The 57671-nt window shown below is 72.0% G+C and carries 46 protein-coding genes and 1 tRNA gene (2 of these 47 running past the window's edge); 22 read left to right on the forward strand and 25 right to left on the reverse strand.

Features of this window, described 5'->3' with window-relative positions:
• From RI138_RS09575 to RI138_RS09585, 3 genes are all read left to right on the forward strand, one after another.
• Positions 1-221, forward strand: the 3' portion of a protein-coding gene (locus RI138_RS09575) for a PP2C family serine/threonine-protein phosphatase (RefSeq protein ID WP_311119555.1). Its footprint begins 1021 nt before the window's first position; the window shows 221 of its 1242 coding nt (coding positions 1022-1242); the start codon falls outside the window, past its left edge; the stop codon is at positions 219-221.
• 19 nt (positions 222-240) lie between these two features.
• Positions 241-1602 carry a vWA domain-containing protein gene (locus RI138_RS09580; protein WP_311119556.1) on the forward strand — a complete coding sequence of 454 codons (1362 nt, stop codon included), beginning with the start codon at positions 241-243 and terminating at the stop codon, positions 1600-1602.
• Between the two features lie 86 nt (positions 1603-1688).
• Positions 1689-3098: an FHA domain-containing protein gene (locus RI138_RS09585; RefSeq protein WP_311119557.1), complete on the forward strand. Its 1410-nt coding sequence runs from the start codon at positions 1689-1691 to the stop codon at positions 3096-3098.
• Positions 3099-3105: 7 nt separating this feature from the next.
• Here the strand turns inward: RI138_RS09585 and RI138_RS09590 are convergent, their stop codons facing one another.
• The gene (locus RI138_RS09590) at positions 3106-4098 is read right to left on the reverse strand and encodes a methyltransferase domain-containing protein (RefSeq protein WP_311119558.1); all 993 of its coding nucleotides are present in this window, start codon (positions 4096-4098) and stop codon (positions 3106-3108) included.
• Positions 4099-4206: 108 nt separating this feature from the next.
• Between RI138_RS09590 and RI138_RS09595 the strand changes: the two genes are divergently transcribed.
• The 4 genes from RI138_RS09595 to RI138_RS09610 all read left to right on the forward strand — a co-directional run bounded on the left by RI138_RS09595 (position 4207) and on the right by RI138_RS09610 (position 11994).
• On the forward strand, positions 4207-4611 hold the full coding sequence (locus RI138_RS09595) for a globin (protein WP_311119559.1): 405 nt from the start codon (positions 4207-4209) through the stop codon (positions 4609-4611).
• A 198-nt stretch (positions 4612-4809) separates the two neighbouring features.
• The gene (locus RI138_RS09600; RefSeq protein WP_311119560.1) at positions 4810-8121 is read left to right on the forward strand and encodes an ABC transporter permease; all 3312 of its coding nucleotides are present in this window, start codon (positions 4810-4812) and stop codon (positions 8119-8121) included.
• 1 nt (position 8122) lies between these two features.
• Positions 8123-10963, forward strand: coding sequence for an ABC transporter permease (locus RI138_RS09605; RefSeq protein WP_311119561.1), 2841 nt, complete (start codon positions 8123-8125; stop codon positions 10961-10963).
• Positions 10960-11994: an ABC transporter ATP-binding protein gene (locus RI138_RS09610; protein WP_311119562.1), complete on the forward strand. Its 1035-nt coding sequence runs from the start codon at positions 10960-10962 to the stop codon at positions 11992-11994. Before RI138_RS09605 ends, RI138_RS09610 begins: the two co-directional genes overlap by 4 nt.
• A gap of 189 nt (positions 11995-12183) precedes the next feature.
• On the opposite strand, the gene RI138_RS09615 is transcribed toward RI138_RS09610, so the two are convergent.
• From RI138_RS09615 to RI138_RS09645, 7 genes are all read right to left on the reverse strand, one after another.
• The gene (locus tag RI138_RS09615) at positions 12184-12894 is read right to left on the reverse strand and encodes a hypothetical protein (protein WP_311119563.1); all 711 of its coding nucleotides are present in this window, start codon (positions 12892-12894) and stop codon (positions 12184-12186) included.
• Complete coding sequence (locus RI138_RS09620) at positions 12891-13313, reverse strand: acyl-CoA thioesterase (RefSeq protein ID WP_006124496.1); 423 nt, start codon at positions 13311-13313, stop codon at positions 12891-12893. The genes RI138_RS09615 and RI138_RS09620 overlap by 4 nt, the downstream gene beginning before the upstream one ends.
• 5 nt (positions 13314-13318) lie before the next feature.
• The gene (ettA, locus tag RI138_RS09625; protein WP_311119564.1) at positions 13319-14983 is read right to left on the reverse strand and encodes an energy-dependent translational throttle protein EttA; all 1665 of its coding nucleotides are present in this window, start codon (positions 14981-14983) and stop codon (positions 13319-13321) included.
• A 127-nt stretch (positions 14984-15110) separates the two neighbouring features.
• Entirely contained in the window at positions 15111-16604 is a 1494-nt protein-coding gene (locus tag RI138_RS09630) for a Cys-Gln thioester bond-forming surface protein (RefSeq protein ID WP_311119565.1), read from the reverse strand.
• Between the two features lie 188 nt (positions 16605-16792).
• Positions 16793-17254 carry a single-stranded DNA-binding protein gene (locus tag RI138_RS09635; protein WP_311119566.1) on the reverse strand — a complete coding sequence of 154 codons (462 nt, stop codon included), beginning with the start codon at positions 17252-17254 and terminating at the stop codon, positions 16793-16795.
• 124 nt (positions 17255-17378) lie between these two features.
• Complete coding sequence (locus RI138_RS09640) at positions 17379-19355, reverse strand: YfjP family GTPase (protein WP_311119567.1); 1977 nt, start codon at positions 19353-19355, stop codon at positions 17379-17381.
• Entirely contained in the window at positions 19352-20995 is a 1644-nt protein-coding gene (locus RI138_RS09645; RefSeq protein ID WP_311119568.1) for an ATP-binding protein, read from the reverse strand. Before RI138_RS09645 ends, RI138_RS09640 begins: the two co-directional genes overlap by 4 nt.
• Before the next feature lie 306 nt (positions 20996-21301).
• Between RI138_RS09645 and RI138_RS09650 the strand changes: the two genes are divergently transcribed.
• The 3 genes from RI138_RS09650 to RI138_RS09660 all read left to right on the forward strand — a co-directional run bounded on the left by RI138_RS09650 (position 21302) and on the right by RI138_RS09660 (position 24277).
• A tRNA-Arg gene (locus tag RI138_RS09650) sits at positions 21302-21374 on the forward strand.
• Positions 21375-21837: 463 nt separating this feature from the next.
• The gene (locus RI138_RS09655) at positions 21838-23514 is read left to right on the forward strand and encodes an Eco57I restriction-modification methylase domain-containing protein (RefSeq protein WP_311119569.1); all 1677 of its coding nucleotides are present in this window, start codon (positions 21838-21840) and stop codon (positions 23512-23514) included.
• A gap of 13 nt (positions 23515-23527) precedes the next feature.
• Positions 23528-24277, forward strand: coding sequence for a PaeR7I family type II restriction endonuclease (locus tag RI138_RS09660; protein WP_311119570.1), 750 nt, complete (start codon positions 23528-23530; stop codon positions 24275-24277).
• An 88-nt stretch (positions 24278-24365) separates the two neighbouring features.
• On the opposite strand, the gene RI138_RS09665 is transcribed toward RI138_RS09660, so the two are convergent.
• On the reverse strand, positions 24366-25118 hold the full coding sequence (locus RI138_RS09665) for a hypothetical protein (protein ID WP_311119571.1): 753 nt from the start codon (positions 25116-25118) through the stop codon (positions 24366-24368).
• 185 nt (positions 25119-25303) lie between these two features.
• Here RI138_RS09665 and RI138_RS09670 point away from each other — a divergent pair, with 185 nt between their 5' ends.
• Positions 25304-25444, forward strand: a complete 141-nt coding sequence (locus RI138_RS09670; RefSeq protein WP_158740469.1) for a hypothetical protein — start codon at positions 25304-25306, stop codon at positions 25442-25444.
• A 152-nt stretch (positions 25445-25596) separates the two neighbouring features.
• On the opposite strand, the gene RI138_RS09675 is transcribed toward RI138_RS09670, so the two are convergent.
• The 5 genes from RI138_RS09675 to RI138_RS09695 form a co-directional block, all read right to left on the reverse strand.
• A complete protein-coding gene (locus RI138_RS09675; RefSeq protein WP_311119572.1) occupies positions 25597-27651 on the reverse strand; it encodes a nuclease-related domain-containing DEAD/DEAH box helicase in 2055 nt (684 codons plus the stop codon).
• Positions 27652-27963: 312 nt separating this feature from the next.
• Positions 27964-28758 (reverse strand): ABC transporter permease subunit, encoded by a 795-nt coding sequence (locus RI138_RS09680; protein WP_311119573.1) that lies wholly within the window; start codon positions 28756-28758, stop codon positions 27964-27966.
• The gene (locus RI138_RS09685) at positions 28755-29708 is read right to left on the reverse strand and encodes an ATP-binding cassette domain-containing protein (protein WP_311119574.1); all 954 of its coding nucleotides are present in this window, start codon (positions 29706-29708) and stop codon (positions 28755-28757) included. Before RI138_RS09685 ends, RI138_RS09680 begins: the two co-directional genes overlap by 4 nt.
• A 137-nt stretch (positions 29709-29845) precedes the next feature.
• On the reverse strand, positions 29846-30550 hold the full coding sequence (locus tag RI138_RS09690; protein WP_096630965.1) for a response regulator: 705 nt from the start codon (positions 30548-30550) through the stop codon (positions 29846-29848).
• Positions 30551-30623: 73 nt separating this feature from the next.
• Positions 30624-31847 carry a sensor histidine kinase gene (locus RI138_RS09695; RefSeq protein ID WP_311122832.1) on the reverse strand — a complete coding sequence of 408 codons (1224 nt, stop codon included), beginning with the start codon at positions 31845-31847 and terminating at the stop codon, positions 30624-30626.
• Between the two features lie 465 nt (positions 31848-32312).
• Here RI138_RS09695 and RI138_RS09700 point away from each other — a divergent pair, with 465 nt between their 5' ends.
• Positions 32313-33188, forward strand: coding sequence for a peptidoglycan-binding protein (locus tag RI138_RS09700; RefSeq protein WP_311119575.1), 876 nt, complete (start codon positions 32313-32315; stop codon positions 33186-33188).
• A 290-nt stretch (positions 33189-33478) separates the two neighbouring features.
• On the opposite strand, the gene RI138_RS09705 is transcribed toward RI138_RS09700, so the two are convergent.
• Complete coding sequence (locus RI138_RS09705) at positions 33479-33946, reverse strand: anthrone oxygenase family protein (protein ID WP_311119576.1); 468 nt, start codon at positions 33944-33946, stop codon at positions 33479-33481.
• A gap of 506 nt (positions 33947-34452) precedes the next feature.
• Between RI138_RS09705 and RI138_RS09710 the strand changes: the two genes are divergently transcribed.
• The 5 genes from RI138_RS09710 to RI138_RS09730 all read left to right on the forward strand — a co-directional run bounded on the left by RI138_RS09710 (position 34453) and on the right by RI138_RS09730 (position 39438).
• Positions 34453-35166: an urease subunit gamma gene (locus tag RI138_RS09710; RefSeq protein ID WP_311119577.1), complete on the forward strand. Its 714-nt coding sequence runs from the start codon at positions 34453-34455 to the stop codon at positions 35164-35166.
• Between the two features lie 74 nt (positions 35167-35240).
• Complete coding sequence (locus tag RI138_RS09715; protein WP_311122833.1) at positions 35241-37157, forward strand: urease subunit alpha; 1917 nt, start codon at positions 35241-35243, stop codon at positions 37155-37157.
• A gap of 47 nt (positions 37158-37204) precedes the next feature.
• Positions 37205-37879, forward strand: coding sequence for an urease accessory protein UreF (locus tag RI138_RS09720; RefSeq protein WP_311119578.1), 675 nt, complete (start codon positions 37205-37207; stop codon positions 37877-37879).
• A gap of 45 nt (positions 37880-37924) precedes the next feature.
• Positions 37925-38626: an urease accessory protein UreG gene (ureG, locus tag RI138_RS09725; RefSeq protein ID WP_311119579.1), complete on the forward strand. Its 702-nt coding sequence runs from the start codon at positions 37925-37927 to the stop codon at positions 38624-38626.
• Positions 38623-39438: an urease accessory protein UreD gene (locus RI138_RS09730; RefSeq protein ID WP_311119580.1), complete on the forward strand. Its 816-nt coding sequence runs from the start codon at positions 38623-38625 to the stop codon at positions 39436-39438. The genes ureG and RI138_RS09730 overlap by 4 nt, the downstream gene beginning before the upstream one ends.
• A 293-nt stretch (positions 39439-39731) precedes the next feature.
• On the opposite strand, the gene RI138_RS09735 is transcribed toward RI138_RS09730, so the two are convergent.
• From RI138_RS09735 to RI138_RS09745, 3 genes are all read right to left on the reverse strand, one after another.
• Positions 39732-41441: a vWA domain-containing protein gene (locus RI138_RS09735; RefSeq protein WP_311119581.1), complete on the reverse strand. Its 1710-nt coding sequence runs from the start codon at positions 41439-41441 to the stop codon at positions 39732-39734.
• A gap of 138 nt (positions 41442-41579) precedes the next feature.
• Positions 41580-42482 (reverse strand): ABC transporter permease, encoded by a 903-nt coding sequence (locus tag RI138_RS09740; protein ID WP_096630971.1) that lies wholly within the window; start codon positions 42480-42482, stop codon positions 41580-41582.
• Positions 42479-45133, reverse strand: coding sequence for an alpha/beta fold hydrolase (locus RI138_RS09745; RefSeq protein ID WP_311119582.1), 2655 nt, complete (start codon positions 45131-45133; stop codon positions 42479-42481). Before RI138_RS09745 ends, RI138_RS09740 begins: the two co-directional genes overlap by 4 nt.
• Positions 45134-45265: 132 nt before the next feature.
• Here RI138_RS09745 and RI138_RS09750 point away from each other — a divergent pair, with 132 nt between their 5' ends.
• Positions 45266-45694 (forward strand): GNAT family N-acetyltransferase, encoded by a 429-nt coding sequence (locus tag RI138_RS09750; protein ID WP_311119583.1) that lies wholly within the window; start codon positions 45266-45268, stop codon positions 45692-45694.
• Between the two features lie 34 nt (positions 45695-45728).
• On the opposite strand, the gene RI138_RS09755 is transcribed toward RI138_RS09750, so the two are convergent.
• From RI138_RS09755 to iolC, 6 genes are all read right to left on the reverse strand, one after another.
• Entirely contained in the window at positions 45729-46346 is a 618-nt protein-coding gene (locus tag RI138_RS09755) for a DUF4291 domain-containing protein (RefSeq protein ID WP_311119584.1), read from the reverse strand.
• 129 nt (positions 46347-46475) lie between these two features.
• Positions 46476-47978, reverse strand: coding sequence for a CoA-acylating methylmalonate-semialdehyde dehydrogenase (locus RI138_RS09760; protein ID WP_096630977.1), 1503 nt, complete (start codon positions 47976-47978; stop codon positions 46476-46478).
• A 47-nt stretch (positions 47979-48025) separates the two neighbouring features.
• Positions 48026-50065, reverse strand: a complete 2040-nt coding sequence (gene iolD, locus RI138_RS09765) for a 3D-(3,5/4)-trihydroxycyclohexane-1,2-dione acylhydrolase (decyclizing) (RefSeq protein WP_311119585.1) — start codon at positions 50063-50065, stop codon at positions 48026-48028.
• Positions 50062-50961, reverse strand: a complete 900-nt coding sequence (gene iolB, locus RI138_RS09770; protein ID WP_311119586.1) for a 5-deoxy-glucuronate isomerase — start codon at positions 50959-50961, stop codon at positions 50062-50064. Before iolB ends, iolD begins: the two co-directional genes overlap by 4 nt.
• A 46-nt stretch (positions 50962-51007) precedes the next feature.
• Complete coding sequence (locus RI138_RS09775) at positions 51008-51895, reverse strand: Cgl0159 family (beta/alpha)8-fold protein (protein WP_311119587.1); 888 nt, start codon at positions 51893-51895, stop codon at positions 51008-51010.
• A complete protein-coding gene (gene iolC / locus RI138_RS09780) occupies positions 51892-52968 on the reverse strand; it encodes a 5-dehydro-2-deoxygluconokinase (RefSeq protein WP_311119588.1) in 1077 nt (358 codons plus the stop codon). Before iolC ends, RI138_RS09775 begins: the two co-directional genes overlap by 4 nt.
• 133 nt (positions 52969-53101) lie before the next feature.
• On the opposite strand from iolC, the gene RI138_RS09785 reads away from it, so the two are divergent.
• Positions 53102-54028 carry a sugar phosphate isomerase/epimerase family protein gene (locus RI138_RS09785; RefSeq protein ID WP_311119589.1) on the forward strand — a complete coding sequence of 309 codons (927 nt, stop codon included), beginning with the start codon at positions 53102-53104 and terminating at the stop codon, positions 54026-54028.
• A gap of 208 nt (positions 54029-54236) precedes the next feature.
• Positions 54237-54428, forward strand: a complete 192-nt coding sequence (locus tag RI138_RS09790; RefSeq protein WP_010064909.1) for a helix-turn-helix transcriptional regulator — start codon at positions 54237-54239, stop codon at positions 54426-54428.
• A 29-nt stretch (positions 54429-54457) separates the two neighbouring features.
• Here RI138_RS09790 and RI138_RS09795 read toward each other — a convergent pair whose 3' ends face one another.
• Entirely contained in the window at positions 54458-55237 is a 780-nt protein-coding gene (locus tag RI138_RS09795) for a class I SAM-dependent methyltransferase (RefSeq protein ID WP_311119590.1), read from the reverse strand.
• Positions 55238-55598: 361 nt separating this feature from the next.
• On the opposite strand from RI138_RS09795, the gene RI138_RS09800 reads away from it, so the two are divergent.
• Together RI138_RS09800 and RI138_RS09805 are read left to right on the forward strand one after the other, a co-directional pair.
• Entirely contained in the window at positions 55599-55913 is a 315-nt protein-coding gene (locus RI138_RS09800; protein ID WP_311119591.1) for a heavy-metal-associated domain-containing protein, read from the forward strand.
• 102 nt (positions 55914-56015) lie between these two features.
• Positions 56016-57671 carry the 5' portion of a heavy metal translocating P-type ATPase gene (locus RI138_RS09805; RefSeq protein ID WP_311119592.1) on the forward strand. The gene runs 822 nt beyond the window's last position, so the window shows 1656 of its 2478 coding nt (coding positions 1-1656); the start codon lies at positions 56016-56018; the stop codon falls past the right edge of the window.

The raw sequence follows: 57671 nt of genomic DNA on the forward strand, positions 1-57671 counted from the left end.
GCCTGGTGGTCGTCTGCACGGACGGCCTGTGGAACTACGCGGAGTCGGCGCAGGAGATGGCCGCCGCCGTCCCGGCCGAGGCCCGGACGCGCCCGCTGCACGGGGCCCAGGTGCTCGTCGGGCACGCGCTCGACGGCGGGGGCCACGACAACGTAACAGTGGCACTTCTGCCGTTCGCCGTGGGGCCGCAGGGGGCAGGATCGGCCTGCACCGCCGTTTGAGCTTCAAGGAGCCGACCAGATGGCCAACTTCTCCAAGTCGAACGTGCCGCAGTTCTCCGTCGAGGTGTACCAGAACGCGTTCCTGCCCGAGGGCGGACGTGAGGTCAACGCGATCGTCACGGTCACCTCGACCGGCGGCGGCACCACCGGGGGCGTTCCGCTGGCGGGGGTCGCGCCCTCACCGGCGTACGGGCCGGGGCAGGCGCCCGACGCGGCCGTGGTGCTGATGGTCGACTGTTCCGGTTCGATGGACTATCCGCCGACGAAGATGCGCAACGCGCGCGACGCGACGGCCGCGGCCATCGACACCCTGCGCGAGGGCACCCGGTTCGCGGTGGTCGCCGGGACGCATGTGGCCAAGGACGTCTACCCGGGTGAGGGGCGGCTCGCGGTCGCCGACGCGCGGACGAAGGCGCGGGCCAAGGACGCCCTGCGGAAGCTGAGCACGGGCGGCGGCACCGCGATCGGCACCTGGCTGCGGCTGGCCGACCGGCTGCTGGGCTCCGCCGACGTGGGCATCCGGCACGGCATCCTGCTGACCGACGGCCGCAACGAGCACGAGGCGCCCGAGGACCTGCGGGCGGCCCTGGACTCCTGCGCCGGGCGGTTCACCTGTGACGCCCGCGGGGTGGGCACCGACTGGGAGGTGAAGGAGGTCACCGGCATAGCCGCCGCCCTCCTCGGCACGGCCGACATCGTCGCCGACCCCTCGGAGCTGGCCGCGGACTTCACGCGGATGATGGAGAACGCCATGGGCAAGGAGGTCGCGGACGTGGCGCTGCGGCTCTGGACGCCCGTGGGGGTGGAGATCCGCTTCGTGAAGCAGGTCGCGCCGACGGTCGCGGACCTGACCGGCCGGCGCACGGAGGCGAGCCCTCGGGCCGGGGACTATCCGACGGGTTCGTGGGGCGACGAGTCCCGCGACTACCACGTGTGCGTCCAGGTGCCGGCGGCCGGGATCGGCCAGGAGATGCTGGCCGCCCGGGTCTCGCTCGTCCTGCCCGGCCCCCCGGGCACGGGCGCCCCGCAGACCCTGTCCCAGGGGCTCGTACGGGCGGTGTGGACGGACGACATGGTGGCGTCGACCTCGATCAATCCGCAGGTCGCGCACTACACGGGTCAGGCGGAACTGGCACAAGTCATCCAGCAGGGTCTGGACGCACGCAAGTCGGGCGACTTCGACGGCGCGACGGCGAAACTGGGCCGTGCGGTGCAGCTGGCGTCGGCGTCCGGGAACCAGGACACTGCGAAACTGCTTTCGAAGGTGGTCGACGTCGTCGATGCGGCGACAGGTACTGTGCGACTGAAGGCGAAGGTCGCGGAAGCGGACGAGATGACCCTCGAAACGCGCTCCACCAAGACCGTTCGCGTCAAGAAGTAGCACAACACGATCACCTCGCGGTCATGGCGCCGCGATCGACAGCATGCGGCCTCCGGGGCCGGAAGAGGAGAGGGGGAAGCGCCGACATGCCGACCTGCCCGAACGGACACCAGTCGGGTTCCGAGGACTGGTGCGAGGTCTGCGGACACCGCATGGCCGCCGGCGGTGCGCCCGCGGGCGCCGTGCCCCCGCCGCCTCCGCCGCCGCCCGCGCCCGGTTACGGCTATCCGCAGGGCTCCGGCACCAGCGGCGGCCAGCCCACGATGCAGGCGGAGATCTGCCCGCAGTGCCGTACGCCGCGTGAGGCGATGGCGCCGTTCTGCGAGGAGTGCCGCTGGAACTTCCTCACCAACACGGCGACCTCCTACACCCCGCTGGCCCCGCAGCACGGCACGCCCGGCGGCCCCCCGCCCGGTCTCAACCTGCCGCCCGGCTTCCAGGCGCAGGGCCCCGGCAGCCAGGGCGGACCCGGCGGCCAGGGCGGTCCGGATGGACCCGGCGGTCAGAGCGGTCCCGGCGGTCAGAACGCGCCCGGTGGACCCGGCGGTCAGAGCGGTCCCGGCGGTCAGAACGCGCCCGGTGGACCCGGCGGTCAGAGCGGTCCCGGCGGTCAGGGCGGGCCCGGTGGCGCGCCCCAGCAGCGTGACCCGTTCGACTACCAGGGCTCGCGCCCCTCGCAGATGAACCGTCCCGCCGAGCCCCTCGCCCCCGAGCAGGGCGGCCGGAGCGGCCAGGGCCCTCAGGGCGGTCCGCACGGCAACGGCGGCCAGGCCGGTCCTCCTCCGCAGTCGTTCCAGCAGGGTCCCCCGCCGCCGCCCGCGTATGCGCAGCAGGGGCACCCGTCCCAGCAGCAGTCGGCGCCCTCCCCGTTCGAGCCCCGGCAGTCCTCGCCCTTCGCACCGCCGCAACAGCAACAGCAGTCGGCTCCTCCCGCACCGCCGCAGTCCTCCGGCCACACCGGCGGCGGGGACGACTGGCTGCTCCCGCCGCCCTCCCAGGCCCAGGGGTACGGCCGACAGGGGCAGGAGCAGGGGTACGACCAGGGTCAGCCGAACGGCGGGGTGCCGGGCCAGGGCCGCCCCCAGCAGCCCCTGTCCTGGACCGCCGTCATCGCTCCGGACCGCGAGTACTTCCTCGCGATGATGCAGCGCAGCGGTCCCGAGGCGACCGGGCTGAACCTGCCCGCGTACTCCCCCGAGCAGCGTCTCCCGCTCACCGGCAACCAGATCACCATCGGGCGCCGCCGCCAGAGCACCGGCGAGTCCCCCGACATCGATCTCTCGGTGCCGCCGGAGGACCCTGGCGTCTCGCACCAGCACGCGGTGCTGGTGCAGCAGCCCGACGGCGGCTGGGCGGTCGTCGACCAGAACTCCACCAACGGCACCACGCTGAACGGCGCCGAGGACCCGATCCAGCCCTACGTCCCCGTACCCCTCCAGGACGGCGACCAGGTGCACGTCGGGGCGTGGACGACGATCACGGTCCGCCGGGACTGAGCGGCGCTCATTCGCTCAGCGGCCAGGTGTAGGGGCCCTGCGGGTCGTCGAGCCAGGCCCACTGGCGGCCCTGGCCGACCGTGATGCCGTACCTCTCCCGCTGCGGGCGCCCCTCGCGCTCCCAGAGGGAGAGGGCCTCGTGCGGATCGAGAGCGCCCGCGGTCAGCGTCAGCAGGAACCGGAACAGATCGTTCCCGGCCGCCCGGCGGGGCAGTCCACCGAGGTGCGGAAGCCCGGCGGGAAGCGGCAGCGCCCCGCGCAGGGGCACGAAGTACGCCGGGGTGTGCAGGAAGTGCCCCTCGGCGCGCGGCCCCTGCGCGGTCGCGGAGACCCGGAGCGCGACGAGCCCGGTGGCGAACGGCGCCAGGACGCGCGCCCCCGGGCGGCACTGCTCCAGCCAGGCCTGCGGTACGGACGGCAGGGTGCAGGTCGCGATGATCCGGTCGTACGGGGCGCGCTGCGGGCAGCCGCGGGCGCCGTCACCGGTGATCACCGTCGGGCGGTGCCCGGCGGCCGCGAGGTGGCGGCGGGCCGGTTCCGTGATCTCCGGATCCAGATCGATGCTGGTCACCGCCTCCTCGCCGAGCCGGTGCGAGAGCAGGGCCGCGTTGTAGCCGGGGCCGGTGCCGATCTCCAGGACCGTGTCGCCGTCCCGTACGTCGAGGGCCTCCAGCATCTGCGCCATCAGGGACGGCTGACTGGAGGACGAGATGAGTTCGCCGTCCCGGATGCGGGTGGCCAGCGCCCTGTCCGCGTACACCCCGCTCAGCCAGCGGGAGCGGCGCCCGGGGTCGGGGTCCTCGCCCCAGAGGCGCTCGTATCCCGCGATGCCGTGCACGTAGTAGGACGGCACGAACAGATGGCGGGGCACCTCGACGAAGGCGGCGTACCAGGCGGGGTCGGTCAGCCCGCCCTGCGCGACGATCTCCCGCACCAGGGCATGCCTCGCCGCGTCGGCCTCGGCTGCGGGGACGGCGGGGGTCTCCCGGTCTGCTCCCATCTCTCCACTGTCCTGCGCGGGGCCCGCAACGGCCAACGGCGATCCCGGGCCCGGTCCCTTGGTCCTAGGACCCCTGTCCTCGGCCGGTGCGTCTGCGACCATGGACGGGTGACAGAGATTCCGCGCGACACGCTTCAGGAGCAGACCTTTTACGATCAGGTCGGCGGCGAGGCGACGTTCCGACGCCTGGTCCACCGCTTCTACGAGGGCGTGGCGGGCGACGAGCTGCTGCGGCCGATGTATCCGGAGGGGGATCTGGGCCCGGCCGAGGAGCGGTTCGCCCTGTTCCTCATGCAGTACTGGGGCGGCCCGCGCACCTACAGCGACCACCGGGGCCACCCTCGGCTGCGGATGCGGCACGCCCCGTTCCGGGTGGACCGGGCGGCCCATGACGCCTGGCTCGCCCATATGCGGGTCGCGCTGGACGAACTGGGGCTCGCGCCCGAGCACGAGCGGCAGCTGTGGGACTACCTGACGTACGCCGCCGCGTCGATGCTCAACACCGCGGACTGATCGCCTGCCGCCGAATCCTTCCGGATCTCATCGCATGCCCTCCGGATCTCACCGGAATTCGACGTTCCGTCGTCAGATATCGATCACGATCGCATCAAGGTGGGCCTGCAAGCGGTTACCAGAATCCTTTCGCTCTGAAAGCATCACCAGTACGTCGGGGGGCGTGCGGACACGGTGTTGACGGGGCGGGGGACACAGGTGACGGGTTTTGTCTTGCTGCGGGTGAGGGCGCACCGCCTTCTCCTCTCCGCGGCCGTGCTCGCCGTTCTGCTGACCACGTCCGTCCTGGCCGCGCTCACCGCGTTCTCCGGCTCGGTGGGCGACGCGGCTCTGCGCCACACGCTCACCCACCGGTCCGCCGCCTCCGCCTCGCTCGTCGTCTCCGCCTCGGTGGACCACGACCGGCGCGCCGAGGCCGATGCCACCGTCCGCGCGGCCGCCCTCGACGCCTTCGACGGGCTGCCCGTGAACGTGGGGAAGCTGGAGAGCTCGGGGGCGTACGCGCTGCCGCGCGGCCTCCAGTCCCCGGCCGCCCGGCGCGGCGAGCCGGACCTCACCCACTTCGCCGCCCTGGACCGCGACCGGGTCCGGATCACCGAGGGCCGGGCGCCCGCCGCGCCGGACGGCTCGGGACCGGTCCAGGTGGCGCTGCCCCTCGTCGCCGCCGAGGCGCTGAAGCTGGAGCCGGGCGCGCGGCTCACCGTCACCGACCGGCTGCGCGACGACAAGCCGCAGCAGATCCTGGTCACCGGCGTCTACGAGGCACTCGACCAGTCCGACCCGTACTGGCAGCTGGACCCGCTCGGCGGGCGCGGGGTGCGCAAGCTCGCCTTCACGACGTACGGTCCCCTGCTCACGCACCCCGCCCCGCTGGCCTCCGGGAGTCTCGGCGACGGGGAGACGTCCTGGCTGGCCACCGCGGACTTCGCCACCCTGACCACCGGCTCCATGGCCGGGCTGCACCGGGCGTCGTCGGACGCCCCCGAGGCCCTCACCGCCGCGCCCGTGTTCAAGTCCGGGGTCACCGCGCGGACCTCGCTGCCCACCGTGCTCGACCAGCTCGACCGGGCGCTGCTCGTCTCCCGCTCCACGCTGATGATCGTCGCGGTGCAGCTGGTGCTGCTGGCCGCGTACGCCCTGCTGCTCGTGGCCCGGCTGCTGAACAGCGAGCGCGACGGGGAACGGGAACTGCTGCGGGCCCGGGGCGGATCGCGCGGCCGGATCACCTCGTTCGCGGCGATCGAGGCGCTGCTGCTCGCCGCTCCCGCAGCGCTGGTCGCCCCGCTGCTGGCGGGGCCGCTGACCGGCCTGCTGGCCGAGCGCGGCGCCCTGTCCCGGATCGGGCTGCGGGTCGGGGAGGGCGCCACCGCGACGGTATGGCTGGTCTCCGCGGCCGTGGCGCTGGCCTGTGCCCTGGCGGTGGTCGCTCCGTCGCTGACGGCCGGGGCGGGCGGGCGCAGGACCCGGGCGGCCTCGCTGCCCGCACCCGTGCGGGCGGGCGCCGACATCGGGCTGCTGCTCATCGCGGCGGTGGCGTACTGGCAGCTGGAGCGGCAGACCACGGCGTCCGGCAGCGGGGCGCTCAGCGGCGGCCAGGACGGCAGGCTCGGGATCGACCCCCTGCTGGTCGCCGCCCCGGCGCTGGCCCTGCTCGCCGGGACCGTGCTCACGCTGCGGCTGCTCCCGCCCGCCGCGAAGCTCGCCGAACGGCGTGCCGCCAAGGGCCGCGGGCTGCCCGCCGCACTGGCGGGCTGGCAGTTCAGCAGGCGCCCGATGCGCGGCGCGGGACCGGTGCTGCTGCTGGTGCTGTCGGTCGCGATGGGCATGCTGGCCATCGGGCAGAGCGCCTCCTGGAACCGTTCGCAGAGCGACCAGGCTGACTTCGGCTCCGGCGCCTCGGTCCGGGTCGTCGGCGAGCGCGGAGTCACTCCGGTGACGGCCGGTGCGTACGCCTCGGTGGACGGGGTGCGGCAGGCCGCCCCCGCCCACCGGACTGAGGTGGAGGTCTCCGGCGGGCGCAGGGCCGAGGTCCTCGCCCTGGACACGGCGCACGCGGACGAGCGGATGCTGCTGCGCTCCGACCTCACCGACGGGTCCCCCCAGCAGCTGTTCGACGCGATCGCCCCGGAGCGGGACAGCCGCGCCGGGCTCGTCCTCCCGAAGGACAGCACCCGGCTGAAGCTGGACCTGCGGATCACCGCGGTGCCGCCGAAGCGCGCCGACGCCTCCGAGAACGACGTCTTCGACGATCCGGACGGGCAGCCGCCCGTGGTCACCCTGCTTCTGGAGGACCGGTACGGGCTCCCCCACCGGGTGCTGGCCGGGTCCGTCCCGGTCGGCGACCGCCCCGCCACGGTGTCCATCCCGGTGTCGGCGGCGGCCGGACTGTCCCTGACCGGCATCGAGGTGGACGGCGACGCCCCCTCCGGCGCGGCGGAGAAGCGCAGGGTCTCGATGAGCGACGTACGGGTGGTCACCGCATCCGGCGCCGAACACCCCGTGGCGACGCCCGGCTCGGTGCGCTGGAAGGCCGCCGTGACGCTCACCGAATTCGGTGAGGACCGGCCGGGCGAACGGCCCGTGCCGAACAGGTCTTCCGGTGCGCCGGACTTCACGTACGACACCGGCGTGCGGGACCTCGACGCCTGGGAGCGGACCACCGGCACCCTGCGGATCACCGCGGCCAGGCCCCGGGCCGCGGCAGTGAAGGCGGTGGCGACGGACGCCTACCTGAGGAGCACCAGTACGAAGCCGGGCGACGAGATCGATCTCACGCTTGCCGGGAACACCGTCCGGGTGACCCTGGTGAAGGCGGTACGGCAGCTGCCGACCACCGGCACCCTCACCGGCGCCCCGGACCCGACAGCGGGCGGCGGCGGGCTGCTGCTCGACCTCAGGGCGGTCGCCGGTGCCCTGGCCGACCGGCCGACCGCCACGATCGAGGCGAACGAATGGTGGCTGAGCACCGCCCCCGGCGACAGCGCGAAGGTGGCCGCCGCCCTGCGCGCCCGGCCGGACACCGATCCGGCCCAGGTACTGGTCCGCGCCGAGGCCGCCCAGCGGCTGGTCGACGACCCGTTGGGCGCGGGCCCGCAGTCCGCGCTGCCCGCCGTCGCGGTGGTCGCCGCCGCGCTCGCCGCGGTCGGCTTCGCCGTCAGCGCCTCCGGCTCCCGGCGTGAACGGTCCGCCGAGCTGGGCGTGCTGCGGGCGCTCGGCGCGCCGCGCCGCCAGCTGGCCCGGATGGTCGCCGCCGAACAGGGCGTCCTCATCGCCATCGCCCTGCTGATCGGGGCGGCCATCGGCACCGTGCTGACCCGGGCCGTCGTCCCGCTGATCGTGCTGACCGGGCAGGCGGACCGGCCCGTGCCTCCGGTGCTGGTGGAGCTGCCCGCCGGGCAGGTCGCCGCACTGCTGGCCGGGGTCGCCGCACTGCCTCTCGTGATCGTCGCGACGCTCGCGCTCCGCCGCGGGGACCCGGCGGTATCGCTGCGCCACCAGGGGGACCACTGACATGAGCGACGACAACAGGCGGGCGGCGGAAGCCCCGTGGATACGGACCCGGCTGCGGACCGCGCCCGGTGCGGCGGTGGCCCTCGCGGTACTGGTGCTGGTGACCGCGTTCCTCGCCGCCGCGTTTCCGCGCGCGGTGGACGCGTACGAGACGAAGGGGCTGCGCCACGACATCCTGACCGCCGACCCGAACCGCAGCGTCGTGGAGGTCGCGCGTCCGCAGCCCGGCCTCGAACTCCCGCAGGGGCAACGGGAGGCCGAGATGCGCGGCCCGCAGCTGACGCGCGTCGGCGGGGAGCTGCTGAAGGCACTGCCCGCACCGCTGCGCGCCGACACGTCCTCCGTCGCGTACGGGGTGCGCACCACGAGGCCGGTCGTCGCCACCGAACCCTGGCTGCCGCGCCCCGACGCGGCTCCGCCGCGGCTCACCTATGCGGCGCAACTGGGCCTGAGGGAGCACGCCACGCTCAGCTCGGGGGCCTGGCCCGCGACGACGGGCCCGGTGACCTCGGACTCCCGTGCGGTGGAGGGCGCGGTCACCGAGGAGACGGCCGCCGAGCTGAAGGTGAAGGTCGGCGCGACCCTCGCGGTGCCCACGGCGTCGGGCGAGACCGTCACCGTACGGATCACCGGCATCGTCGCCCCGCGTGACCCGCACGGCAGCTACTGGTCCGCCGATCCGCTGCTGCGCAGCCCGTCCCTGGTCCCGGACCCCGCGAGTCCCTTTCCCACCTACTTCTGGGCCGGCACGGTCCTGCTGGCCGAGGACGCCGCCCCGGTCCTGCTGAGCACGGCCACCGAGCCCGCCCTGTACTGGCGGCTTCCGCCCGACCCGGCGGCGCTGACCGGCCCCGACGGCCCCCGTCTGGCATCCGTCCTCGCCTCCCTGGAGAGCGGCCCCGGACTGCTGAAGACGCGGGAGATCGCCGGGGACACCGCGATGGTCCGCAGCGGGCTCGGCCACATCGTGGCGGCGAACGCCCGGATGCGCGAGGCGATCAGTCCCGTGATCGCGGTCGCCGCCCTGGGCATCGCCTCCGTGGCCACTGTCGTCCTGCTGATGACGGGCGCCCTGATCGGCGGGCGCCGCCGCGGCGAACTGGCCCTGCTGCGCTCACGCGGCGCCTCCCTGCGCGGCATCGGCGGACGGCTGCTCGCGGAGACCGCGGTGACGGTGCTGCCCGCCGCCGCGCTCGGGCTACTGCTCGCGGTGCTGGTGGTGGGCGAGGGCCGGTGGTGGCCGGGAACGCTGGCGGCGGCGGGGACCGGCCTGCTGGTCTGCCTGGCCCTGCCGCTGCGGACGACGCTCCAGCACATCCGGCCGACGCTGCACGGGGCGCGCGAGGACATGGTGAGCGCCCGGCCGTCCCGTCGGCGCACCGTCGCCGAGCTGACGCTGCTGGTGCTGGCGGTCGGCGCGGTGACGGCCCTGCTGCGGCGCGGTACGTCGACCGGCGGCGGCACGGATCTGCTGGTCAGCGCGGCACCGGTGCTGGTCGCCCTGATCGCGGCTCTCGTCCTGGTCCGGCTCTACCCGTTGCCCTTGCGCCTCGCCGCGCGCCCCGTGGCCCGGCTGCGCGGGGCGATCGGCTTCCTGTCGCTCGCCCGCGCCGGGCGGGCCTCGGCCGGCGGGACACTGCCGTTGCTCGCCCTGCTGCTGGCGCTGGCCACGGCCGCGTTCGGCGGGTCGGTGGTGGCGGGCATCGGGGACGCCCGGGACGACGCGGCGCTGAAGGCCGTGGGGGCGGATGCCCGGATCAGCGGACTGAGCGAGCGGACGACGCTGCCCGGCCCCCTGGTCCGTACGGTGAAGGACCTCGACGGGGTGGAGAACGTCGCTCCGGTACGTGTCGAGCACAGCGTGGCCCTGCCGACGGCGGACGTGGGCGGCACCGACGCCACGGGAGCCGGTGCGAGCGGCACCGGGGCTGCGGGCGCCGACAGCGCGGCCCTGGTGGGCGTCGACCCCGCCACGTACGCCCGGCTGGCGCGCGCGACCGGGCTGCCGGAGTTCCCCGCCGCCCGGCTGAAGGCCACCGGCGCGGCGGCGCCGGTGCCGAAGGGCGCGGAACCCGGCCCCGGGCGCGTCCTTCCGGCGATCGCGTCCCCGTCGGTGGCGGCCCGCCTGGGCAAGGAGCCGGTCGCCGTCGACACCTTGTCCGGCGACTTCAAGGTCCGGATCGTGGGGGTGGCCTCGCGCGCGGCAGCGGTCTCGACCGCGCACTTCCTGATCGTGAACTCCGCCTCGCTCGACCACGGGGAACCCACCACCCTGTTCCTCAACGGCACACCGGACCCCGGGAAGCTGCACGCGGCGGTCGGCGGGAGCGGCAAGAAGTACGTCGTACAGCTGCGTTCCGAGGAGCGCGAGCGGTACGTGAACGCCCCGATGCAGGCGGGCGCCGAACGCATCTACCTCGCGGCCGTCGTGGCGGGCGCCGGATACGCGCTGCTGGCCGTACTGCTGTCGCTGCTCCAGACCGCACCGGAACGCAGGACGCTGCTGGCGCGGCTGCGCACGATGGGGCTGACCACCGGACAGGGCAGGCGGCTGCTGGCCTTCGAGGCGATGCCGCAGGCGCTGCTGGCGGCGGTCGGCGGCCTGTTCACCGGCTGGGCGACCATCGTCCTTCTCTCCCCCGGCGTCGATCTGGTCGCGCTGGCGCTCGCGGGCGTCGCCGGATCGGCCCCGGACCCCGTCCCGTTGCGCACCGACCTGTGGTCGCTCGGGCTTCCGGCTGCCGGGGTGGTCGCGCTCGCCGCCGCGGTCGCGGGCGTCCAGGCGTGGTGGGCGAGCCGCCGCGGATCGATCACCGAACTCAGGGCAGGAGACTCCCGATGACCTCGTCCACCACGTCCGCCCGGACGGCAGCCACGGCCCGTGGGGCCGAGACGACGCTGGCCGAGCTGGAGCAGCGCGCGGCGGCCCGCCGGGACCGCCCCTCCTACGGCCACGACGCACTGATCGCCTGCGACCGGGTGGTGCGCATCTTCACCACGGACGGGGTGGAGGTGCAGGCCCTCCAGGGCCTCGATCTGCTGGTTGCCGAGGGCGAGTTGATGGCACTGGTGGGGGCGTCGGGCAGCGGCAAGTCGACGCTGATGAACATCCTGGCGGGCCTGGACGTGCCGACCGCCGGATCGGCGAAGGTCGCGGGATGCGATCTGCTGTCGATGGGGCCGAAGGAGCGGCTGCGCTACCGCCGTGACGTCGTCGGGTTCGTCTGGCAGCAGACCGCCCGCAATCTGCTCCCGTATCTCACCGCGATCCAGAACATCACCCTGCCCATGCAGTTGCGCGGCGGCGGCAGCAAGCGCGAACGGGCGGCCCGCGCCGAGTCGTTGCTCGCCATGCTCGACATCGCGGACTGCCGTGACCGGCGGCCCCAGCAGCTGTCGGGCGGGCAGCAGCAGCGGGTGGCCATCGCGGTGGCGCTGGCCAACTCCCCTTCCGTCCTGCTCGCGGACGAGCCGACCGGCGAACTGGACTCGGCCACCGGGGAGCAGGTGTTCGCCGCGTTCCGGCGGGCCAACGAGGAGCTGGGCACCTCGATCGTGATCGTCACCCACGACCAGGCGGTGGCGAGCGAGGTGCGCCGTACGGTCGCCATCCGTGACGGCCGTACGTCCTCCGAGGTGCTGCGCCGCACGGAGGTGGACGCGGCGACGGGCCAGGAGTCTCAGGTGGCCCGGGAGTACGCGATGCTCGACCGGGCGGGCCGGCTCCAGCTGCCCGCGGACCACACGCGGGCGCTGGGCATGGAGCACCGGGTGCTGCTGGAGCTGGAGCAGGACCACATCGGGGTCTGGCCGGACGCGCACGGGGAGCCGGGCGGCACGGAGGGGAAGGCCGACGGAGCTCCGGAGCAGTAGCAGCCGCAGGCGGCGAGGCGGTCGGGGGCTCTCGGAGCCTCATGTCGCAGCCGGTCCGACGGTTCAACCGGGTCCGGCAGTTCAGCCAGGTCCGACGATCCGGCCAGCCCCGGCAGATCAACCGGTTCCGACGATCCAGCCAGGCCCGGCAGATCAACCAGGCCCGACAGACCAGTCGGCTCCGACGATTCAGCCGGGCCCGACCGACAGCCCCAGCCCGCCCGGCCCGCCGAGGCCGCCGGTCTGGTCGCGGCGCAGGGCGATCGAGCCGAACGGGGTCCGCAGCCGCAGCCAGCCGCCCGAGGCGAACAGCGAGACCGGGAAGTCCGGGTCGGCGCGGAGGAAGCCGAGGGACTGGGCGGCGTGCACGGCGCGCAGGGGCAGGTCCGTCGTACCGACCGGCCGGGACCAGATCTCACGGCCGATCCGGTCGCGCTCGGCGCGGGTACGCGACTCCTCGGACAGCGCTTCGTCCCGCGTACGGAATTCGGCGACAGCCGCGTCGAGGGCGGTGCGCAGGGCGTCCGGACCGGGCAGCCCGGCCTGCTCCCGCCAGGGCCCCCGGGGCGGCAGGACACCGGTCCAGGGCGGCCCGGTGACGGGTGCGGGCAGCGCCCCGGCCTGCTCGCCGGGGCCCTCACCGGAGACGTCGAGGGACTCCAGCAGTTCCCCCGCCGACACCGTGATGTCGAGCGTCTCGGGGCGGGCCAGACGGGCCGCACGGACGGCGAGGACCTCGAAGGAGGGCGGGCGGCCGAACACGGCCAGCGCGTCGCCGCCGCCCGCCTGCAACCGGACCGCGGCGGCCCGGTCGTAGTGGAGCAGCCGGCCGAGGAAGGCGGCGAGATCCGCCGCCTCCCTCGGGTCGGCGAACAGCAGCGACTGCACGGGCACGGTCATGCCGCGGCGGGCTCCTCTGCCAGGTACTGCTGGAGGAAGAGCTTCTCCTCGGCGGAGATCCGCCGGGGCCGCTCCGCCGCCAGGTCGTAGGGGACGACGACGGTCGAGGCGCGTACGTACACCTGGTCGTCGTCCTTGATCTCATAGGCGATCGTCAGGGACGCGGCGCCTATCTTCGTGACCCACGACTCGACGGTCACCGGCTCGTGCCGGTGGACCAGCGGCCGTACGTAGTCGATCTCGTGCCGGGCCACGACGGACCCGCCCGAGAACGACGGCGAGCCGTCCCCCGGCGCCAGCCGGAACATGAAGTCGATGCGCGCCTCCTCCAGATAGCGGAGGAAGACCACGTTGTTGACGTGGCCGAAGGCATCCATGTCCGACCAGCGCAGAGGGCAGCTGTAGAGGTGACGAGCCAAGACGATCAGCCTCGCGTGAGCTTCTTGTACGTGGCACGGTGCGGACGGGCCGCGTCCGGACCGAGGCGCTCGACCTTGTTCTTCTCGTACGACTCGAAGTTGCCCTCGAACCAGTACCACTTGGAGTCACCCTCATAGGCGAGGATGTGCGTGGCGACGCGGTCCAGGAACCAGCGGTCGTGGGAGATGACCACCGCGGCGCCCGGGAACTCCAGGAGGGCGTTCTCCAGCGAGGAGAGCGTCTCGACGTCCAGGTCGTTGGTGGGCTCGTCGAGGAGCAGCAGGTTGCCGCCCTCCTTGAGCGTGAGGGCCAGGTTGAGGCGGTTGCGCTCACCACCGGAGAGGACACCGGCCGGCTTCTGCTGGTCCGGGCCCTTGAAGCCGAACGCGGAGACGTAGGCGCGGGACGGCATCTCGACCTGGCCGACGTTGATGTAGTCCAGCTCGTCCGAGACGACGGCCCAGAGGGTCTTCTTCGGGTCGATGTTGGCGCGGGACTGGTCGACGTAGGAGATCTTGACCGTGTCACCGATCTTGATGGAGCCGGTGTCCGGGGTCTCCAGGCCCTGGATCATCTTGAACAGCGTGGTCTTGCCCGCGCCGTTCGGACCGATGACGCCGACGATGCCGTTACGGGGCAGCGTGAACGACAGGTCGTCGATGAGGACCTTGTCGCCGAAGGCCTTCGAGAGGTTCTCGACCTCGACGACGATGGAGCCGAGCCGGGGGCCCGGCGGAATCTGGATCTCCTCGAAGTCCAGCTTCCGCATCTTCTCCGCCTCGGCCGCCATCTCCTCGTACCGGGCGAGACGGGCCTTGGACTTGGTCTGGCGCCCCTTGGCGTTCGACCGCACCCACTCCAGCTCCTCCTTGAGGCGCTTCTGCCGCTTCTCGTCCTTGCGGCCCTCGACCTTGAGGCGGGTGGCCTTCTTGTCGAGGTACGTGGAGTAGTTGCCCTCGTAGGGGATCGCGCGGCCGCGGTCGAGTTCGAGGATCCACTCGGCGACGTTGTTGAGGAAGTACCGGTCATGGGTGACGGCGACGACGGCACCCGAGTACTTCGAGAGGTGCTGCTCCAGCCAGTTCACCGACTCGGCGTCGAGGTGGTTGGTGGGCTCGTCGAGGAGGAGCAGGTCCGGGGCCTCGATGAGGAGCTTGCAGAGCGCCACCCGGCGCTTCTCGCCACCGGAGAGGTTGATGACCGGCCAGTCACCGGGCGGGCAGCCCAGGGCGTCCATGGCCTGCTCCAGCTGGGCGTCCAGGTCCCACGCGTTCGCGTGGTCCAGGTCCTCCTGGAGCTTGCCCATCTCCTCCATCAGCGCGTCGGAGTAGTCGGTCGCCATGAGTTCGGCGACCTCGTTGAAGCGCTTGAGCTTGCCCATGATCTCGGCGGCGCCGTCCTGCACGTTCTCCAGGACCGTCTTCTCCTCGTCCAGCTTCGGCTCCTGCATGAGGATGCCGACGCTGAACCCCGGCGACAGGAACGCGTCACCGTTGGACGGCTGCTCCAGGCCCGCCATGATCTTCAGCACCGTGGACTTACCGGCGCCGTTGGGTCCCACGACACCGATCTTGGCACCGGGCAGGAAGTTCAAGGTGACGTCGTCAAGGATCACCTTGTCGCCGTGCGCCTTGCGCGTCTTGCGCATGGTGTAGATGTACTCAGCCAAGAGAAACCGTCCGGCAGCAATAGAGGTGTGGGCAGATACACCCCATCTTGCCTGACGTCCAACCCCGGACGGAAACCCGTATCACCGTAGGCTCCTTCCTCGCACGTCACCGCATGTGTGCGGGCACTCACTCGTCCTCGGTGCGCGCCTGCTTCCGGCGGAGGAGGAAGACCGCGCCGCCGCCCACGACGAGCAGTCCGATCGCCACGGCGGCGATCATCGGGGTGGCGCTGGAGCCACCGGTCGCGGCGAGGTCGCCCTCCAGGCCCGAGGTGCTGGAGCCGGTAGTGGCCGGGACGGACCGCTGGGCGCTCCGGGTGCCGATGTCGTTGCCCGCACCGCCGTCGGCCCCGTCCCCGCCCGGCGGGACGCTGCCGGCGGTGGCGCAGTCCAGCACCCCGGTGAAACTCTTCCGGAAGCCGCCGGGCCCGGTGATGGCGAAGTCGTACGCCTGATCCTCGGCGACCGGAAGGGTCACGGTGCGGGTGGCCCCGGCCGCGACGGTGTGCTCGGCACCGGCCAGCTCGAACGTGAACGGCGCGTCGCCACGGTTGGCGACGGTGATGTCGACGCCGCCCTTCGCGCAGTTCTCCCGGGCGGTCACCGCGGGGGCCGGGCCCGTCTCGGCCCAGGTGGCGGTGGCCCGTGCGGAGACCGTGGACTCGCTGGACCCGGCCAGGATCTGCGCCTGGGTCCGGCCGATCCCGGTGAAGGCCCGGCCGACCGGCACCTGGGTGGTGGCCTGGACGCTCAGCGCGGCGGAGCCGTCGGCGGTGTCCTTCGGCAGGTCGAAGTACAGCCGGTCGCCGTCGGCGGCGGCGGTGATGGCCTCGCCCTTCTCGTCGGTGACCCTGATCCCGCTGGCCGCCGCGTCCACCGGGGGCGACACCGAGACCTGGTCGGCGCCGGTGCGGACGGTCACGGGCCCCAGCCGCTCCCCGGCCCGGCCGGAGACCGCCGCCGGTTCCAGGGTCAGGGAGGCGCGGGGCTCCTTCGCGTTGCGCGCGTGGCGGTGCAGCCAGTCGGCCAGCTTCTCCGCCTGCTTGTCCGCCGCGGTGACGTCGGCGCCGTCCGAGTAGCGCCAGATGGCGACCTGGGTGCCTGCGGCGGCGGTCCGCTCGGTCAGCGGGCCGGTCCCGGCGGCCTCGGCGAGGGCGGCGAGGTCGTCGACCTGAGGGTAGGAGTGCTGGAGGATCCAGCGGATCTTCCCCGCGTTCCGGTTGCCGCCCAGCGAGGTTTCGGCCCAGGGGGTCTCCAGATACGTCGCCTGGTTCTGGGTGGGGTTGTGGAGGTCGATGCAGTACGTCTTGAGCTTGCCGCCGCCGTCCACGGTCATCTCGAACAGCCCGGCGGGCAGTTCCTGGGTCCGGTCGGGCTCGCCGTTCTCGCCCGGCACGCGGAGCACGGCGCTGTCGAAGGTCTTCAGCCCGTCGAGCACCGCGGCCGCGCCGCCGTGGTGCCGCCCCGGGTCGCCGGCCACCGCCGGGCCCGCGCCGACGAGAGCGGCCGCCGCGACGAGACCGGAAAGCAGCAGCGCGGTGACCGGGCGCAGGATGCCTCGGCCGGGGGGCGCCCCTGTCGTACCGGAAGGCGCAGCGGACACTGAAGACTCAGACAACACAGAATTCCCCTCCGGGCGGGACCCTCGCGCGTGGTGCGCGTGTGGGGAATGTCCCGCCAGCAGACCCAAGTGACCCATGAGCTCTGGGAATCCTAAGGAACGGGCGAAGAGCAATCCCCCGTACTGCCCTGGGACAACCATTCCGAATCGGAATCGTTATCGCCCAGGCGGCACCCCGGCCAGCCTTTTCAGGACACCGCCGCCATTTCACCGGCTCGCTCCCGCCCCTGCGGCGGCGGCTCCGCATCGCCGTCCGTAACACGCTCCGGACGCTCCGTCAGACCAGGCTCGGCCCTGATCGCCCTGCGGAAGGCGGCCGTTCCGCGGCTCAGGTCATGCCCCACGGCGACGGCCTCGACATCGACGAACGTCCGCCGCTGACCACCCTGTTCCTCCTCACGCACCTTCAACCGGCCGTGCACGAGCAGTGGTTCACCGACGGAAACGGAACCGGCCAGATTGACGGCCAGGGCCCGCCAGGCCCAGACGGTGTAGAAGCTGGTGTGCCCGTCGGCCCAGAGCTGTTTCTCGCGGTCCCAGCGGCGCGGTGTCACGGCGAATCGGAATCGCGCCATTCCTCCGGTGGCCGTCTCCCGGAACTCCACGGCCGTGGCCGCGTTTCCCACCAGCGTCACCAAGGTCTCATTCATTTTTCCCGCCCCCGATTCCTGTCCTGACGTGCTGTCGTCTTCCTGCCCTGACGTACTGTCGTCCGACGTTGCCGTACGGACTCCATGGTGGACGCCGGAAGGGAATCGCGCCGGGGCCTGTGGACTACCGGCCGGTTGTGGAAAACTCCGCCACCGTCACGTACCGCTCGCGCACCTCCCGGTAGCGCACCAGCTCGGCGGCGACCGGGTCCAGGACCCTCGCCCGGCCGCACGCGGCCGCGGCCTCGCGCAGCCGTCGCTCCGCGTCCTGCCCGTAGCGCCGGGCCGGTCCCCGGATGGCCGCCGCGCAGGACCACTCCACCAGCGGCCCGCCGACGACTCCGGCCAGCATGATCAGCGCGGGGGTGACGAGCCCCGGCTCCAGGACGCCGATGATCTGGCCGACCAGCCACAGACCGCCGAAGATCTGGATCAGCGTCATCGACACCTGGGCCAGCACCGCGGCGGGCCACCACTTGGGCCGGGGCGGCTTGGCCGGGCGCCCGCCGACCGGGGGGCCGCCCCTGCTGCCCCGCCCCTCGGCACCGTCACTCCCGGGCTGATCATGCCGGCCGGAGCCGCCGCCCCGCCCGGTGGCTCCGGAGCGCCGCCCGGCACCGCCGCCCCGCCCGCCCGCACCGGGCGCCCCCGCCTTCACCGCCAGCTCGTCCAGCGCTTCGGGCAGCCCCTTCGCCCCGCTGAACGCGGCCTCCCGCACTGCCTGCGCCCAGGGTCCGGGCAGCCCGTCGGCGGCCTCGTCCGCGACGATCCGGACCGCCTGTTCGACCCGCTGCCGGGCCGTCAGTTCCTCCTCGGGCGGGGTGAGCGCCTGGCCCATCCGGTCCAGGCTGCCGGGCAGGCCCCGGGACTCGTACCAGCGCCACAGCCGCAGCCACGGCGTCCCGCAGGCCCGGCCCGCGTTCCTGCGCCACTCCCGCTCGGCGGCCTGCCCGGCGGCCGCCGCCCCGACGGCTTCGGCCAGCCGGTCGGTGAACTCCTCCCGGGCCCGTTCGCCGAGACCCGGCCGCCCCTCCGCCACGTACACGGGGCGCAGCCGCGCCGCCGCCGCGTCGACGTCGGCGGAGAGGCGGCGGGTGGCGGCCGTGCGGTCCTGGACGAACCGGCCGACCATCTCGCGCAGTTCGGGCACCCCGTCACCGGTGAGCGCGGACAGGGACATGACGGTGGCGCCGGGTTCGCCGTGCTCGCCGAGGGCGATGCCGTCCTCGTCGAGGAGGCGGCGCAGATCGTCGAGGACGAGGTCGGCGGCCTCGCCGGGCAGCCGGTCGGTCTGGTTGAGGACGACGAAGGTGACCTCGGCGTGTCCGGCGAGCGGGCGCAGATAGCGTTCGTGCAGGGCCGCGTCGGCGTACTTCTCCGGATCGACGACCCAGATCACCGCGTCGACCAGGGCCAGGACCCGGTCCACCTGTTCACGGTGTTCGGTGGCCGCCGAGTCGTGGTCGGGAAGGTCGACCAGGACGAGCCCCTGGAGCACCTCGTCGGAGGCGACGGGCCCGGGGTGGGGCCTGCGCCGCAGCCGCCCCGGGATGGCGAGGCGGTCCAGCAGTCCGGCGGCCCCGTCGGTCCAGCTGCACGCGATGGGCTGGGAGGTGGTGGGGCGGCGCAGCCCGGTGTCGGAGATCTGGGCCCCGGCCAGCGCGTTGAACAGGGTGGACTTCCCGCTGCCGGTGGCGCCCGCGACGGCGACGACGGTGTGCCGGGAGGAGAGCCGCTGCCGGGCCGCGGCCTCGTCCAGCACCCGTCCCGCCTCGGCGAGGGTGTCCCGGTCGAGCCGGGCCCGGGAGAGACCGACGAGTTCGCGCAGGGCGTCCAGGCGGGCGGGCAGCGGTCCGCCCGAGGGAACGTACGCCTCGACCTGTGGCCGTACGTCGTCCTCGTCCGGGACTCCGGGCCCGGGCTCCCCGCCCCGGCGGGCCTCGGCAGCGGCGGCGCGGCGGGCGATGAGCCCGTCGTCCCAGCGCCGGCCGGTGCGCTCGCCGTCGGGCCCCGGCGTGGGCCCGTCCTCACGGCCACCGTCCTTCCGCGGGCGGGCCTTCGCCGCACCGTTGTCGTGGTCCTCGTCCGTGACGGCGGTCATCGCTGCCACCTCTCCTTCTGCAGTACGGAAAGCGCGGCGATCAGTTCGGCCTGGGGTTCGGGGGCGACGTCGAGGGCGTCGAGCGGGGCGAGGCGGCGGTCGCGTTCGCCGCCGAGCACCTGGTCGATATAGCCGGTCAGCAGCTCACCTCCCTTGTCACGGAGCCTCAGCGCACCCTGGGCACCGATGCGTTCGGCGAGCTGCTCCCCCGCCGTACGGGCCCGTCGGCCGCCGAGGAGGGCGGCCGCGAGGAGGGCGGCGACGGTCTCGGGGTCGGGCGCCACGCTGCGGTCGAGCTGGCGCACCTCCTCGTCGGCCAGCTCCTCCAGGACCCGCCGCCACCTGCGTACGGCGACGGCGATCCGCCCCTCGACGTCCTCGGCGGGCCCCCACCCCCCGGAGTCCCGTCCCGCGCCGTCGAACCGGAACAGGGCCCCGGCGGGCTCGCGACGCCACTGGGTGCGGATCTGTTCGTCGGCGGCGGAGACGGAGCACTGGAGGAGGGCCACCAGGCTGTCGACGAGCGCTTCGAGGAGTTCCTCGGGCGCGCTGTAGAGCGGGTAGCCGCGCCACCGGGTCCGCGCGTCCCCGGAGAGCACCGCCCCGCTCTGGAGGCGTCGTCTGATCCGGGCGGCCTCCTTGCCGTACGCGTCCTCGACCACCCCGGTCAGCCGTACGGAGGCGGCGTACTGGGCGGCGACGGCGGCGGCCAGCTCGGGCATCCGTACGTTCAGCGACTCGATGACGCCGGACGCGGTGCGCCCCACCGCCTGCTGCCGGGCCGCGGGGTCCTGGGCCCGGTGGGTGAGCCAGGCGCGCAGCGGGGCGACGGCGGTGGTGGGGAGCAGTCCGCTGCCGCCGCCCGCGGACTCGGGCAGTTCGGGGATGGTGAACCGGGGTACGTCCCCGAGTCCGGCCCGGGTCAGCAGCGCCGCGTACTGCCGCGACACCTCGGCGATCACCTGGTGGGGCACCCGGTCGAGGACGGTGATGAGGGCCGCGTCGTACTCCTTCGCGGTACGCAGCAGGTGCCAGGGCACGGCGTCGGCGTAGCGCGAGGCGGTGGTGACCATCACCCAGACGTCGGCGGCGCAGATCAGCTCGGCGGCGAGGACCCGGTTGCGGACGACGAGCGAGTCGATGTCGGGGGCGTCCAGGATCGCGAGCCCGCGGGGCAGACTGACGGCGGTCTCCACCCGGAGCGCGGTCTCCCCGTGCTCACCGCGCGCCCCGAGGTCGTCGAGCCCGTCGGGGTCGGGCGTCTGCCCCGGCGGCAGCCAGATCCGGGTGAGCTGCGGCAGCACGCGTACCCCGGCGAACCAGTGGTGGTCGTCGGGGTGGCAGACCAGCACCGGGGTCCGCGTCGTGGGCCGCAGCACCCCGGCCTCACTGACCCGGCACCCCACCAGCGAGTTCACCAGCGTGGACTTCCCGGCCCCGGTGGAGCCGCCGATCACGGCGAGCAGCGGCGCCTCGGGGTCCTTGAGGCGTGGGAGCAGGTAGTCGTCGAGCTGGGCGAGGAGTTCGACCCTGGTCTGCCGGGCGCGTTCGGCCCCCGGCAGGGGCAGTGGGAGACGCACAGCGGCGACACGGTCGCGCAGGGCGGAAAGTGCGTCGATGAGCTGAGGCCGTACGTCCATGGTCACCACATGCGAAGAATGCCCAATTTTAGAGCCTTTTTGAAGCTTATAGCCCCCTCTGCGCGGCGGTTCCACCCTCCGGACAGAGTCCGGACAGAGGGGACGAGTGGGGCAGGGGCATAACGAGTGCACAACACCCGGCGCGCGGGGGGCGAAAACTGGTGCAGGAATCGCACCCACCTGCGATTATCGGTTCGCTTCACCGAACCTCCACATCGTGCCACGCAGGTGAAGCAACCGGGTCCAGGGGATCGGAGCCCTATCCTTGTCCCGGCACGGCCACGGAACCACCGATCAGGACTCCCGGCCCCCGTAGCTCAGTGGATAGAGCAGGTGCCTTCTAAGCACTTGGCCGCAGGTTCGAGTCCTGCCGGGGGCGCACGATCCAAGATCCTCTTTCGGGAGGGTCTTTTCTGCTGGTCAGGGCGGTTTCCGACGGCCGGTCGAGAAGCCGGGAAGCGAGGCCGAGGCGGCTTGGAATGTCCCGCTGAAATTGGAATGTCCCGCTGAAACCGGCCGGTGGCGAGGTTCGGCCTGGAACCGGCCGGCGGCGAGTTTCGCCGACCGGTCGGCCCGGAAGCGGCCCGCAGTTCGGGCCGCCCACTGGTGCTCTGTCGCCGCGGTGGCCGGGCGGAAGCACGCCCGGCTCGGAGCCGGAGGGGAGCGCGTGCGGGACGGTCGAAGTGCCCGGTGTCCGGCAACTGCCCACCCGACCGTCCGCGCCGGAGCAGGCCTGAGCTTCGATCCTCCTGTTCTTCACGGCCACCGGCCTTCCGGCTCGCGGACTTACAGCTGCCGTGACAGGCCCCGGCGGCGAGAATCCTCCCTAGTAGGGTCGGAATGTGGCTACCCCTCTGTTCATCGACACAGACCTTCATAACCTTCCCGCCCTCCCCGTGGAGGCTGTGGAACACGGTGAGGTCTTCACGCGACGCTGGGTGGTCGACCTTGCCCTCGATCTCCTCGGCTACACCGTGGACAAGGACCTCACCGAGGTGAGGCTTGTCGAGCCCGCCTGTGGCGCTGGTGCATTCCTGGTCGCGATCGCTTCAAGGATCAGTTCGTCCTGCCGCGCGCACAATCGCCCCATCACGGATGCACTCTCCGCAGTTCGAGCCCTGGACCTGTTGCACCGCAACGTGCTGCGGAGCCGCGCGACTGTCGAGGCGCAGTTGGTTGCCGAGGGATGGCCGGCAGAGGAGTCGCGAAAGGTGGCTGCGGCTTGGGTCGAGCAAGGTGACTACCTACTGCAAGCTGACGCCGACCATCGAGCTGACTACGTGGTCGGCAACCCTCCGTACATCCGCCTCGAAGACGTTCCCGACGCCCGGATGACTGCATACCGTCAAGCCTGCACCACGATGGGTGGCCGAGCAGACATCTACATCGGCTTCTACGAAGTAGCGCTACGGAGCCTCGCCCCAGGGGGGCGGCTGGGCTTCATCTGTGCGGACCGCTGGATGCGGAACCAGTACGGTCGTCGACTCCGGCAGATGGTACGCAGCCGCTTCAGCATGGACGTGGCGCTTGTCATGCATGACGTAGATGCCTTCGACGATCAGGTCTCGGCCTATCCGGCCATCACGATCATCTCCAACCAGGCTCAGGGCCGCGCAGTGGCAGCAGACACCACCCGGGAGTTCGGCAGCGCGCAGGCCCGGGACTTTGTGTCCTGGTGTGCACAGGACTCCTCGCAGTCGATCACCACAACGGCGTTCCAAGCAGCCCGCATGCCCAACTGGTTCCCGGATGAGGATTCCTGGCCGGCCGCCTCCCCCGCCAGGCTGGCGGTACTCGAGGAACTCACAGAACGCTTCCGGCTGCTGGAAGACGACAAGACAGGCACTCGGGTCGGCATCGGCATTGCCACCGGCGCCGACAAGGTCTTCCTCACGGAAGACAAGGGGCTCGTCGAGAGCGATCGCCTCCTCCCCATGGCCATGGTCCGCGACACGACCAGCGGTGCCCTCCACTGGCACGGCACATATCTGGTCAACCCATGGACAGCCGAGGGCCGCCTCGTCGATCTTGCCGCGTATCCCCGCCTCGCCTCGTACTTCGAGGAACATGGAACCGCGCTACGGAAGCGCTACGTCGCGACCAAGCAGCCTGATCGCTGGTACAAGACGATCGACAAGGTCGATCGCCGCCTGATCGGTCGGCCGAAGCTGCTGTTGCCGGACATGAAGCTGACGATCCATCCGGTCCTCGATGAAGGCGGACTGTACCCTCACCACAACCTGTACTTCATCGTCTCGGCAGCCTGGGACATGCGCGTTCTCGGCGGTCTGTTGCTGTCGAAAGTTGCCGAGGCTTTCGTAGAGGCGTACGCCGTCAAGATGCGAGGGGGAACGATCCGCTTCCAGGCTCAGTACCTCCGCAAGATCCGCGTGCCCGATCCGCAGGCGATCAGCGAGTGCGACCAGGTCGCACTCAGGGAAGCCTTCGACAACCGCGATGCGCAGGCTGCCACTGAAGCTGCTCTGCGTGTCTATGGGCTCGCCGAACTACCCGACTAGAAAGGAACGGATCTTGACGGTTACCCGCCAAGACTTCGAGGACGCCATAGCTGCGTACTGGGACGCCAAGAATAATCAGCACGAGCTCTCCGCCATCAAGGACGCCGTGGGGGCGGGAACGGCTGGCTCAGTGCGAGGAGGAAGGCATTTCGACCACATTGTTGCGTTGCTCGCCAAGTTCTTCCTCGATGCTGGTTACGCAGCGGAAGACATTCGCGTAAGTAAGCAGCAGGGACTGGAGCTTCCTGGGTACTACCGGCCCCAAAAGCAGTGGGATCTCGTGGTGACTCGCGGCAACACCCTGGTTGCCGCCTTCGAACTCAAGGCCCTGGGCGGGCCTTCGTTCGGAAACAACTACAACAACCGGGTCGAGGAAGCACTAGGCAGCGCAGTGGACCTGCGCCGCGCCGCCCTCGCTGACGCTTTCCCCGGCGAGAAGCCGTGGCTCGGGTATTTTTTCATAATGGAAGATCACCCCAAGTCTCGCAGCCCAGTATCGGTCCGGAAAGGCCCATTTCCGGTCGAGCGGATCTGGCTGGGGAAGTCCTATCAAGACAGGTTCGCCATTTTCTGCGAGCGCCTTATGGACGAGGGGCTTTACGACTCTGTCTGCTATATCACGTCATCGAAGGAGGAAGCGAGGCCAACCGAGCCCGTCACAAGCCTGGACTGGCGCCACTTCTCTGCAGCAATCAACGCTCGCATCAGGTACCTGGAGGACCTGGGACTCCCTGGCCCTGGTCAAGGAAATCTGCCGATGTAACAGCATCGCGGCGCCGCTGGATTCGGTGCCGCGATCCGCTTCCGTCAGCCTGCCGGAAACCGACAGTCCGATACAACGCGTGGCGACCTCAGTCGCCCGGAGCGTCACTGAGTGCGCCGAGGAGCATTTGCAGCTCGCGCGGACCTCCACCGCAGACCGCCTCCGCTGATTCGATCAGCCCCATCAGGCCCTCCAGCGAGGAATCGCTGCGAACGTGCCCCACTATTCCGACCCAGTAGCCAATCGAATCCGGGGCACCTGCGACATAGATCTCTTCGGGCAGCTTCGCGTTGCGCAAGAACTCGTAAGCCTTGGTCTTTACGGGAAAAAGAGACAAAAGTACGGCGGATATCGCCAACTCTATTACATTCAGCCAGGCTGCACTGTCGAGCTCTGAGGCAGCCGTCAGTGCGTCAGAGTCAACCTGCGGGCTGCCCCTTCGGTGCAGAAGCGCCCATGAACCATCCCCGTCATGGGGCTCCCGCGCTCCAGCTGGTACGCCCCCGGGCGCTGTCTGCGACGGCTGCTCCTCACCGCCCCCCGCAACGGAATACTCCCGGGCGGCAGAGATCCACAACTCGCGGAACCGGTGCACCTCTTCGTCCTGGTCCCGACCAGCCAGACCGGCAAGTTCATACGCCAGCGCGCGTACGACTGTCAGCGCGGGCAGGTCCGGCTTGCGGAAGGCCGCATGGATGGTGCTCTTGGAGCCGGAGGATGACATTCGTGCCATATCCGGACAACTCGGCCACCCAGCCAGCAAGTGCAGCTGGTGCAGAGCTTCGTTGAGTTCCCTGAGAGCGCCCGGGGGAAGCCCCGGCTTCTGCAAGGCCTTGGCCACGACTTACCCCCGACCGTCCAGCACCGTCCAGAAACGTCCAGCAATACTCGCACGGCGTCCAAGCATGTGCTCGGACGCCCTAAGACATCGAAAGGCAGCCTCACACATCCTGGCCTGCAAGGGAGGGGTGACTCTAGGTGCGGGGCGCCCAGCCAGGGGTGCACGACCAGGAGGGTCTCGAAAGCATGTCGAAGAAGTCCACTTCCGAGAAGTCCACCTTCGAGCGGTTGATCCGCACCGCGCTGTTCGCATCCGTCCGTGGGGCGGCGTACACCGCAGGCGCCGTCATGGTGACGGCAACCGTCTGGTGGCTACAGAGCCTGTAGGTGCCTATCAAGTTCACAAAACGGGGCGTTGAGCTCCTCCTTGCGGGCGACTCCTGCCAGGGGCGCCACGGGCCTCCCCGACCTCCGCTTCGAGGTCGGGAAGCCGCGCGGCGGCCGCTGAGGCCTGTCCGCCGGGGAGTACGGGACAGCCCCTAAGAGGCCACGCCGCCCAGCCACAGCACGTCACGCGCCCGGGTCATCGCCACGAACAGCTGGCTGCGCAGCAGCTCTTCACGCTCCCGTGCCGTCTCGGCCGCCTCCGCCGCGTGGGGGTCGCCGGACAGCGACCCGTTCGGCAGGGCGGCAGTGTGCTGCGGCAGGTACACGCGCTTGAACTCCAGGCCCTTGGCCCTGCGATAGGTGCCCAGCTTGACCGCGTCGACGGGGCGGCCGTCGTAGTGCTCCAGCAGGCACACCGGGATCTCCGCCTGGGTGAGCAGCCGCTGGTAGTGGCCGATGGCCCGCACGGAGGGACACAGCACGGCGGCGTCGGCCCGCGCGCCGTCGGGCAGGGCGTGCAGCGCGTCGAGGAGCGCCCGGTCGTGTTCGGTCACCGTCGGCTCGGTGACCCGCACCACCTGGCCGTCGTGGTACGTGAGATCGACGTCCCGGCGGCCCGGTGTGCGCAGGCCGTCGATGTCGTCGAACGCGACATCGGCTACCACCGCGAGCGCCGTGTCGAGGATCTCCTTGCTGTTGCGGTAGTTGGTGCGCAGGACCTGGCCGCGGTCGCCCCGGATGTCGATGCCGGCGTCGGCGAGGCGGAACCCGCCCGGGTAGACGGCCTGTTGGCCGTCGCCCACCAGAAGGAGGCCGTTGGGGGCATCGCCGGCCAGGGCGTGCAGCAGGCGCACCCCGACGAGGGTGAGGTCTTGGACCTCGTCGACTATCACGGCCGCGTAGGGCGGCTCCCCCGTGTGTCGGGTCGCCTCCGCCAGGGCGAGGGAGAGGACGTCATTGAAGTCGTGCACACCGCGTTCGGCGCGCAGCGACTCGTACGTCTCGTACAGCTCCCACACGGCCTGCCGGTGCGGCCTGCGCAGAATCGCCCTGCGGCGGCGCCGGGCCACGGTCGCGTACTCCTCGAAGGCGGTGATGCCCCGGCCCTTGATGACGTGGTCGATCTCCTCGCGCCAGTAGCCCGGCGCCGGGTCGATCTCGGCGAGGCGGCTGCCGCGCCCGACTCGCGTCCAGGCGAGGCTGAAGGCGGTCTCGGCCTTGTCCTTGTGCAGCCGGACCTGGACGCCGCGCTCCTGGAGGAACTCGTGCGCCCACGCGTGCAGACTGCGGAAGTCCACGCGGTCGGCGACCGCCGGGGACATGGCCCGCAAGAAGGTGCCCTGGACCCGGGGCAGGTTGTTGGCGAACGTGACGAACAGAATCCGGCCGCTGGTACGCCGGGCCAGGTGGGCCGCGCGGTGCAGGCCCACAACGGTCTTACCCGTGCCCGCCGGACCGCTGATGCGCGCCGGGCCCGACCAGTTGCGGCGTACCAGCGCGACCTGGTCGGGGTGGAGGAACGTCATCCACTGCTCGATCGGGGCCCGCATCGCCTCTTCCAGCGCCGCGTCCCGCAGACCGGAGAGGTCGAACAGCCCTTCTGGTTCGGACTGTTGGCGCGCATCGGCCTGGCGAGGGAGCCCGGCGGGAGGCGGCGGGGCCGTCTGTGCGACCTCCGATCCCTCGTAGTCGGGGAAGACCCGCTCCAGATGGTCGGCGATCGCCCGGACCGATTCCTTACGCAGCCGGGAGCGTTCGGACAGGAGAGCGGGGCCGACCTCGTGCTCCCCCAGGAGCCGGATCCGGCCGAGCTCGGCGTCGACCCGACGGCCCGCGAAGACCATGAGCGGCTGGACCGCCACCGGGGACAGTCCGAGCGAGGCGACCGCGCCCTCGGCGGCCTTCGTCACCGCCAGGAGCCTGGTGGCGTGCTCGTCGCGCGGTTCGCCGCCCGCCAGGAGCTTGCCGTCCAGGACCTCGGGTGCGGACCGCCAGTTCTTGACGTCGATCACGAAGACCCCGCCGGGCCCCACCAGCAGCATGTCCACGTTGGCGGTACGCGTCCCCGGCCACCGCCGGTCCACGAGCAGACGCCAGCCGCGCTCCGTGAGCACCAGCAGCTGGGCGGCGACCAGGCGTTCGCCCTCGCTCCCCGCCTCCCACTGGCGTGCCTGGCGCCGGGCCGCCTGCCACTGTTCACGCAGCAACCGCTCCTGGCGCCGCGCCTCCTGGGCCCGTCGCGAAGCCGACCCGCCTGCCCCCATACCCAGCCCCCCCCTCGTACGCCCCGTAGTGATCATAGGACGGTCAGCGACGGGGCGTCAGGGCGCGTCGCTTTCCGGGGCTCGACGAACCGCGTGGCCGCGAGCGCCGGAAGCAGCGGCCCGGCACCTACGTCGCTGGACACCTCGACCGCGTCGGAGTCCGGTTCCTCGTTCGACCCTCCACGTCCCCCGTCCGCCTGGGTGACGCGTTCCGTCACCGGGTTCGTCAACCTACCGGGGGGACTCCCTGGTGTCTCACGCGTCCCGCCGCCTCAGGAGCAGCAGGGCGGCCGACGCGACGGCGGCCGTGCAGGCGGCGACGAGGAGCAGGGAGGGCCAGGGGCCGAGGCTGCCCACGGCGTCGGCGGTGGCCTCGGAGGTCTGGGTGAGCTTCTCCAGGGCGGCCGTCGGGGAGACTCCGGCGACCCAGCGCTCGGCGTCGCCGAATAGGGGGCCGAACAGGGACGGCAGGAGCAGCAGGCCGATCACCGTGGTGACCGCCCCGGCGGAGTGGCGTACGAGGATGCCGACGGCCAGGCCCAGCACGGCGGCCACTGCGAAGGAGGCGGCGATGCCGAACAGGGCGGGCAGCGGCTCGCCCTGCGCGTATCGGCCCTGCGGCAGCAGCGCGTCCCCGACGAGGTAGGCGAGGGAGCAGGAGAGCAGGGCGAGGACGTACATCACGCCCGCCACCAGGGTCGCCTTGGCCGCGAGGACCGTGCCCCGGCGGGGGACGGCGGCGAACGTCGTACGGATCGTGCCGCTGCTGTACTCCCCGGTGACCACCAGCGCACCCACCACCGCCGCCAGCATCTGGGCGACGACCGAGAGCGTGAGGCTGCCGCCGAGGACGGTGTCGTCGGGTTGCAGGCTGCCGGTGGCGGCGACGAACACCGCGCCGACGACGGGGAGTGCGGCGGCGGCCGCGGTCGTCCACACCGTGGAGCGCACACTGCGGAACTTGATCCACTCGTAGGCGAAGGCCTCCGGGAAGCCGGTCCGCTTCCGCTGCGTTTCCCTGTTCGTTCCGGGTCGGTCGAGAACGGTCATCGGACTGTCTCCTTCCGGCTCGCCGAGTGGGTCCTGTCCTCGGCCCGGTAGGCCCGGTACTCCACCGAGGACTGCGACAGCGTCGTGTAGACCTCCTCCAGCGAGGAGTGTGCGGGCGTGAGTTCGTGGACGGCGATCCCGTGGTCGCGGGCCAGGTCGCCGATGGTCGCGGCATCGGGCCCGTCGACCCGCCAGCCGCCCCGGGCGTCGAGCCGGACGCCCGCTCCAGCCGCTGCCAGCAGGGCCCGGAGCTTCTCCGGTTCGGGGGACCGTACGAGCGTGTGGGCGCGGGAGTTGGTCTCGATGAAATCGCGCATCGTGGTGTCCGCGAGGAGCCGGCCCTGTCCGATCACGATGAGGTGGTCGGCCGTGAGCTCCATCTCGCTCATGAGGTGGCTGGAGAGGAAGACCGTGCGGCCCTCCGCCGCCAGCGACTTCATCAGCTCCCGGACCAGGCGGATGCCCTCGGTGTCGAGGCCGTTGACCGGTTCGTCGAGGATCAGCACCTCCGGGTCGCCGATCAGCGCGGCCGCGATGCCGAGCCGCTGGCCCATGCCGAGCGAGAAGCCCTTGGTGCGTTTGCGGGCCGTCGCGACCGGCAGGCCGACCAGGTCGAGCACCTCCTCGACGCGGCGGCGCGGGATGCCGTTGCTCGCCGCGAGTCCGGCCAGGTGGTGGTAGGCGGAGCGGCCGCCGTGGACGCCCTTGGCGTCGAGCAGCGAGCCGACGGCGCGCAGCGGTCGGGGAAGGTCCCCGTACGCCTTCCCGTCCACGGTGACGCGTCCCGCGCTCGCGGAGTCGAGGCCGAGGATCAGGCGCATGGTGGTCGACTTCCCGGCGCCGTTCGGACCGAGGAAGCCGGTCACCCGGCCGGGGCGGACGGTGAACGACAGCCGGTCGACGGCGGTCCGGTCGCCATAGCGTTTGGTGAGTTCCGTTGCTTCGATCATGCCGCCGACGCTACGAGCGGGGGGCCGGGGGCGAATCCTCCGGCGGGAGCCGCCTCCTACTCCCGCCGGAGTACGGTCCTGTCGGCGCGCGGCCCTGTCGGCGCGCGGCCCGTCGGCGCGCCGTCCTGTCGGCCTGGTCAGCGGTCTCCGGCTCTGACCAGGCCCGTTTCGTAGGCGAGGACCACCAGCTGGGCCCGGTCGCGGGCTCCGAGCTTGGTCATCGTCCGGCTGACGTGGGTCTTCGCCGTCAGCGGACTCATGATCAGCTCCTTGCCGATCTCCTCGTTGGTCAGTCCGGCGGCGACGAGCGCCATCACCTCGCGCTCCCGGTCGGTGAGGACCGCGAGCCGTTCGGCGCCCGCCGCCTCGGGCGCCTTCAGCCGGGCGAACTCCTCGATCACCTGACGGGTGACGGCCGGGGCGAGCAGGCTCCGGCCCGCGGCGACGGTGCGGATCGCGGCGCGCAGGTCGTCCGGCTCGATGTCCTTGAGCAGAAAGCCCGCGGCACCGTGGCGCAGGGCCTCGAAGACGTACGCGTCCACCTGGTACGTGGTGAGCATGACCACGCGGACGTGGTCGAGGGAGCGGTCCCGCGCGATCCGGCGGGTGGCTTCCAGGCCGTCGACGCCGGGCATCCGGATGTCCATCAGCACGACGTCCGGACGGGTCATCCGGACCGCCTCGACGGCCTGGGCGCCGTCGGCGGCCTCCGCGACGACGATCAGGTCGTCGGTGAGGTCGAGGAGGGCCCGGAATCCGGCCCGTACGACGGTCTGGTCGTCGGCGAGGACCACGCGGACGGTCGTCGCGCTCGCGGAGGTGCCGTCTGGCCGCTCGGTCATGAGGTCGCTCCGGAGGTCGTGCTCACGGGGTCGCTCCAGAGGTCGTGCTCACCGGTCGCTCCAGGAGTGGTGCTCACGGAGTCCCTCCTTCGGCCGGGAGCTCCGCCGGAAGTTCCGGCGGGAGTTCCGCCGGGAGTTCGGCGTGGACGCGGAATCCGCCGCCCGGGTCCGGACCGTACGTGACACTGCCTCCCACCGAGACCGCCCGCTCCCGCATCCCGATCAGGCCGAAGCCCTGGTCGGCGGCCCCGGCTCCGGGCGGGTCCGGGGGCGGCGGGACCGGCGGGCCGTCGTCCACGACCTCCACGCTCAGCCGGGGGCCGGTGCGGGTCACCGACACCGCGGCGTGCGTGGCCGCGGAGTGCCTCACCACGTTGGTCAGCGCCTCCTGCACGATGCGGTACGCGATGGCCTCGACGACTGCGGGAACCCCGGCGCCCCCCGTGTCCCGGCGCAGACTGACCCGTACCCCACCCGCCTCGACCCCCGCCACCAGCTCGTCCAGCTGGTCCAGGCGGGGCGCGGGGGCCGTGGACTCCGCCTCGCGCAGGACGGACAGGGTGGCACGCAGCTCCCGTACGGCTTCCTTGCCGGAAGAGCGCACCTGGGTCATCGCGCGCCGGGACACCTCAGGGGCCGTGTCCAGCGCGTCGAGGGCCACCCCGGCCTGGACGGTCATCGCGCTCACGGTGTGCGCGAGGATGTCGTGGACCTCCCGGGCGACCCGCGCCCGTTCCTCCCGGACCCGGCGGGCCGCCTCCCGCTCGCGGTCCTCCTCGGCCCGGACGGCCCGTGCCGCGTACTCGGCGAGCAGTTCCCGGCGGGTCCGTACCACCTCACCCAGCAACAGCGGGACGAGCGGCCAGACCATCTCCAGGACGGGCAGGCCCTGCGGGTTCACCACGTCCCGTCCCACCACCAGCGCTACCGCACCGGAGGCGAGCGAGGCGACGACCGCCGTCCACAGTGTGCGCCGCCGGTCGCCCAGCACCGCGACCGTGTACAGGGCCACGATCACCGGAAGGTTCAGCAGCTCCCCGATGTGCCCGTACAGTGCCCACCCGGCGCAGGCCGCCCCGGTCACACAGGCCACCGGAACGGGCCAACGGCGGCGGCAGGCGAGTGCCGCCAGCGAGACCACGAGCAGCGCCCAGGTCAGCGCGTCGGCCTGGCGGTAGCCGGGATCGTTGACCGCCGCGTCGGCCGCCGTGAACACCCCGACCACCGCCGCCACCAGCAGATCCGCGGCAAGCGGCGGCAGGGCCCGCGCGCGGGCGGCCAGGCGGTCGAAGGTCATCACCCCCCTCACGGTAGGAGGCTCTGCGCCCGGACGCATACGACAGAGGGAGTACGACAGCGGGAGCGGGAGTACCCGGGGCGCGTCGTTCCGGCGGTACGGCACACCCCCGCCGCGGCATGCTCCCGGGCAGGCGTTCGGACCCGCTCGGGCGGGAGTTCGGGAGGCGGCGCAACCTTCCACCGGACGGGACGTTCGGTAGGGCTCGGAAGCGGGCAAATCATCAGGTAGGCCATATGTGGCCCTCGTCCCCCCCACCCCCCAGGCCGCTCCCGACGGCCGCATCCACCGGCGCACCTGCGCAACTTCCCGTGCGCTCTCCCCCCGGGGCCGTCGGCCCCGCCGCACGCACAACGGACTGCGGACACCGAACCGCCCGCACACCGAACCGCCCGCACACCGACCGCCCGTGTGAACCCACGCACCCGCTTGACCCCACGCAGCCGCTGGGAAAGGAGCGCCACGATGGCGACGCCGCTGTCCGCCGACAAGCTGCTCAAAGCCCTCCGCGACGAAGGCCTCCACGTCGTCGAACACCGGAGCTGGCGTACCAACAACCGCAACCACAAGGGCCCCTGGGGCCCGACGCACGGGGTGATGATTCATCACACCGTCACCTCGGGCACGACGTCCTCCGTCGAGCTCTGCTACAACGGCCACTCCGCCCTGCCCGGCCCGCTCTGCCACGGCGTCATCGCCAAGGACGGGTCCGTCCACCTCGTGGGCAACGGCCGCGCCAACCACGCCGGACTCGGCGACGACGACGTACTGCGTGCCGTCATCGCGGAGAAGGCGCTGCCCCCCGACAACGAGGCCAACACCGACGGCAACAGGCACTTCTACGGCTTCGAGTGCATCAACCTCGGCGACGGGAAGGACCCGTGGCCCGCCGCCCAGCTGCTGGCGATCGAGCGGGCCGCCGCCGCCGTCTGCCGGGCCCACGGCTGGACGCAGCGGTCGGTGATCGGGCACCTGGAGTGGCAGCCGGGCAAGATCGACCCGCGCGGGTTCACGATGAACTCGATGCGCACGAGAATCGGCAAGCGGCTGGGCGGCGCCCCGGACGGCCCCTCCAAGCCGCCGCCGAGACCGAGGTACGAGCCGTACCCGGGGGCCGCGTTCTTCAAGGTCGGCCGCAACAGCCCGATCGTCACAGCAATGGGAAAGCGCCTGGTCGCCGAGGGCTGCGGCCGGTACACGGTGGGCCCCGGCCCGGCGTGGTCCGAGGCCGACCGGCGGTCGTACGCCGCCTGGCAGCGCAAGCTGGGCTACACGGGCGGCGACGCGGACGGCATCCCCGGCAGGACCAGCTGGGACCGGCTGAAGGTCCCCAACGTGTGACGCTGGAGGCCGAAGGCCACCCACGTGCGGGTGACCCGGCGACTGACTGTCTGCCTCCGAGGAGCGGTGCGACGACGGTAGAGGTACGGACGGTCACGGCCGGAGAACTGCCCCGGTACGCCGACGGCATCCACGACGTGTACGCACGAGCGTTCGCGGGCCCGCCGTGGCACGAGAATCCGGCCGGTGCGGACCCCTACGCCGAGCGGCCGGCGCGGGACGCACGGCGGCCCGGGTGCCCCTCGGCCCCCGTCACCCCCGGCGCGCGGAGGCCGGTCGGGGATGACGCCCTACAGGGCCGCGGTCAGCAGGGCGCACGCCGCCAGCGCGAACGCGGTGCGGACCTGGTGGAGGGTGTTCCAGCGGGGCTCGAAGGCCGCGCGCGCCGCACTGTCGTCGCCGCCCTCGGACGCGGCGAGGGCGTTGTTGAGCGGGACGTTCCCGGCGATGGTCACCGCATGGCCGGCGACCGCGCAGACCAGGGCGGCCACGATGGCGGGCCCCGCCACCTCGTCGTGCTCGCCCAGGCCGGTGAAGAACGCGGCGGCGGGCAGGGCGACCACGCCCAGGAACAGGACGAGGAAGACGGGCCCGGGAACCTTCTCATTGAAACGGCGCATGGCAGCCGTGAACTGTTCGTCCGTCAGTTCTGCGAGGCCGGGCATGATCGCGACCAGGAAGGTCAGCATGAAACCCGCGTAGAGGCCGTTGACGATCACGGAGAGCGCCAGGAGCAGGGAGGTCATGGCGGACATCATGACGCGGAACTCCGGTGCGTACAGCCATTCACCGGATGACCGTACGAACACGTCCGCGCGGACGCACGCCCTTCTCCGCTCCCTCCTGGTGTGACGTGACGCCGCAGTTGGCCAGTCGGCGGTCCAGTTGGCCGGTGTGGGCGTCGAAGTCGGCCGCAGGGCAGTGAGTGCGGAGCCTTCAGTGACGAGTCTCGCGCACGGCGTGCGGCGAGCCGAACCGCCGACGGCCGCCCGGCCTTCCCGCCTCACGCTGTCAGCTCCCCTCCCGCGGTGATCACTCATTCGGGTACCCCGTGCCCAGTACGCGGCCTCGGCCCTGTCGGCGTGATCATGATGGATGCACGTCGAGTCGGGGGCCGAACGGCCAAGGACGGCATCCGTGCTGCGCCAAGAGCACCGGAAGCAACCTCATGGAGACTTCCCGGGCCACGGATGTGTGTGGCCGCATCCCCTGCTCGCGGCCCAGGACAGGAGTCCCGGGCGGAAGCCGATGTAGGGACGTATCTGTGCACCTCACCCCACACGAGCAAGAACGTCTGATGATGCACGTGGCCGCCGACGTGGCGGAGAAGCGCCGGGCCCGCGGCGTACTGCTGAACCACCCGGAGGCCATGGCGCTGCTGATCGTGCATGTTCTCGAAGGGGCCCGGGACGGCAGGACCGTAGCCGAGCTGATGTCGTCCGGGCGCAAGGTGCTGTCTCGGGAGGAGGTTATGGAGGGAGTCCCCGAGATGATCGAGAACGTGCAGGTGGAGGCCACGTTCCCCGACGGGACGAAGCTGGTCACCATCCACGGCCCGTTCCCGGAGGCGGGCCAGGACGAGGAGCCGGTCACCTGCCCGGGGAAGGTCGACTTCTCCCCCGCGAAGGAGGACGAGGTGGTGATCTTCAACGAGCGCAACAGGCAGCTCGGCCAGGTGACGGAGCTGATGGTCGCCAATCCGACCGACCGGCCCATCCAGGTCGGCTCCCACTACCACTTCGCCGAGGCCAACGACGGACTGACGTTCGTCCGCAAGGAGGCGTGGGGCAGGCGTCTGAACGTCCCCGCCGGCAGTTCGGTGCGCTTCGAGCCCGGCATCACCGAGAAGGTCCAGCTCGTACCCATCGAGGGGGCCCGGGTGGTCCACGGTCTGCGCGGCCGGATCGAGGGCCTGCCCGAGAAGGTCAACGGCTCGCTCGACAAGGTCAAGGGTTCGTTCGACAAGGAGCAGGTGTGAGTACCACCGTTCAGCGCCCCGATCAGTGCCCCGACTGCTCCTGCTGTCCGGAAGAGCCGACGGCGTTCGATCCGTTGACGCGACCGGCCTACGCGGACCGCTTCGGGCCGACGACCCGTGATCGCATCCGCCTCGCCGACACGGCTCTGAGCGTCAGGATCGAGGACGACTGGTCGGGAGGCCCCGGCCGCAGCGGGAACGAGATGGTCTTCGGCGGCGGCAAGGTGATCCGCGAGTCGATGGGGCAGTCCGTCGTGCCGCGCGACGCGGCGAAGGCCAAGTCCGGGAAGTCGGCCGACCTCTCGACAGCGGGTCCGCCGGACACGGTCATCACGGGTGTCGTCGTTCTGGACCACTGGGGCATCGTCAAGGCGGATGTCGCCCTCCGCGACGGGCACGTCGTCGCCCTGGGCAAGGCGTACAACCCCGAGACCATGAACCCCCTCCATGAGGGCGCGGAGCCTCACAACGGCATCGGCCCCCGGCCCACCGACTTCGTCATCGGTCCGGACACCGAGGTCATCTCGGGCAAGGGCAGAATCCTCACCGCCGGCGGGATCGACACGCACGTCCATTTCATCTGCCCCGACCAGGTCCGCGAGGCGTTGTCGGCGGGCGTCACCACGCTCATCGGTGGCGGTACGGGCCCGGCGGAGGGCAGCACGGCGACCACGGTCACGCCCGGCGCGTGGCACGTCAACCGCATGTTCGAGGCGCTGGACAGCGCGCCGGTGAACATCGGGCTGCTCGGCAAGGGCGCCACGATGTCGAAGGATTCGATGCTCGCCCAGGTCGACGCCGGGGTCCTCGGCCTGAAGATCCACGAGGACTGGGGCGCCACACCGGCGGTCATCGAGCAGTGCCTGGAGGTGTGCGAGGAGACCGGGGTCCAGCTCGCCCTCCATGCCGACTCGCTGAACGAGGCCGGGTTCGTCCAGGACACCATCGACGCCATCGGCGGCCGCTCCATCCACGTCTTCCACGTCGAGGGCGCCGGAGGCGGCCACGCTCCGGACATGATCAAGATGGTGAGCGAGCCGAACGTGCTGCCCGCCTCCACCAACCCCACCCGACCGCTGACCGTCAACACGGTCAAGGAGCACTTCGACATGGTGATGGTCTGCCATCACCTCAACCCGAAGGTCGAGGAGGACCTCGCCTTCGCGGACTCCCGGATCCGCCCTTCCACGATGGCCGCCGAGGACATCCTCCACGACCTCGGCGCCATCTCGATCATGTCTTCGGACGCCCAGGCCATGGGCCGCATCGGCGAGATGATCATGCGTACCTGGCAGACCGCGCACGTCATGAAGGTCCGCCGCGGCTTCCTGGAAGAAGACCGGCCCCGCGACGAGCCGGAGACCGGCCCGAAGGCCGGGACAGCGCAGGACGAGACGGCGGCGGACACGACCCCGGAGCCCCGGCCGCCGCTGGCGGACAACCGGCGCGCTCGCCGGTACGTCGCGAAGTACACCATCAACCCGGCCCTCGCCCAGGGCATCGACGCCGTCGTCGGCTCCGTGGAGACCGGGAAGCTGGCCGACCTGGTCCTGTGGGAGCCGAAGTTCTTCGGAGTCAAGCCCCACATGGTCATCAAGGGCGGCCAGATCGCCTACGCGCAGGTGGGCGACGCCAACGCGTCCATCCCCACCCCGCAGCCCGTTCTCCCCCGTCCCATGTGGGGGGCCACCGGCCTGGCGCCCGGCTCGCTCTCCTACAACTTCGTCACCGAACGAGCCATCGGCAACGGCCTGGGCAAGGGCTCCAGGCTCAACAAGCAGTTCAAGGCGATCACCGGCACGCGCGGCGTCAAGAAGGCCCATATGAAGGAGAACCACGCCACCCCGCACGTCCGCATCGATCCCGACACCTACGAAGTCATCATCGGCGGAGCGAAAGTGACCGACGTGACGACCTTCGTCGACGGCCACATCATCGACCGCGCCTACGTATCCGAACTCCCCATGGCCCAGCGCTACTTCCTCTTCTGAGCCCCTCCGGAGCGCAGGAGCCGAGCCGTCAAGCAGAGGAATGAAGAATGAACCGTGCCGCGCTGCTCATCCTGGCCGACGGGCGGTTCCCCGCGGGAGGTCATGCCCACTCGGGCGGAGCCGAACCAGCGGTCGCAGTCGGCCGGATCACGGACGTCGGCACGCTGGAGGAGTTCTGCCGGGGACGGCTGCACACCGCCGGGCTGGTCGCGGCGGCGCTGGCCGCCGCGGCCGCCACCGGGGCCGATCCGCTGGTCCTGGACCAGGCCGCCGACGCCCGCACTCCCGTGGCCGCGCTGCGGAACACTGCCCGCAAGCTGGGTCGGCAGATGATGCGAGCGGCCCGCGCCACGTGGCCGTCGGCCGAACTCGACACGCTCGCGGCGGCCCGGCCGCGAGGCGCACACCAGCCGGTGGTACTGGGCGTGGCCGCCCGGTCGGCCGGACTCGATCCGCTGGATGCCGCGTACGCGGCGGTGTACGAAACCGTCAGCGGGCCGGCCACCGCGACGGTCCGGCTGCTGAGCCTGGACCCGTTCGACGCCACCGCCGTGCTCGCCCGCCTGGCACCGGAACTCGACCGCGTCGCCGCAGCCGCCACCGCCGCGGCGCAGCGCGTCCCCGAAGAAGGAGTCGACGCCCTGCCCGCGGCCTCCGCGCCGCTGCTGGACATCAGCGCCCAGCAGCACGCCACCCGGGCCGCGCGCCTCTTCGCCTCCTGACGCCGACAACAAGACACAACGCGAGACACGACACAAGGAAACCGGATGCACCTCGACCACGATCTCAACGAGAAGTACCCGCACCGCCACACCTACAGCGCCCCGGCCCCCGAGCGCCCCGACGGCACCCGCCGCGCGTTGCGCATCGGGCTCGGCGGCCCCGTCGGCTCCGGCAAGACCGCCACCGTCGCGGCCCTGTGCCGGGCCCTGCGCACCGAGGTGTCCATCGCCGTGGTCACCAACGACATCTACACGCGCGAGGACGCCGACTTCCTGCTCCGACAGGCGGTCCTGCCGCCCGAGCGGATCCAGGCCGTCGAGACCGGCGCCTGCCCGCACACCGCGATCCGCGACGACATCTCCGCCAACCTCGAAGCCGTCGAGGAGCTGGAGGAGACGACCGGCCCCCTCGACCTGATCCTGGTGGAGTCCGGCGGGGACAACCTCACCGCCACCTTCTCCAAAGGGCTGGTCGACGCCCAGATCTTCATCATCGACGTCGCGGGCGGCGACGACATCCCCCGCAAGGGCGGCCCCGGCGTCACCACCGCCGACCTCCTCGTCGTCAACAAGACCGACCTCGCCCCCTACGTCGGCTCCGACGTGGAAGCCATGGCGCGTGACGCCGAGGCCCAGCGCGGCGACCTCCCGGTCGCCTTCACCTCCCTCAAGGAGGAAGGCGGCGTCAAGCCTGTCGCCGACTGGGTCCGCGAACACCTCACCGACTGGGCGACAGGCTCTGCATGACCTCCGCCACCGCATCCGCCGTTCCGACGGACCGCGGCTCAGCCGCCGTCGGCGTACGAGCCACCGCCCGCATCACGGCCGCCGCCAGGGGCTGCGCCACCGCCCTGCCCGTCCTCGACGGCGACGGCCCCTTCGAACTCCGGCGTCTGCGCTCACGGGGCGCCGAAGCGCGGGTGTGCGTCGTCGGAGCCATGAGCGCTCCCCTCGGCGGCGACCGCCTGCGCATCGAAGCCACCGCCCAGCAGGGCGCCGCCCTCCACGTCACCTCCGCGGCCGCGACCCTCGCCCTCAGAGGCCCCACCAGCGCACACGCCAGCTACGACGTGCACCTGACCGTGGCGGACAACGCGGAACTCCGCTGGCTGCCCAAACCCCTCATCAGCGCCGCCGGCAGCAATCTGCGGCAGACCTGGACGATCGACCTCGCCCCCACCGCACGGCTCGTCCTGCGCGAGGAGCTGGTACTCGGGCGTACGGGCGAACCGCCGGGCCGCGTGACCACCCGGCTCACCGTCCGGCGCGGCGGACACGTACTCCTCGACCAGGAAGCGGACTACGGGCCGGGAGCCGTCGGCTGGGACAGCCCGGCCGTCCTCGCCCACCACCGGGCGACCGGCCAGATCCTCATCGTCGGACCCGGCTTCGACGCGGCACCACCCACCGCCCAGGCCCTGACCGACCCCTCGCAGGATGGACTGGCCGTCCTCACCCCCCTCGCGGGCCCCGCCGTCCTCATCACCGCCATCGCCCCTGGCGGCCTGCGCCTGCGCCACCTCCTCAACATCGCCCACACCACCCGCCTATCCCTCTGATCCGACCAGAGCCGCCGGGCCGTCCGCACACAGGGACGGCCGTCAGCGGACCAGCCGGTTCCGCCCCTTGGCCGGTGTAGGTGACCAGCGGGCACGAGCTGTCCCAGGAAGCATCACCGGGCTGCCGCCTCTGCCTCGTGAGGAGATCTGCGTCCACCCCTCACACGTACGCGTTGCAGCTGACCGGAACGCGCAAGACTGACTGGCCCGCGGACTGACTCGTGGCCCTGGTCGGCCAGACCGGCCGACCAGGGCCACGACACAGCTCCCGCCCCGCTCAGTCGATCCCGCCCTCAGTCGATCTCGCCCTCGGTCGGTTCCGGTCCCTTGTCCGTGCCCGGTCCGCCCTTGAGCCGGTTCGCCTGGCCGATGGCCGTGGCCAGCTTCCGTACGGAGCTGTCCTCGGTCGCCTCCGCCAGTTGGGCCGCCCGGGACGCGAGTGCGCCGAGCCCGGGCGCCCCGGGGAGGTCGCCGTTGCGCAGGTTGTCCGCGAAGAAGGCAGCCACGGCTGCCACTTGGAGCCGGTCGGTGTCGCCGCCCCACAGGGGGCCGCCGATCGCGTCGGTCCGTACGGTGCCGGTCTTCTCGTGGGCCTTGCGGGTCTTGGGGTCGAGCCAGCGCACGGTGGCCCGGGCGACCGTGCCGGACGTGCCCGCGCGCAGGCGTACGGCGTACAGCGCGGTCACCGTGTGGCCGGGGCCGACCTCGCCGCCGTCGACGCTGTCGTTCCGGAAGTCCTCGTCGGCGACCTTGCGGTTCTCGTAGCCGATCAGCCGGAACTGCCGCACCGTCTTCGGGTCGAACGCCACCTGGGCCTTGGCGTCGCGCGCCCGGATTTCGAGGTGGGCGGGCAGCTGGTCGACGAAGACCTTGCGGGCCTGCTCGTCGTCACCGACGTACGTGGTGTTCCCGTCGCCCTTGTTGGTGAGCTGCTCCATGAACGCGTCGCCGTAGTCGCTGCCGACCCCGACGCCGAAGAGGGTGATGCCGTACTCGCGGCGGGCCGAGTCGATCTTCTCCAGGATGTTCTCGGCCTTGGTGTCGCCGGTGTTGGCCAGCGCGTCGGACAGCAGCACGACTCGGTTGGTGGCGCCCTCGCGGTGGCCCTCGACGGACTCCTCGTAGCCGAGGGTGATGCCCGCTTCGGCGTTGGTGGACTGTGCCGGCCTCAGCTCCGCCACCGCGCCCTTGATCCGGTTCCGGTTGTCCTTGATACGAGTCATCGGGAGCCGGGTCTCGGCCTCATTGCTGAAGGTGACCAGGGAGATGGAATCGTCGTCGCGCAGCTCGTCGGTGAGGACCGTGAGGGACTTCCTGACCAGGTCGAGGCGGCCGACCTCGGCCATGGAGCCCGAGATGTCGACGACGAACGTCAGCGCTGCGGGCGGCCGTTCACTGGCCGGTGGGGCGGTCCTCGTGGCCAGCCCGACTCGAAGCAGCGACCAGTCGGAGGCTCCGGTTCCGCCACCCCCGCCTCCTCCCCCGCCCTTCAGGGTGTCGATGCGCGCCCCGTCGACGGTCACCGAGAAGCCGTTGCCCGCGGGCCGTTCGTACCCCTGGCGGAAGCTGTTGACGAACTCCTCGGGCCGTACGTCCTGGGGTGCGGGCAGCTTGCCGTCGCCGAGGGTGCGGCGCGCGTAGCCATAGCTCGCGGTGTCCACGTCCAGGGCGAAGGTGGAGAGATAGTCGGGCTCGGCCGGGTCCGGCGCCCGCTCCCCCTCGCTCTCCCGGACCCCCTGTGCGGGCGCGGCCGCATCGGGCGCGGGCTGTCCGCCGGTCGCCCCCGGCCCCTTGCGGGCGGCGGAGTTGCGGTCGGCGGTGGCCCCGCTGTCTCCGGTGCCGCCGCAGGCCGTGAGCAGCACGCCGCCCGCCAGCAGGAGCGCGAGGACTCCGGTCCGCCCGACCGCCGTCCGGCCCCCTGTCCCCGCCCCCGCGCCTGCCCCTGCCCTTGCCCGCTTCCCGCGCCGCTGACTGTGCGGTCCGAGCCGATTGGCCTGGTTCATTCGTAGCCCCCCACGTTGTCACGATGTCCTCGACATCTGTGAATGTGACGTACGGGGCCCCCGGGCGGAGTCGACGAAAGCGTTGCGGAACCATCTCGATGCGGCAACAGCGGGCGGGCGGGCGGCGGAACATCAGGTTCAGGACACGATGTCCTTACGACTGAACCCGCGGAAGGCCAACGCGAACAGGATCAGGGCATAGGTCACTGATACGGCCGTGCCCTTGATCATGCCGCCCCACTCCAGTTGCGGCTGAAGCGCGTCGGCCCAGGCGAACTGCCAGTGCGCGGGCAGGAAGTCGCGCCAGGAGCCGAGTGCGGTGATCGCGTCGAGCACATTGCCGAGAATCGTGAGGAAGACCGCACCGCCGACCGCGCCGAGCGGCGCGTCCGTCTTCGTGGACAGCCAGAACGCCAGCCCGGCGGTGACCAGTTGGGAGACGAAGATGAACGCCACGACGAGCGCGAGGCGCGGCACGGTGTCCCCGGCCGCCAGCGCTCCCCCGGTGGGCAGTTTCAGCGGGCCCCACCCGTAGGCCGCCGTGCCCGCCGCCAACGCGACGACCGGCAGCAGCACCATCGCGGCCAGGCTGAAGCCCAGCGCCACGACCAACTTGCTCCACAGCAGCCGCACACGCGGCACCGGCGCGGCGAGCAGATAGCGCAGGGAGGACCAGCTCGCCTCGGAGGCGACGGTGTCCCCGCAGAACAGGGCCACCGGGATCACCAGCAGGAACCCGGCCGAGACGAACAGCGAGGTCGCGGCGAAGTTCGCGGCCGACTCGGTCGCCACGTCCATCAGGTTGATCCGGTTGCCGCCCCGGCCGCCGCCCTCGCCGTCCGGTGTGCCGCCGATCGCGAAGGCGATGATCAGGATGAACGGGAGGGCGGCGAGCACCCCGCCCATGAGCAGGGTGCGGCGCCTGCGCAACTGCCGCATGGCCTCGACGCGGAGGGGGAGGGTGCGCCCGGCGCGGTAGCCCGCGGCCTCCGGGTGCTCGGTCTCCACCCGGGACTCGGGAGGCTGGACGGGGGCGCTCATGCTGCTCCTCCGGAGATCAGGGTGAGGAAGGCGTCCTCCAGGCGGCGGTGGGGTCCGACGCCGGTGACCGGGACGTCGAGCCGGACGAGGTCGGCGACGAGCCGTGAGGTGGTGGCCCCGTCGAGGCGGACGAGGAGCCCGCGCCCGTCGTCGGTGCGGACGGCGGAGCCGATGCCGGGCAGGGCGGCGACCTTCTCCGCCAGCGGCTCGGACACCTCCTCCGCCACGCTCACCAGGAGCATGTCGCCGGAGCCGGTGATCTCGGCGACCGGACCCGCCTGGACGAGCCGGCCCCGGTCCATGACGACCAGGTGGGTGCAGGACTGCTCGACCTCGGAGAGCAGGTGGCTGGAGACGATGACGGTCCGGCCCCCGGCCGCGTAACGGATCATCACGTCCCGCATCTCACGGATCTGCGGCGGGTCGAGCCCGTTGGTCGGCTCGTCGAGGATGAGCAGGTCCGGCATGCCGAGCATGGCCTGCGCGATGGCGAGCCGCTGCCGCATGCCCTGGGAGTACGTCCGTACGGCACGGGCCAGCGCGTCTCCGAGTCCGGCGATCTCCAGGGCCTCGTCGATGCGGGCGTCCTCGGCGGGGCGGCCGGTGGCCTGCCAGTACAGGTCGAGGTTGGCGCGCCCGGAGAGGTGCGGCAGGAACCCGGCCCCCTCCACGAACGCCCCGACCCGGGAGAGCACGGGTGCGCCGGGCCGGATGGCCTGCCCGAAGACGCGGATCTCGCCCTCGTCGGGGCTGATGAGCCCCATGAGCATGCGCAGGGTCGTCGTCTTGCCCGCGCCGTTCGGCCCCAGCAGCCCGAGCACCTGCCCCTTCTCGACGCGGAAGGACAGCTCGCGCACGGCGTACCGGTCGACGGACTTCGCGTACTTCTTCGAGAGCCCGGTGATCTGGAGTGGTACGTCGGCGAGTTCGGGGTCCGGCGCGGGCGTCGCGGTACGGCGGCGGGCCGTGAGCAGCAGACCGGCCGCGATGACGAGGGCGGCGGTGGGAAGGCCCCAGGTCCACCACGGGAGCGCGGCGGCCGCGGTCCGCACGGCGGGCGCGGTGGGGATGGTCAGCGGTCCGTCGGCGGTCACGGTGTACGTGGCGGGCTCGGCCGGGGACGCGTAGCCGAGGTCGGTCGCGGAGAACACCAGCCGCAGCCGGTGTCCGGCGTCGAACTCGTGGTCCACGGCGGGCAGGGCCAGTTCGAGGGGCTTGCCCTGCTGGTCGGGGGTGATCCGGTAGGGGGCGACGAGCTGGTGGGGCAGCACCTGCTGCCTGCCGTCCGGCGACACGTCGTACACCTTGCCGAAGAGCACCGCGTCCCGGCCGCCGCTCGCCGTCACGTTGACCTTGACGGTCGGTGTGCCGGTGACGCGTACGGAGGTGTCGAGCGGGGCGGACTCGAAGCGGCCGAACTGCCCGGGGAAGTCGAGCGAGAGCCCGACGCCGAGGGAGGAGAGCTGGGCGAGTCCGCCGCCGATGCCCGGCACGGCGGAGATGGCGGGCGGCGAGGAGCCGGCCGGGTTGCGGAAGGTCTTCGTCCCACCGCCGAGCGCGAGGTCGCGGCCGCCGCTGCGCAGCCCGGGGTAGGTGTCGCTGCTCGCCCCGCGCAACAGGGCGGCGCCGTCGGTGGAGTCGAGGCCTCCGGTCCGGGTGACCCGGAAGACGGGCCCGGTGTCGGTGCCGCTCTCCTCCTTCAGGTGCCGGTCGAACCAGGCCCCGACGCGCCCCTCGACGCGGCTCGTCTCGCTGTCGCCGCCGTCGTGCCCGCCGGAGATCCAGTCGACGGAGACGGGCGCGCCGTTGGCGCTGATGGCCTTCTGCATGGCGTCGGCGTGGCCGAGCGGGAAGAGGGAGTCGGACTGCCCCTGGAGGAGGAGCGAGGGAACCTTGATGCGGTCGGCGACGGCGGACGGCGACCGCTCTGCGAGCAGCTTCACCGCCTCGGCGTCGGGCTTGCCGCTGACGGCGACCCGCTCGTACATCTCGCAGAGCCGCTGCTCGAACTTCTCGCAGCCGCCGCCGGTGGTGATGAAGATCCCGGCCCAGAGCTTCTTGAAAACCCCTTCGGGGAAGAGGGCGTCGGCGAGGTTCCAGTAGGTGATCACCGGCGCGATGGCGTCGACGCGCTCGTCGTGCCCGGCGGCCAGCAGGGACACGGCCCCGCCGTAGGAGGCTCCGGTGAGGCCGACCCGCGGGTCGCCCTTCCCGTCGAGCTCGACCTCGGGCCGCCCGGCCAGCCAGTCGATGAGCCGGGAGACATCCCTGACCTCGTTCTCCGGGTCGTTGAGGGAGATCTTCCCGCCGGACTTCCCGAAGCCGCGCGCGGACCAGGTCAGCACCGCGTACCCGTCGGCGGCCAGCTTCTCGGCCTGGGCCCGTACGTCGTCCTTGCTGCCGCCGAAGCCGTGCCCGATGAGTACGGCGGGCCGCTTGCCGGACCCTTCTCCGTAGAAGTACGAGGTGTCGACCGGCACCCCGTCCATCCGCAGCGTCCGGTCCTCGCGCTGCACGGCGGGCGAGCCGTCGTCGGCGACGGCGCTGAAGGTGCCACCGCCCACGAGCACGGCGAGCGCGGCGCCGGCCGCGGCCCACCGGCCGGGGGTGCGGGGCAGCAGGCGCCGCCATCGAGCAGTAGGGGTCTCCATCCCTCGACCCTAGTCGGCGGACGCAACCCGCTTGCCTGCCGCCAGGGTGAGGTGTGCGGCCTCCCTGAGAGGTACGGTGCACCTCCTCCGTACTCCGGATGCGGTACGGAATTTCCGCCTCGGGAGGCCATTGTGGACATTCGCCGCGCAACGACGGCCACGGAACTCCTCGCCGCCGGCCACCTCTTCGACACCCCGCCCCGCGAGACCTGGGCCACCCGCTTCCTCGCCGCGGACGGCCATCTGATGCTGATCGCGTACGTGGACGGCGTCCCGGCGGGCTTCGTCTCGGGCATCGAGATGCTGCACCCGGACAAGGGGACGGAGATGTGCCTGTACGAACTCGGCGTCGACGAGGCGTTCCGCCGCCGGGGCATCGGCGCGGCCCTGACGCGGGCGCTCGTGGACACCGCCCGGGAGCGCGGGTGCTACGACCTGTGGGTCGGCGTGGAGCGCGACAACGAGGCGGCGCTGGCGACGTACCGGGCGGCGGGGGCGGCGGACGACGGGGACTTCGCGATGCTGACGTGGGAGTTCGCGGGGGAGGACGCTTCGGAGTAGAGCGAGCGGGGGGCACGCGACCCCGTCGCACCGCTCACACCGCGATGTCCCCGGCGGGCCGCACGGGGCGTGGCGCGGCCAGGTCGAGCGGTGTCTCCACCGGCAGCAGGGCGGCGGCCCGCTCCCGCTCCCCCGCCCGGACCGCCGCGTGCACCTCGCGCGCGAGCGGGGTGACGTCGCGGACGGCCACGGTCCACTCGTCCGCGTACCGCCGGGCGGCCTCGCCGCTCAGCCCGAGCTGGAGGGAGCGGTACGGGAGCGGGTTCAGGTCCAGGTCGCGCTCGGGGTCCCACTGGACCCGGGCGGGGGCGGTGCGCAGGCTCCGCTTCCAGGACCGCTCGTCGGGGTGCACATCGCGTACGTAGTGGGAGAGTTCGGCGTGCGCGAGGGCCCATTCCAGGCCGCTCCGCTCGATCTCGACGGCGAGGACGACCTCCTGCCCCTCCTTGGTGCCCCAGCCGCAGCGGTACATCATCCACAGGAAGCTGGGCTTGATCCAGGTCATCCGGTCCCGCTTCCAGGCGGCGGGAAACCGCCCGTCCCGTGCGGCGGGCAGCCCGATGTCGGGCCGGTACGCCTGGTAGACGGTGACGGTCGAGGCGGTGTGCTGGGCGCGGATCTCGTAACGGGGCGGGAGGGGCTGGGTGTTCATACGCCCAGGATGAGGGACGCGTACACATCAGGGCACCCGGATTTCCGCCGGTGGCCGGGCGCGCCCGAAGCCCCCGCCCGCGGCGAACGCGGACGGGGGCCAGGGCCGGGGGAAGCGGGGCGGCGGCCCTCAGTGGTTGCGCGGGAAGCCCAGGTCGACGCCTGCCGGGGCGTCGGCCGGGTCGGGCCAGCGGGTGGTGACGACCTTGCCGCGGGTGTAGAAGTGCACGCCGTCGTTGCCGTAGATGTGGTGGTCGCCGAAGAGCGAGTCCTTCCAGCCGCCGAAGGAGTGGTAGCCCACCGGGACCGGGATCGGGACGTTGACGCCGACCATGCCCGCCTCGACCTCCAGCTGGAAGCGGCGGGCCGCGCCGCCGTCACGCGTGAAGATCGCGGTGCCGTTGCCGAACGGGGAGGCGTTCATCAGGGCGACGCCGTCCTCGTACGTGTCCACGCGGAGCACGCACAGCACCGGGCCGAAGATCTCGTCCTTGTACGCGTCGGAGTCGGTGGAGACCTTGTCCAGGAGGGACAGGCCGATCCAGTGGCCGTCCTCGAAGCCCTCGACCGTGTGGCCCGTGCCGTCGAGGACGACCTCCGCGCCCTGGGCGGCCGCGCCCGTGACGTAGGAGGCGACCTTGTCACGGTGGGCGGCGGTGATCAGGGGGCCCATCTCGGAGGCGGGGTCGTTGCCGGGGCCGATCTTGATCTTCTCGGCGCGCTCGCGGATCTTGGCGACCAGCTCGTCGCCGATCGCGCCGACCGCGACGACGGCGGAGATCGCCATGCAGCGCTCACCGGCGGAGCCGTACGCAGCCGATACCGCCGCGTCGGCGGCCGCGTCCAGGTCCGCGTCCGGGAGGACCAGCATGTGGTTCTTCGCGCCGCCGAGCGCTTGGACGCGCTTACCGTTGGCGGAGGCGGTGGCGTGGATGTAGCGGGCGATGGGGGTGGAGCCGACGAAGGAGACCGCCGCCACGTCGGGGTGGGCGAGGAGGGCGTCCACCGCGACCTTGTCCCCGTGGACGACGTTCAGGACACCGTCCGGAAGGCCGGCCTCCGAGGCCAGCTCGGCCAGCAGGTTGGCGGCCGACGGGTCCTTCTCGCTGGGCTTCAGCACGAACGTGTTGCCGCACGCGATCGCCAGCGGGAACATCCACATCGGCACCATGGCCGGGAAGTTGAACGGGGTGATGCCCGCGACGACGCCCAGCGACTGGCGGATCGAGGAGACGTCGACCCGGTTGGAGACCTGGGTGGACAGCTCGCCCTTGAGCTGCGTGGTGATCCCGCACGCCAGCTCGACGATCTCCAGACCGCGGGCGACCTCGCCCAGCGCGTCCGAGTGCACCTTGCCGTGCTCGGCGGTGATCAGCGCGGCGATGTCGTCGCGGTGGGCGTCCAGCAGCGCGCGGTACCGGAAGAGGACCGTGGTGCGCTGGGCGAGGGAGGACGTGCCCCAGGTCGCGTAGGCGGCCGTCGCCGCGGCCACCGCCGCGTCCACCTCCTCCACCGAGGCGAGCGCCACCCGCGTGGTGACCGCGCCGGTGGCCGGGTCCGTGACGGGACCGTACTGGCCCGACGTGCCCTCCACTGTCTTGCCGCCGATCCAGTGGTTGACGGTCTTCGTCATGACGTACTCCTTCAGACTTCGGGCTTCAGGCAGGCGCAGGCGTGGTTTCACAGGTGGCGGCGTCGGGCGGCGACCTGCCGGCCGTACTCCTCCCGAGCCTTGACCGCCGCCGGGCGGCTCGCGGTTTCGGCTACCGGAACATCCCACCACGCCTGTGCCGGAGGGGGGCCCGACACTGTGTCGGGCGTTTCGGTCTCGACGTAGACACAAGTGGGGCCCTCCGCGTCGCGGGCCTCTGCGAGGGCTTTGCGCAGGTCGTCAACGGTGGTGGCGCGCAGCACGTGCATGCCGAGGGAGGCCGCGTTGGCGGCGAGGTCGACGGGGAGGGGCGGGCCGGTGAAGCCTCCGTGGGCGTCCCGGTGGCGGTAGGCCGTGCCGAAGCGCTCGCCGCCGACCGCCTCGGAGAGGCCACCGATCGAGGCGTACCCGTGGTTCTGGAGGATCAGCAGTTTCAGCGGCAGTCCCTCCTGGACGGCGGTGACGATCTCGGTGGGGTTCATCAGATACGTGCCGTCGCCGACGAGCGCCCAGACGGGGCGGCCCGGCCGGTCCGCGCGGGCCTGGGCGGCGGTCGCGAGCAGGACACCGATCGCGGCCGGGATCTCGTAGCCCATGCAGGAGTAGCCGTACTCGACGTGGTACTGGTCGCGGGAACGGGTCCGCCAGAGCTTGTGCAGATCGCCGGGGAGGGAGCCCGCCGCGTTGATCAGGATGTCGTCCTCGGTGACGAGCGTGTCGAGGAGGCCGAGGACCTGGGTCTGGGTGGGGCGCGCGGAGGGGTCCGGGGTGGCGAACGATGCCTCGACCCGCTCCTCCCACGCCTCCTTCGCGCTGGTGTACTCCGTCTCGTACGCCGGATCGACCCGGTACCGCCGTCCGGCGAGCGCCGCCGTGAGCGCCTCCAGACCGGCGCGGGCGTCGGCGACGAGCGGGAGGGCGGCCAGCTTGTGGGCGTCGAAGCCGGTGATGTTGAGGTTGAGGAAGCGGACGTTCGGGTTCGCGAAGAGCGTTCCGGACGCGGTGGTGAAGTCCGTGTAGCGGGTGCCGATGCCGATCACCAGGTCGGCGCTGCGGGCCAGCTCGTCGGCGGTGGCGGTGCCGGTGTGCCCGATGCCTCCGACGTCGGCCGGATGGTCGTGGCGCAGTACGCCCTTGCCAGCCTGCGTGGTGGCGACCGGGATGCGGGTCCCGGCGGTGAACGCGGCGAGGGTCTCCTCGGCGGCGCTGTGGCGGACCCCGCCGCCCGCGACGATCAGGGGGCGGCGGGCCGAGCGCACCGCCCGAACGGCCGCTTCCAGTTCGAGCGCGTCAGGGGCGGGCCTGCGGATGTGCCAGTCCCGCTCGGCGAAGAACTCCTGCGGCCAGTCGTAGGCCTCCGCCTGGACGTCCTGCGGCAGCGCGAGTGTGACCGCCCCGGTCTCGGCGGGGTCGGCGAGGACCCGCATCGCCTGGAGGGCGGCCGGGATCAGCGCCTCGGGCCGGGTGATCCGGTCGAAGTAGCGCGAGACGGGGCGCAGGCAGTCGTTGACCGATACGTCTCCGGCGTGCGGCACTTCGAGCTGCTGGAGTACGGGGTCGGCGGGCCGGGTCGCGAACGTGTCGCCGGGGAGGAGCAGGACGGGCAGGCGGTTGATGGTGGCGAGGGCGGCCCCGGTGACGAGGTTGGTGGCCCCCGGGCCGATGGACGTGGTCACCGCGTGCGCCGAGAGCCGCCCGGACTGACGGGCGTACCCCACGGCAGCGTGCACCATGGCCTGCTCGTTGCGGCCCTGGAGGTACGGCATGCGGTGCGCGATCCCGCTTCCGGTCCCGATCCCGTTTCCGCCTCCGCTTCCGCCGCCGCCCGCTTCCACAAGTGCCTGGCCGATGCCCGCGACGTTGCCGTGGCCGAAGATGCCCCAGGTGGCGCTGATGAGCCGCTGGCGGCGGCCGTCGCGCTCGGTGTACTGCCGGGCCAGGAAGGCGACCAGGGCCTGAGCGGTGGTCAGACGGCGGGTGGGACAGAGCCGGTTCGCGGGACTCGTCGGGCTCGCGGGACTCGCGGAGCCGGTGGGATTCGTCGGGCTCGCGGGACTCGTCGGGCTCAAGGTGTTACCTCCGGGCCGGGCGACGGATGCGCCGTGTACAGCGGGAGTCTGGCGTCGATCGGCTCGTCTCGCCAGGTGTCGCGGATCCAGCGGTGGTCGGGATGGTCGCGGATCAGCCAGGCGCGCTCCTCCCCCGGCCCGGCCATCACGTTCAGGTAGTACAGCGTGCGGCCGGGCGGGGCGATGGACGGGCCGTGCCAGCCGTCGGGGATGAGGACGGCGTCCCCGCTGCGGACTTCGGCCAGGACGTCCGTACCGCCGTCGCGCGACGGGGAGACCCGGTGGTAGCCGAGCCCGCCGTCCTCGACCTCGAAGTAGTAGATCTCCTCCAGTTCGCACTCCTCGCCCGGGACGTGCTCGTCGTGCTTGTGGGGCGGGTACGAGGACCAGTTGCCGCCGGGGGTGAGGACCTCCACGGCGATCAGCCGGTCGCAGTCGAAGGTGTCGGCGGCGGCGAAGTTGTTCACCTGGCGCGAGCAGGTGCCGGAGCCGCGCAGCTCGACGGGTACCTCCGGCGCGGGGCCGTAGCGAGCGGGGAGTCGTCGCTCGCACTTCGCTCCTGCCAGGGCGAAGCGGCCTCCAGCGCCGGAGGCGATCTGTGCCTGGGCGTCACGGGGTACGTACGCGAAGTCGGAAACCCCGCTGAACACGCTCTCCCGGCCCAGCAGTTCAAAATTCTCACCTGCTGTATGCACCGTACAGCCGCCGGTCAACGGCAGGACGATCCATTCGCTCCCGCCGGTGACGAGCGTGTGAACTCCACCGGGCTCCAGCTCCAGCACCCGCAGGCTTGACCGGTCCCATCCGGCCCGCTCGGGATCGATATCGAGGGCGTACGGGCCGTCCGCGGCACTGCCGGAGACCAGGTGGTGCTGGTGCTGGTGATGTGTCGTCATGTCCGACTCCCTACCCGTCCGGAAACCGTCTGGAGCGATACGCCGGTCAGAGCGATACAGCGGTGTCGACGGCACGCGCCACGTCCCCGCCGACCGGGTAGAGCAGCGAGCGCCCGACGACGAGGCCCCGCACGGTGGGCAGCCGCAGCGCGGTGCGCCACTTCTCGTACGCGGCTTCCGGATCGCCGCCGACCTCGCCGCCGAGCAGGACGGCGGGCAGCGTGGAGGCCTCCATGACCCGACCCATGTCGTCGGGGTTCTCGGTGACGGGGACCTTCAGCCAGGTGTACGCGGACGTCCCGGCGAGGCCCGACGCGATGGCGATGGAGGTCGCCACGGCGGCGGCCCCGAGGTCGTTGCGGAGGCGGCCGTCGACGCGGCGGCAGAGGAACGGCTCGACGAAGACGGGCAGCCGGTGCGCGGCCATGGCGTCGATGGCCCGGGCGGCGGAGTGCAGGGTGTCCAACGAACCGGGGTCGTCGTGGTCGATGCGCAGCAGCAGCTTCCCCGCGTCGAACCCGTGGCGGACCAGGTCCTCGGGGCGGTGGCCGGTGAACCGGTCGTCGAGCTCGAACGCCGCGCCGGCCAGCCCGCCCCGGTTCATCGACCCCATGACGACCTTGTCCTCCAGGGCGCCGAGGAGGAGCAGGTCGTCCAGGACGTCGGCGGAGGCGAGGACACCGTCGACGCCGGGGCGGGAGAGGGCGAGGCAGAGCCGCTCCAGCAGCTCGAACCGGTTGGCCATGGCCAGGGCCCGGTCCCCGACGGCGAGCGCGCCACGTGCGGGGTGGTCGGCCGCGATGATCACCAACCGGTCGCCGGTGGTGCGGAGCAGAGGGCGCCGCTTCCGCCGCGCGGCGGCTTCGGCCACCGCTTCGGGGCGCTCGGCACGCAGCCGGACGAGCTCGGAAACGGAGACCGCGGCAGCGCTCATGAGCCCGCTCCGGTGGCGGGGGCCTCGGAGGCAGAAGCCTCGGGGCCGGAAATCACGGGACCCGGAACCTCGGAGGCGGAAGCCTCGGGGCCGGGAGCCTCGGGCACGAGGGCCTGTTCGACCTCGTGCGGGAACGGCATCGCGGGCGAACAGGCGAGGCGGGATGCGACGATGGCCCCGGCCGCGTTCGCGTACCGCACGATGCGGTCGAGCGGCCACCCCGCGAGCAGCCCGTGGCAGAGCGCGCCTCCGAACGCGTCCCCGGCGCCGAGGCCGTTGACCACGTCCACCGGCAGCGGCGGGCAAGCGGCGGCCGTGCCGTCACGGTGGACGGCGAGCACGCCCTCGGGGCCCTGTTTGACGACGGCGAGCTCCACCCCGGCCGCGAGCAGGGCACGGGCGGCGGCGTACGGTTCGCGCTCACCGGTCGCGATCGCGCACTCGTCGACGTTGCCGACGGCGACCGTGGCGTGTGCCAGCGCTTCCCGGTACCGCGCGGGCGCCTCCGTACTGTCGTCGCCGCCCTCCCAGAACATGGGCCGCCAGTCGAGGTCGAACACGGTCGCGATGTGCGGCGGGCCCGGCGGACTGCCGGCGCCGCGGGCCCGGAGGGCGGCCAGCGTCGCGGAACGGCTGGGCTCGGCGCTGAGCCCGGTGCCCGTCATCCAGAAGATCCGGGCATCGCGCACCGCGTCGAGGTCGAGTTCCGGCGCGTGGATCTCCAGATCGGGCGCCTTGGGCTGACGGTAGAAGTAGAGCGGGAAGTCGTCCGGCGGGAAGATCTCGCAGAACGTGACCGGCGTCGGATATTCCGCCACCGCCGTCACCCACCGGTCGTCCACCCCGAACTCCCTGAGCTCCTGGTGGAGATACTCCCCGAAGGCGTCCTCCCCCGTACGGGTGATGACCGCCGTCCGCCGCCCCAGCCGGGCCGCCGCCACCGCCACGTTCGTGGGGGAACCGCCGAGGAACTTGCCGAACGTCTCGACCCGGGCGAGCGGCACCCCGATCTCCAGCGGGTAGAGGTCCACCCCGATCCGCCCCATGGTGATCACGTCGTACGGCTCAGGCATGCGCATCCCTTCGACCCACCGGTGGCCGGCTGACCCCAGGTCTAGTCGCCTCCCGGGAACCCTGTCAATATTTTGTCCGGACATTCGGACGAACTCTTGACACTCTTCCGCACGGGCCCCGAGGCTGGGCGATATGACCGCCTCCGCCCGTTCTTCGGCCCGCATCCGTATCGGCTCGGCACCCGACTCCTGGGGAGTGTGGTTCCCCGACGACCCGCGGCAGGTGCCGTGGCGGCGCTTCCTCGACGAGGTCGCCGAGGCCGGGTACGCGTGGATCGAACTCGGCCCGTACGGCTATCTGCCCACCGACCCTGCCCGGCTGGCCGACGAGACCGGCAGCCGGGGGCTGACCGTCTCCGCCGGCACCGTCTTCACCGGATTGCACCACGGCCCCGACGTCTGGGAGCGGACCTGGGCGCATGTCGCGGACATCGCCGCACTGACCCGGGCCATGGGTGCCGAACACCTGGTCGTCATCCCCTCCTTCTGGCGCGACGACAAGACGGGCGAGGTGCTGGAGGACCGGACGCTCACCCCCGCGCAGTGGCACGATCTGGCCTCGCAGACCGAGCGGCTGGGCCGGGAGGTCCGGGAGCGCTACGGACTGCGGATCGTGGTCCACCCGCACGCCGACACACACATCGACAGCGAGGAGAACGTCAACCGCTTCCTCGACGCCACCGACCCCTCCCTGGTCTCGCTCTGCCTGGACACCGGGCACTACGCCTACTGCGGCGGCGACAGTGTCAAGCTCATCGAGACCTACGGGGAGCGCATCGGCTACCTCCACCTCAAGCAGGTCGACCCGGAGATCCTGGCCGCCGTGGTGGCGGAGGAGGTCCCGTTCGGCCCGGCGGTGGCCCGGGGGGTGATGTGCGAACCACCGGGCGGAGTCCCCGCCCTGGAACCGGTCCTGGACGCGGCGCGCGCCCTGGACGTCGACCTGTTCGCGATCGTGGAGCAGGACATGTACCCGTGCCCCCCGGACAAGCCGTTCCCCATCGCACGCCGCACCCGCGAGTTCCTCCGCTCCTGCGGATCGCCCGGCTCCGCCCTCTGACGTCCCCGGAACGTCACACATATCTCCGTTACGCGGCTTTTCCGTCACAGGCGATCAACAGCCCCACCCCGCCTGTCGGCCGGGGGCGTTGAACCGAGCACAGGCTGAGTGATCGTCGGCTTGCGCTCCGCGGCTCCCCCTTGACGGCCTCTCAACGGCTGCCACTGCGGAGCGCAGCAGAGCAGAGAAGTGCAGAGAGGTGTCACTGATGACGGACAGAACACTCTGGTCCTACAAGGACATTGCCGCACATATCCAGGTCCAGCCGGACACCGTCCGCTCCTATCGCAAGCACGGACTGCTGCCCCCGCCCGACCAGGTGAAGAACGGCAAACCGTACTGGTACGGAGACACCGTCCGCGCCTGGGTCGCCTCCCGCCCCCGCAACCGGGGCCGCTGACACCCCGCCCCCCTTCCCCCCTCTCCCCGCTACCTCTGGGCGGCGGCTGTGCGGAACAGCGCCGCCCAGAGGAACGGCTCCCCGAAGCGCGGAGAGTCGGGCGCTTCGTCGCGCATACGTCTCAGCTCGACCTCCGCCAGATCGGCGAAGATGCTCCGCAGCGCCTCGGGCGTATAGGCAAGTCCGCCCTGCAGACCTCCTGTTCGGTAGAGCTCCGCGTCCGGGAGCTCGGACCCCATCCCGCCCTCCCCCGCCGCGAAGCAGGTGAGCGCGAAGTGTCCGCCGGGCGCGAGGCAGCGTTCCAGGAGGGAGAGATAGCCGATACGGCGGTGGGGCGGCAGATGGTGGAAGCAACCGGAGTCGTAGATCAGGTCGTACGGGCCGGACAGGGCGGCCCCCGCCGCCGTCAGGTCGAACGCGTCACCGCAGTGGAACCTGACCGCCCCTGCCTCCTCCTCCCCGGCCCGCCCTGCCGCCCTCCCCCCGGCCCGCTCCCTTGCCCAGGCGATCGCGGCCGGGGAGAGGTCGACCGCGTCCACGTCGAACCCGAGCGCGGCCAGGTGGAGCGCGTTGCGGCCGGGACCGCAGCCGAGTTCGAGCGCGCGGCCCGGGGCGATCAGCCCCCGGCGGAGATACCCGTCGAGGCTCTCGTCGGGTTTGTCCACGAAGAACGGCACCATCTTCGAGCGGTCCGCGTAGAAGTCGTCCCACCAGGACGACCCGTCGGCCGTCCAGCGGTCGGCCTCCGGTGCGAACAGCCCGTCCAACAGCGCCATGACGTCATCTGCCGTGCGTACATTCCGGTCCATCCGGGCCCCCTTTTCCGATGGGGGAATTCTCGCGCATCCCCTCGCGAAATCCCAGGTCACAACATGTTTGCCGATTCCCCCAGCGGGTGTTTCACGCCGCCCCCGGCCAGCACCGGCACCCGCCTGCACCCCCTGCCGCTCCGCTGCCCGGCGGGCGCGACACCCCCCTCCCCGAGGCCGTTCCCGGGCTACCTGAGGGCTCTTTCCGAACGGGTTCCGCCCGCGACCGGCGCAGAGCGCCACCGGGGTGCATTGATACCCCCTAGGGGTATAGTATGGGGCAGTGGGGTTTCCGGAGGCCCTGCGGGCTGCCGCGCCCCGCCCCACGCCGCCGAAACGTGTTCGCGAAGAGGAGAACGTCATGACCGCCGAGACCGAGACCCCCCAGTCCACCGGCTCCTGCTGCTCGCCCACCGGGTCCTGCCACGACGGTGCGGCCGACGTGCAGATCGCGTCCGACTCGGTCACCACGGTGTACCAGGTCAAGGGCATGACCTGCGGCCACTGCGAAGGCGCCGTGTCGGAGGAGATCTCCGAGATCGCGGGTGTGACCTCGGTCAAGGCCGTCGCCTCCACCGGCCGGGTGACGGTGGAGTCCAAGGCTCCGCTGGCCGAGGAGGCCGTGCGCGCCGCCGTCGACGAGGCCGGGTACGAGCTCGTCGGCCAGGCCGTCTGAAGGCCGCGCCCCCGAGCCGCACCTCCCGCTCACTGTCGGGCCGGACCCACCAGTCGATACTGGTGAGGTACGGCCCGACCTGCGTTACCCAGGAGTTCGGACATGGCCAGCACAGCAGCAGCCGGTATCCCGGCCGCCGACACCTCCGAGGCCGAGCTCATGATCGGCGGGATGACCTGCGCCTCGTGCGCCGCCCGCGTCGAGAAGAAGCTCAACCGGATGGACGGCGTCACCGCCACGGTGAATTACGCGACCGAGAAGGCCCGCGTCACCTACGGGGAGGGACTGGAGCTGGCGGATCTCGTCGCGACGGTCGAGAAGACCGGCTACACCGCGCGCCCCGTCGCGCTGCCGCCGGACAGAACGCCGACGCCGGCACCCACCCCGTCCACCCCGCAGCCGTACGTCTCCGAGGCCGACGCCCGAACGGACGCCGAGGCCGCCCGCCGCACAACCAGCGACACGGGCACAGACGCGGGCCCGGACTCAGACACGGGCATAGGCGCGGGCTCGGAGACAGGCACAGGCGCAGGCACAGGCTCGGGTGCCGGCCCCGTCCTCCCGCCCCACGCCGCCACCAGCCCCGACACCGCCGCACCTTCCGCCGAAGCCGAGCAGGACGCCTCTCTGGCCTCCCTCAGGCAACGCCTGGTCGTGTCCGCCGCACTCGCCGCCCCCGTCGTACTGCTCGCCATGATCCCCGCCCTCCAGTTCGACTCCTGGCAGTGGCTGAGCCTCACCCTCGCCGCTCCCGTCGTCATCTGGGGTGGCCTGCCCTTCCACCGGGCCGCCTGGACCAACGCCAAGCACGGCGCGGCGACCATGGACACACTGGTCTCGCTCGGCACACTCGCCGCGTTCGGCTGGTCGCTGTGGGCCCTGTTCCTCGGCGACGCCGGGATGCCTGGTATGCGGCACGGCTTCGACTTCATCGTCTCGCGCGCCGACGCCACCTCCGCGATCTACCTGGAGGTGGCGGCCGGAGTCATCACGTTCATCCTGCTGGGCCGCTGGCTGGAGGCCCGCGCGAAGCGGAAGTCCGGGGCGGCGCTGCGGGCGTTGATGCACCTGGGCGCCAAGGACGTCACCGCCCTCAGGGCCGGTACGGAGGTACGCATTCCGGCGAGCGCGCTCGTCGTCGGCGACCATTTCGTCGTACGCCCCGGGGAGAAGATCGCCACCGACGGAACCGTGATCGAAGGTTCCTCCGCCGTCGACGCCTCCATGCTCACCGGCGAATCGCTGCCGGTGGACGTCACGGTGGGCGATCCGGTCACCGGTGCGACGCTGAACGCGGGCGGGCGGCTCGTCGTCGAGGCCACCCGCGTCGGAGCCGACACCCAGCTCGCCCGAATGGCCAAACTGGTGGAGGACGCCCAGAACGGCAAAGCAGCCGCCCAACGCCTCGCCGACCGCATCTCCGCCGTCTTCGTCCCCATCGTCATCGCCCTCGCCCTGGGCACCCTCGGCTTCTGGCTCGGCAACGACGCAGGACTCACCGCCGCCTTCACCGCGGCCGTCGCCGTCCTCATCATCGCCTGCCCCTGCGCCCTCGGCCTCGCCACCCCCACCGCCCTCATGGTCGGCACCGGCCGCGGCGCCCAACTCGGCATCCTCATCAAAGGCCCCGAAGTCCTCGAAACCACCCGCCGCGCCGACACCATCGTCCTCGACAAAACCGGCACCGTCACCACCGGCCGCATGACCCTCCACACCACCCACACCACCAAAACCACCACCGAACACGAAGTCCTCCGA

It is taken from the genome of Streptomyces durocortorensis, assembly GCF_031760065.1.
GTDB lineage: Bacteria > Actinomycetota > Actinomycetes > Streptomycetales > Streptomycetaceae > Streptomyces.

Excerpts from the sequence above, each read along its gene's own strand:
- RI138_RS09580 (WP_311119556.1), top strand. The coding sequence starts at position 241 with ATGGCCAACTTCTCCAAGTCGAACGTGCCGCAGTTCTCCGTCGAGGTG.
- RI138_RS09585 (WP_311119557.1), top strand. The coding sequence starts at position 1,689 with ATGCCGACCTGCCCGAACGGACACCAGTCGGGTTCCGAGGACTGGTGC.
- RI138_RS09590 (WP_311119558.1), bottom strand. The coding sequence starts at position 4,098 with ATGGGAGCAGACCGGGAGACCCCCGCCGTCCCCGCAGCCGAGGCCGAC.
- RI138_RS09605 (WP_311119561.1), top strand. The coding sequence starts at position 8,123 with ATGAGCGACGACAACAGGCGGGCGGCGGAAGCCCCGTGGATACGGACC.
- RI138_RS09610 (WP_311119562.1), top strand. The coding sequence starts at position 10,960 with ATGACCTCGTCCACCACGTCCGCCCGGACGGCAGCCACGGCCCGTGGG.
- RI138_RS09615 (WP_311119563.1), bottom strand. The coding sequence starts at position 12,894 with ATGACCGTGCCCGTGCAGTCGCTGCTGTTCGCCGACCCGAGGGAGGCG.
- RI138_RS09635 (WP_311119566.1), bottom strand. The coding sequence starts at position 17,254 with ATGAATGAGACCTTGGTGACGCTGGTGGGAAACGCGGCCACGGCCGTG.
- RI138_RS09640 (WP_311119567.1), bottom strand. The coding sequence starts at position 19,355 with ATGACCGCCGTCACGGACGAGGACCACGACAACGGTGCGGCGAAGGCC.
- RI138_RS09645 (WP_311119568.1), bottom strand. The coding sequence starts at position 20,995 with ATGGACGTACGGCCTCAGCTCATCGACGCACTTTCCGCCCTGCGCGAC.
- RI138_RS09670 (WP_158740469.1), top strand. The coding sequence starts at position 25,304 with ATGTCGAAGAAGTCCACTTCCGAGAAGTCCACCTTCGAGCGGTTGATC.
- RI138_RS09680 (WP_311119573.1), bottom strand. The coding sequence starts at position 28,758 with ATGACCGTTCTCGACCGACCCGGAACGAACAGGGAAACGCAGCGGAAG.
- RI138_RS09685 (WP_311119574.1), bottom strand. The coding sequence starts at position 29,708 with ATGATCGAAGCAACGGAACTCACCAAACGCTATGGCGACCGGACCGCC.
- RI138_RS09690 (WP_096630965.1), bottom strand. The coding sequence starts at position 30,550 with ATGACCGAGCGGCCAGACGGCACCTCCGCGAGCGCGACGACCGTCCGC.
- RI138_RS09695 (WP_311122832.1), bottom strand. The coding sequence starts at position 31,847 with ATGACCTTCGACCGCCTGGCCGCCCGCGCGCGGGCCCTGCCGCCGCTT.
- RI138_RS09700 (WP_311119575.1), top strand. The coding sequence starts at position 32,313 with ATGGCGACGCCGCTGTCCGCCGACAAGCTGCTCAAAGCCCTCCGCGAC.
- RI138_RS09705 (WP_311119576.1), bottom strand. The coding sequence starts at position 33,946 with ATGATGTCCGCCATGACCTCCCTGCTCCTGGCGCTCTCCGTGATCGTC.
- RI138_RS09720 (WP_311119578.1), top strand. The coding sequence starts at position 37,205 with ATGAACCGTGCCGCGCTGCTCATCCTGGCCGACGGGCGGTTCCCCGCG.
- ureG (WP_311119579.1), top strand. The coding sequence starts at position 37,925 with ATGCACCTCGACCACGATCTCAACGAGAAGTACCCGCACCGCCACACC.
- RI138_RS09730 (WP_311119580.1), top strand. The coding sequence starts at position 38,623 with ATGACCTCCGCCACCGCATCCGCCGTTCCGACGGACCGCGGCTCAGCC.
- RI138_RS09735 (WP_311119581.1), bottom strand. The coding sequence starts at position 41,441 with ATGAACCAGGCCAATCGGCTCGGACCGCACAGTCAGCGGCGCGGGAAG.
- RI138_RS09740 (WP_096630971.1), bottom strand. The coding sequence starts at position 42,482 with ATGAGCGCCCCCGTCCAGCCTCCCGAGTCCCGGGTGGAGACCGAGCAC.
- RI138_RS09745 (WP_311119582.1), bottom strand. The coding sequence starts at position 45,133 with ATGGAGACCCCTACTGCTCGATGGCGGCGCCTGCTGCCCCGCACCCCC.
- RI138_RS09755 (WP_311119584.1), bottom strand. The coding sequence starts at position 46,346 with ATGAACACCCAGCCCCTCCCGCCCCGTTACGAGATCCGCGCCCAGCAC.
- RI138_RS09760 (WP_096630977.1), bottom strand. The coding sequence starts at position 47,978 with ATGACGAAGACCGTCAACCACTGGATCGGCGGCAAGACAGTGGAGGGC.
- iolB (WP_311119586.1), bottom strand. The coding sequence starts at position 50,961 with ATGACGACACATCACCAGCACCAGCACCACCTGGTCTCCGGCAGTGCC.
- RI138_RS09775 (WP_311119587.1), bottom strand. The coding sequence starts at position 51,895 with ATGAGCGCTGCCGCGGTCTCCGTTTCCGAGCTCGTCCGGCTGCGTGCC.
- iolC (WP_311119588.1), bottom strand. The coding sequence starts at position 52,968 with ATGCCTGAGCCGTACGACGTGATCACCATGGGGCGGATCGGGGTGGAC.
- RI138_RS09785 (WP_311119589.1), top strand. The coding sequence starts at position 53,102 with ATGACCGCCTCCGCCCGTTCTTCGGCCCGCATCCGTATCGGCTCGGCA.
- RI138_RS09790 (WP_010064909.1), top strand. The coding sequence starts at position 54,237 with ATGACGGACAGAACACTCTGGTCCTACAAGGACATTGCCGCACATATC.
- RI138_RS09795 (WP_311119590.1), bottom strand. The coding sequence starts at position 55,237 with ATGGACCGGAATGTACGCACGGCAGATGACGTCATGGCGCTGTTGGAC.
- RI138_RS09800 (WP_311119591.1), top strand. The coding sequence starts at position 55,599 with ATGACCGCCGAGACCGAGACCCCCCAGTCCACCGGCTCCTGCTGCTCG.